Annotated in this window: 55 protein-coding genes and 1 pseudogene; 28 read left to right on the top strand and 28 right to left on the bottom strand. The window is 60.7% G+C overall.

All coding sequences use genetic code 11. The features are described 5' to 3' along the window. Nucleotides 1–64: 64 nt before the first annotated feature. On the bottom strand, nucleotides 65–724 hold the full coding sequence (locus OC445_RS00710; protein WP_034129047.1) for a glutathione S-transferase family protein: 660 nt from the start codon (nucleotides 722–724) through the stop codon (nucleotides 65–67). A gap of 125 nt (nucleotides 725–849) precedes the next feature. On the opposite strand from OC445_RS00710, the gene OC445_RS00715 reads away from it, so the two are divergent. The 3 genes from OC445_RS00715 (at nucleotide 850) to OC445_RS00725 (ending at nucleotide 4,494) form a co-directional block, all read left to right on the top strand. After that, nucleotides 850–1,134 (top strand): hypothetical protein, encoded by a 285-nt coding sequence (locus tag OC445_RS00715; protein ID WP_014720450.1) that lies wholly within the window; start codon nucleotides 850–852, stop codon nucleotides 1,132–1,134. A gap of 95 nt (nucleotides 1,135–1,229) precedes the next feature. Then, on the top strand, nucleotides 1,230–1,484 hold the full coding sequence (locus OC445_RS00720; RefSeq protein ID WP_003195403.1) for a TIGR02647 family protein: 255 nt from the start codon (nucleotides 1,230–1,232) through the stop codon (nucleotides 1,482–1,484). Nucleotides 1,485–1,653: 169 nt separating this feature from the next. After that, nucleotides 1,654–4,494, top strand: coding sequence for a class I adenylate cyclase (locus OC445_RS00725; RefSeq protein WP_198791823.1), 2,841 nt, complete (start codon nucleotides 1,654–1,656; stop codon nucleotides 4,492–4,494). Here the strand turns inward: OC445_RS00725 and rnk are convergent. From rnk to cyaY, 3 genes are all read right to left on the bottom strand, one after another. Beyond that, on the bottom strand, nucleotides 4,491–4,904 hold the full coding sequence (gene rnk / locus OC445_RS00730) for a nucleoside diphosphate kinase regulator (RefSeq protein ID WP_034129049.1): 414 nt from the start codon (nucleotides 4,902–4,904) through the stop codon (nucleotides 4,491–4,493). The two genes, OC445_RS00725 and rnk, sit on opposite strands and share 4 nt — an antisense overlap. 131 nt (nucleotides 4,905–5,035) lie before the next feature. Further along, nucleotides 5,036–5,257, bottom strand: a complete 222-nt coding sequence (locus OC445_RS00735) for a DUF1289 domain-containing protein (protein WP_215908744.1) — start codon at nucleotides 5,255–5,257, stop codon at nucleotides 5,036–5,038. Further along, nucleotides 5,257–5,589, bottom strand: a complete 333-nt coding sequence (gene cyaY, locus OC445_RS00740; RefSeq protein WP_034129050.1) for an iron donor protein CyaY — start codon at nucleotides 5,587–5,589, stop codon at nucleotides 5,257–5,259. Before cyaY ends, OC445_RS00735 begins: the two co-directional genes overlap by 1 nt. A gap of 238 nt (nucleotides 5,590–5,827) precedes the next feature. On the opposite strand from cyaY, the gene lptM reads away from it, so the two are divergent. From lptM to OC445_RS00770, 6 genes are read left to right on the top strand one after another with little or no spacing between them, the layout of a single operon-like run. Continuing rightward, complete coding sequence (gene lptM, locus OC445_RS00745; protein ID WP_003195417.1) at nucleotides 5,828–5,995, top strand: LPS translocon maturation chaperone LptM; 168 nt, start codon at nucleotides 5,828–5,830, stop codon at nucleotides 5,993–5,995. A gap of 14 nt (nucleotides 5,996–6,009) precedes the next feature. Beyond that, entirely contained in the window at nucleotides 6,010–7,257 is a 1,248-nt protein-coding gene (lysA, locus tag OC445_RS00750; RefSeq protein ID WP_034129051.1) for a diaminopimelate decarboxylase, read from the top strand. Nucleotides 7,258–7,260: 3 nt separating this feature from the next. Then, nucleotides 7,261–8,091 (top strand): diaminopimelate epimerase, encoded by an 831-nt coding sequence (dapF, locus tag OC445_RS00755; RefSeq protein ID WP_034129052.1) that lies wholly within the window; start codon nucleotides 7,261–7,263, stop codon nucleotides 8,089–8,091. Between the two features lie 13 nt (nucleotides 8,092–8,104). Further along, on the top strand, nucleotides 8,105–8,821 hold the full coding sequence (locus OC445_RS00760; protein ID WP_054896015.1) for a DUF484 family protein: 717 nt from the start codon (nucleotides 8,105–8,107) through the stop codon (nucleotides 8,819–8,821). Nucleotides 8,822–8,823: 2 nt separating this feature from the next. Beyond that, on the top strand, nucleotides 8,824–9,723 hold the full coding sequence (gene xerC, locus OC445_RS00765) for a tyrosine recombinase XerC (RefSeq protein WP_034129054.1): 900 nt from the start codon (nucleotides 8,824–8,826) through the stop codon (nucleotides 9,721–9,723). Further along, entirely contained in the window at nucleotides 9,720–10,415 is a 696-nt protein-coding gene (locus OC445_RS00770) for an HAD family hydrolase (RefSeq protein ID WP_034129055.1), read from the top strand. The genes xerC and OC445_RS00770 overlap by 4 nt, the downstream gene beginning before the upstream one ends. A 188-nt stretch (nucleotides 10,416–10,603) precedes the next feature. On the opposite strand, the gene sutA is transcribed toward OC445_RS00770, so the two are convergent. The 4 genes from sutA to glnK all read right to left on the bottom strand — a co-directional run bounded on the left by sutA (nucleotide 10,604) and on the right by glnK (nucleotide 13,384). Then, nucleotides 10,604–10,936: a transcriptional regulator SutA gene (sutA, locus tag OC445_RS00775; RefSeq protein ID WP_014720461.1), complete on the bottom strand. Its 333-nt coding sequence runs from the start codon at nucleotides 10,934–10,936 to the stop codon at nucleotides 10,604–10,606. Between the two features lie 102 nt (nucleotides 10,937–11,038). Then, on the bottom strand, nucleotides 11,039–11,464 hold the full coding sequence (locus OC445_RS00780) for a secondary thiamine-phosphate synthase enzyme YjbQ (RefSeq protein ID WP_034129056.1): 426 nt from the start codon (nucleotides 11,462–11,464) through the stop codon (nucleotides 11,039–11,041). 209 nt (nucleotides 11,465–11,673) lie between these two features. After that, the gene (locus OC445_RS00785) at nucleotides 11,674–13,011 is read right to left on the bottom strand and encodes an ammonium transporter (protein WP_020302863.1); all 1,338 of its coding nucleotides are present in this window, start codon (nucleotides 13,009–13,011) and stop codon (nucleotides 11,674–11,676) included. A 34-nt stretch (nucleotides 13,012–13,045) separates the two neighbouring features. After that, the gene (gene glnK, locus OC445_RS00790) at nucleotides 13,046–13,384 is read right to left on the bottom strand and encodes a P-II family nitrogen regulator (RefSeq protein WP_002555808.1); all 339 of its coding nucleotides are present in this window, start codon (nucleotides 13,382–13,384) and stop codon (nucleotides 13,046–13,048) included. 423 nt (nucleotides 13,385–13,807) lie between these two features. Between glnK and OC445_RS00795 the strand changes: the two genes are divergently transcribed. Continuing rightward, nucleotides 13,808–14,071: an accessory factor UbiK family protein gene (locus OC445_RS00795; protein ID WP_003195432.1), complete on the top strand. Its 264-nt coding sequence runs from the start codon at nucleotides 13,808–13,810 to the stop codon at nucleotides 14,069–14,071. A 650-nt stretch (nucleotides 14,072–14,721) separates the two neighbouring features. Continuing rightward, complete coding sequence (locus OC445_RS00800) at nucleotides 14,722–16,218, top strand: YifB family Mg chelatase-like AAA ATPase (RefSeq protein WP_034129058.1); 1,497 nt, start codon at nucleotides 14,722–14,724, stop codon at nucleotides 16,216–16,218. A gap of 6 nt (nucleotides 16,219–16,224) precedes the next feature. On the opposite strand, the gene OC445_RS00805 is transcribed toward OC445_RS00800, so the two are convergent. Continuing rightward, nucleotides 16,225–16,800: a TetR/AcrR family transcriptional regulator gene (locus tag OC445_RS00805; RefSeq protein WP_034129059.1), complete on the bottom strand. Its 576-nt coding sequence runs from the start codon at nucleotides 16,798–16,800 to the stop codon at nucleotides 16,225–16,227. Between the two features lie 112 nt (nucleotides 16,801–16,912). Here OC445_RS00805 and OC445_RS00810 point away from each other — a divergent pair, with 112 nt between their 5' ends. Next, on the top strand, nucleotides 16,913–17,827 hold the full coding sequence (locus OC445_RS00810) for an ABC transporter six-transmembrane domain-containing protein (RefSeq protein WP_198790715.1): 915 nt from the start codon (nucleotides 16,913–16,915) through the stop codon (nucleotides 17,825–17,827). Between the two features lie 3 nt (nucleotides 17,828–17,830). On the opposite strand, the gene OC445_RS00815 is transcribed toward OC445_RS00810, so the two are convergent. After that, a complete protein-coding gene (locus OC445_RS00815) occupies nucleotides 17,831–19,807 on the bottom strand; it encodes a methyl-accepting chemotaxis protein (protein ID WP_198790714.1) in 1,977 nt (658 codons plus the stop codon). 176 nt (nucleotides 19,808–19,983) lie between these two features. Next, nucleotides 19,984–20,904, bottom strand: a complete 921-nt coding sequence (locus tag OC445_RS00820) for a LysR substrate-binding domain-containing protein (RefSeq protein WP_014720465.1) — start codon at nucleotides 20,902–20,904, stop codon at nucleotides 19,984–19,986. Between the two features lie 152 nt (nucleotides 20,905–21,056). On the opposite strand from OC445_RS00820, the gene OC445_RS00825 reads away from it, so the two are divergent. Next, nucleotides 21,057–22,460: a NorM family multidrug efflux MATE transporter gene (locus tag OC445_RS00825; protein ID WP_054917116.1), complete on the top strand. Its 1,404-nt coding sequence runs from the start codon at nucleotides 21,057–21,059 to the stop codon at nucleotides 22,458–22,460. 125 nt (nucleotides 22,461–22,585) lie between these two features. On the opposite strand, the gene OC445_RS00830 is transcribed toward OC445_RS00825, so the two are convergent. Next, nucleotides 22,586–24,250, bottom strand: coding sequence for a putative bifunctional diguanylate cyclase/phosphodiesterase (locus tag OC445_RS00830; RefSeq protein WP_054917119.1), 1,665 nt, complete (start codon nucleotides 24,248–24,250; stop codon nucleotides 22,586–22,588). A gap of 266 nt (nucleotides 24,251–24,516) precedes the next feature. Here OC445_RS00830 and rep point away from each other — a divergent pair, with 266 nt between their 5' ends. Both rep and OC445_RS00840 read left to right on the top strand, forming a co-directional pair. Then, nucleotides 24,517–26,526, top strand: a complete 2,010-nt coding sequence (rep, locus tag OC445_RS00835; RefSeq protein ID WP_005792464.1) for a DNA helicase Rep — start codon at nucleotides 24,517–24,519, stop codon at nucleotides 26,524–26,526. Between the two features lie 58 nt (nucleotides 26,527–26,584). Next, nucleotides 26,585–27,157: a xanthine phosphoribosyltransferase gene (locus tag OC445_RS00840; RefSeq protein ID WP_003195447.1), complete on the top strand. Its 573-nt coding sequence runs from the start codon at nucleotides 26,585–26,587 to the stop codon at nucleotides 27,155–27,157. 54 nt (nucleotides 27,158–27,211) lie between these two features. Here the strand turns inward: OC445_RS00840 and OC445_RS00845 are convergent, their stop codons facing one another. The 6 genes from OC445_RS00845 to dadA all read right to left on the bottom strand — a co-directional run bounded on the left by OC445_RS00845 (nucleotide 27,212) and on the right by dadA (nucleotide 33,309). Next, entirely contained in the window at nucleotides 27,212–29,134 is a 1,923-nt protein-coding gene (locus OC445_RS00845) for an acetyl-CoA hydrolase/transferase C-terminal domain-containing protein (RefSeq protein ID WP_057975302.1), read from the bottom strand. A 138-nt stretch (nucleotides 29,135–29,272) separates the two neighbouring features. Next, complete coding sequence (locus OC445_RS00850) at nucleotides 29,273–29,683, bottom strand: c-type cytochrome (protein ID WP_034129081.1); 411 nt, start codon at nucleotides 29,681–29,683, stop codon at nucleotides 29,273–29,275. A 182-nt stretch (nucleotides 29,684–29,865) separates the two neighbouring features. Beyond that, nucleotides 29,866–30,414 (bottom strand): cupin domain-containing protein, encoded by a 549-nt coding sequence (locus OC445_RS00855; protein ID WP_014720470.1) that lies wholly within the window; start codon nucleotides 30,412–30,414, stop codon nucleotides 29,866–29,868. 116 nt (nucleotides 30,415–30,530) lie between these two features. Further along, a complete protein-coding gene (alr, locus tag OC445_RS00860) occupies nucleotides 30,531–31,604 on the bottom strand; it encodes an alanine racemase (RefSeq protein ID WP_034129082.1) in 1,074 nt (357 codons plus the stop codon). Nucleotides 31,605–31,682: 78 nt separating this feature from the next. Further along, a complete protein-coding gene (locus tag OC445_RS00865) occupies nucleotides 31,683–32,036 on the bottom strand; it encodes a RidA family protein (protein ID WP_198790713.1) in 354 nt (117 codons plus the stop codon). Beyond that, nucleotides 32,008–33,309, bottom strand: coding sequence for a D-amino acid dehydrogenase (gene dadA / locus OC445_RS00870; protein ID WP_054896021.1), 1,302 nt, complete (start codon nucleotides 33,307–33,309; stop codon nucleotides 32,008–32,010). Before dadA ends, OC445_RS00865 begins: the two co-directional genes overlap by 29 nt. 156 nt (nucleotides 33,310–33,465) lie before the next feature. On the opposite strand from dadA, the gene OC445_RS00875 reads away from it, so the two are divergent. Then, nucleotides 33,466–33,954, top strand: coding sequence for an Lrp/AsnC ligand binding domain-containing protein (locus OC445_RS00875; RefSeq protein ID WP_003176896.1), 489 nt, complete (start codon nucleotides 33,466–33,468; stop codon nucleotides 33,952–33,954). A 71-nt stretch (nucleotides 33,955–34,025) separates the two neighbouring features. On the opposite strand, the gene OC445_RS00880 is transcribed toward OC445_RS00875, so the two are convergent. Then, a complete protein-coding gene (locus OC445_RS00880; RefSeq protein ID WP_003195461.1) occupies nucleotides 34,026–34,379 on the bottom strand; it encodes a YkgJ family cysteine cluster protein in 354 nt (117 codons plus the stop codon). Nucleotides 34,380–34,494: 115 nt separating this feature from the next. Here OC445_RS00880 and OC445_RS00885 point away from each other — a divergent pair, with 115 nt between their 5' ends. Further along, complete coding sequence (locus OC445_RS00885) at nucleotides 34,495–35,787, top strand: NAD(P)/FAD-dependent oxidoreductase (protein WP_262019911.1); 1,293 nt, start codon at nucleotides 34,495–34,497, stop codon at nucleotides 35,785–35,787. Here OC445_RS00885 and OC445_RS00890 read toward each other — a convergent pair whose 3' ends face one another. Continuing rightward, nucleotides 35,788–36,012, bottom strand: a complete 225-nt coding sequence (locus tag OC445_RS00890; protein ID WP_054919717.1) for a DUF1127 domain-containing protein — start codon at nucleotides 36,010–36,012, stop codon at nucleotides 35,788–35,790. Between the two features lie 167 nt (nucleotides 36,013–36,179). Here OC445_RS00890 and OC445_RS00895 point away from each other — a divergent pair, with 167 nt between their 5' ends. Both OC445_RS00895 and OC445_RS00900 read left to right on the top strand, forming a co-directional pair. Next, nucleotides 36,180–37,604 (top strand): PLP-dependent aminotransferase family protein, encoded by a 1,425-nt coding sequence (locus OC445_RS00895; protein WP_197900437.1) that lies wholly within the window; start codon nucleotides 36,180–36,182, stop codon nucleotides 37,602–37,604. A gap of 61 nt (nucleotides 37,605–37,665) precedes the next feature. Next, nucleotides 37,666–39,234 (top strand): phospholipase D family protein, encoded by a 1,569-nt coding sequence (locus OC445_RS00900; RefSeq protein WP_198790711.1) that lies wholly within the window; start codon nucleotides 37,666–37,668, stop codon nucleotides 39,232–39,234. A 125-nt stretch (nucleotides 39,235–39,359) separates the two neighbouring features. Here the strand turns inward: OC445_RS00900 and OC445_RS00905 are convergent, their stop codons facing one another. Further along, complete coding sequence (locus OC445_RS00905; RefSeq protein ID WP_054919722.1) at nucleotides 39,360–40,502, bottom strand: MFS transporter; 1,143 nt, start codon at nucleotides 40,500–40,502, stop codon at nucleotides 39,360–39,362. Between the two features lie 158 nt (nucleotides 40,503–40,660). Then, on the bottom strand, nucleotides 40,661–42,154 hold the full coding sequence (locus tag OC445_RS00910; protein WP_003195472.1) for an aldehyde dehydrogenase: 1,494 nt from the start codon (nucleotides 42,152–42,154) through the stop codon (nucleotides 40,661–40,663). A gap of 230 nt (nucleotides 42,155–42,384) precedes the next feature. Between OC445_RS00910 and OC445_RS00915 the strand changes: the two genes are divergently transcribed. Further along, nucleotides 42,385–42,747 carry a cupin domain-containing protein gene (locus tag OC445_RS00915; RefSeq protein WP_014720478.1) on the top strand — a complete coding sequence of 121 codons (363 nt, stop codon included), beginning with the start codon at nucleotides 42,385–42,387 and terminating at the stop codon, nucleotides 42,745–42,747. Between the two features lie 149 nt (nucleotides 42,748–42,896). Here the strand turns inward: OC445_RS00915 and rpmG are convergent, their stop codons facing one another. Then, nucleotides 42,897–43,052 (bottom strand): 50S ribosomal protein L33, encoded by a 156-nt coding sequence (gene rpmG, locus OC445_RS00920; protein WP_003176906.1) that lies wholly within the window; start codon nucleotides 43,050–43,052, stop codon nucleotides 42,897–42,899. Between the two features lie 11 nt (nucleotides 43,053–43,063). Further along, nucleotides 43,064–43,297, bottom strand: coding sequence for a 50S ribosomal protein L28 (gene rpmB, locus OC445_RS00925; RefSeq protein ID WP_003176907.1), 234 nt, complete (start codon nucleotides 43,295–43,297; stop codon nucleotides 43,064–43,066). 457 nt (nucleotides 43,298–43,754) lie between these two features. Here rpmB and OC445_RS00930 point away from each other — a divergent pair, with 457 nt between their 5' ends. After that, a complete protein-coding gene (locus OC445_RS00930) occupies nucleotides 43,755–45,347 on the top strand; it encodes an ABC transporter substrate-binding protein (protein ID WP_181125432.1) in 1,593 nt (530 codons plus the stop codon). 130 nt (nucleotides 45,348–45,477) lie between these two features. Here OC445_RS00930 and radC read toward each other — a convergent pair whose 3' ends face one another. After that, on the bottom strand, nucleotides 45,478–46,152 hold the full coding sequence (radC, locus tag OC445_RS00935) for a RadC family protein (protein ID WP_072445639.1): 675 nt from the start codon (nucleotides 46,150–46,152) through the stop codon (nucleotides 45,478–45,480). A gap of 142 nt (nucleotides 46,153–46,294) precedes the next feature. Here radC and coaBC point away from each other — a divergent pair, with 142 nt between their 5' ends. The 4 genes and pseudogenes from coaBC (at nucleotide 46,295) to argB (ending at nucleotide 50,550) form a co-directional block, all read left to right on the top strand. After that, entirely contained in the window at nucleotides 46,295–47,503 is a 1,209-nt protein-coding gene (coaBC, locus tag OC445_RS00940) for a bifunctional phosphopantothenoylcysteine decarboxylase/phosphopantothenate--cysteine ligase CoaBC (protein ID WP_181124484.1), read from the top strand. Nucleotides 47,504–47,508: 5 nt separating this feature from the next. Then, nucleotides 47,509–47,964 carry a dUTP diphosphatase gene (dut, locus tag OC445_RS00945; protein ID WP_034129254.1) on the top strand — a complete coding sequence of 152 codons (456 nt, stop codon included), beginning with the start codon at nucleotides 47,509–47,511 and terminating at the stop codon, nucleotides 47,962–47,964. 254 nt (nucleotides 47,965–48,218) lie between these two features. After that, nucleotides 48,219–49,625, top strand: a pseudogene (locus tag OC445_RS00950) (phosphomannomutase/phosphoglucomutase); the annotation flags it as partial. A gap of 19 nt (nucleotides 49,626–49,644) precedes the next feature. Then, nucleotides 49,645–50,550 carry an acetylglutamate kinase gene (argB, locus tag OC445_RS00955; protein ID WP_003213275.1) on the top strand — a complete coding sequence of 302 codons (906 nt, stop codon included), beginning with the start codon at nucleotides 49,645–49,647 and terminating at the stop codon, nucleotides 50,548–50,550. A gap of 165 nt (nucleotides 50,551–50,715) precedes the next feature. Here argB and pyrE read toward each other — a convergent pair whose 3' ends face one another. Then, nucleotides 50,716–51,360, bottom strand: coding sequence for an orotate phosphoribosyltransferase (gene pyrE, locus OC445_RS00960; RefSeq protein WP_034129093.1), 645 nt, complete (start codon nucleotides 51,358–51,360; stop codon nucleotides 50,716–50,718). Between the two features lie 82 nt (nucleotides 51,361–51,442). On the opposite strand from pyrE, the gene OC445_RS00965 reads away from it, so the two are divergent. Beyond that, nucleotides 51,443–52,222 (top strand): exodeoxyribonuclease III, encoded by a 780-nt coding sequence (locus OC445_RS00965; protein WP_003195493.1) that lies wholly within the window; start codon nucleotides 51,443–51,445, stop codon nucleotides 52,220–52,222. A gap of 60 nt (nucleotides 52,223–52,282) precedes the next feature. Here OC445_RS00965 and OC445_RS00970 read toward each other — a convergent pair whose 3' ends face one another. Together OC445_RS00970 and rph are read right to left on the bottom strand one after the other, a co-directional pair. Beyond that, nucleotides 52,283–52,651: a DUF4870 domain-containing protein gene (locus OC445_RS00970; protein ID WP_003195495.1), complete on the bottom strand. Its 369-nt coding sequence runs from the start codon at nucleotides 52,649–52,651 to the stop codon at nucleotides 52,283–52,285. A gap of 21 nt (nucleotides 52,652–52,672) precedes the next feature. Continuing rightward, the gene (gene rph, locus OC445_RS00975) at nucleotides 52,673–53,395 is read right to left on the bottom strand and encodes a ribonuclease PH (RefSeq protein WP_003195497.1); all 723 of its coding nucleotides are present in this window, start codon (nucleotides 53,393–53,395) and stop codon (nucleotides 52,673–52,675) included. 217 nt (nucleotides 53,396–53,612) lie between these two features. Between rph and OC445_RS00980 the strand changes: the two genes are divergently transcribed. Then, entirely contained in the window at nucleotides 53,613–54,476 is an 864-nt protein-coding gene (locus tag OC445_RS00980) for a YicC/YloC family endoribonuclease (RefSeq protein WP_003195504.1), read from the top strand. A gap of 10 nt (nucleotides 54,477–54,486) precedes the next feature. Next, nucleotides 54,487–55,107 (top strand): guanylate kinase, encoded by a 621-nt coding sequence (gmk, locus tag OC445_RS00985; protein WP_019818119.1) that lies wholly within the window; start codon nucleotides 54,487–54,489, stop codon nucleotides 55,105–55,107. The last annotated feature ends 122 nt before the right edge of the window (nucleotides 55,108–55,229 follow it).

Here is a 55,229-nt window from a genome sequence, read left to right on the forward strand (position 1 = left end):
CCCCAAAATCTTGGGAGCGCTTCGCACTCCAGCGGGAGCAAGCTCCCTCGCCACAAAAGCGACTCTATTTCTTGGCCGCAATCATCGCCATGAACGCCGGCATCGCCGCCTGCCTGTCCGCCTCTACCTTCTGCGCATTGGGCATCTCATTCAGGCGCGCCAACAATGCCTTCGCCTTCGGCAACTGCTCCAGCAGGTCCAGCCCAAACAGCTTTTCGCCCACACCGCAGGCCAGGCTGAGGCTGTACATGAAATACAGGTCCGCGAGGGTGAAGCTCTCACCTGCCACATAAGGCGCAAACTTACCGTGCCGGCCTAACGTACCCATCCCAAGCAGCAGCTCGGCCCTGGATTTTTCCTTGATCGCCTCCGGCACCGTCATGCCGAAAAAAGCCTCGGCGTAACACGCCCGCGCAGGCAGTTCGATGTACAGCTCGATCTCACGGCACAACGCCAACACCTGAGCCCGCGCAAACGGGTCGGCGGGCAACAGCGCCGGGCCTTCCTGGCTCTGCTCGAGGTATTCGAGGATGACGCTGGTTTCGTTGATGAACCCCTGCTTCACACCCAGCACCGGCACTTTGCCGCGGGGGCTGACCGCCAAAGCTTCGGGGGTTTGCCCGGCGTAAAAAGGCACTTCTTCGAAGGGCAGTCCTTTCTCCAGCAACGCCAGCTTGACCATGTTGTAGTAGTTGCTGACCGAAAATCCGTAAAGCTTGAGCATCGCAAAGCCTCCAGGCCGGGTGTGGGGTTGGCTGCAAGAGTTATAGATCCTTGAGGGCACCCTGACCAGCAGCATCACCCACCTGAATGGGGGTAGACTGACGCCCTTTCCTTGAGGAGCCTGCCATGAGCGAGCCGACCGATATCGACAACGACGAAGAAGAATTCACCGAGACCACGCTGATCGAAGCCATCGAGAACCAGATCGAGAGCGATAACCCGCCAGCGGCCAAGGCTACGTTCAACAAACTGACCCTGGTGGGTTACGAGCGCGAAGATATCCTGAATCTGATGGCTCACGTGCTGGCGTTCGAGATCGATGCCATGCTCGAAGATGACCGCGCCTTCAATACCGAGTGGTATGAAACGGCACTGCGGGCACTGCCCGAGCTGCCGCCGGAAAAGGAATAACCCCGGCACGCAGCAACACGCTGGACAGTTCGGCAAAGTGCGTTCACCTTATGGCCTGCTAGCCTCTAATAAATTTTAGAAAGTCTGGAGTCCTTATGTCGTATACCCCTGAGTTGGTTGCCGAACTGGAAATCCTTGTACTCTTCCCCTTGGACAGCACCAAGGAAGGCTTGAAAGTCCATCAGACTGCCGCCCCCACTGCCATCGCCGCTGCCAAGCGCCTCCATGCCAAAGGGCTGATCGACCAACCGGACGGGGGCTACCTGACGAGTCTTGGCCGGGACGCTGCCGAGCAAGCCCAAACCCTGCTGACCATCCTCACCACTGCCAGCACCAAAGAAGCCGCCTGATACCTGATACTGCCCATGGAGTCCGCCGCCTGCGGATTCCGCGGGCACTGCTGCGCGGCATACAGAATTCTGACGCCAAAAAGCCATTTCCCTCTAAAACTCCTACGCTACTGTCTGTAAACTCCTGCATGGCCGCCCGCGTCGGGCCCTGCGAGCCAACGAGTTCGACATGACCCGCACCCATGAAATCCGCCCCGATCTGGACGAAGGCATCGACCGCAAGGTGCTGACCCAACTGCGCGCGCGTTTCATGACCCTCAATCAAGGCCGCATGGCCCGGGCCGTCGAGGGGCTGACGCCACGTCAGCAAAGCGTGCTGGCCTTGTTGCCGCTGTTTTTCCACGTCAATCACCCGCTCTTGCCGGGCTATGTCTCTAGCAGCACGCCGGCCGGGCTGTCGAATTTCGAACCGCACGCCCAGACCCTGGCCGATGCCCAGCGCCTGACCCGTTCGTTCTCCTATAAACCGCGCCACGGCAACCCGCCTACGCCGATCCACGGCTTGTTCCTGATGGGCAGCCTTGGCACCCTGGCCCAGGCCGATCAAAGCGATATGGACGTGTGGGTGTGCCACGCTCCCGACTTGAGCGAAACCGAGCTGGCCGAGCTGCGCAAAAAGTGCCAACTGCTGGAAACCTGGGCCTTGGGCATGGGCGCCGAAGCGCATTTCTTCCTGATCGACCCGACGCGCTTTGTGTTGGGTGATCGCGATACGCAACTGAGTTCCGACGACTGCGGCACCACCCAGCACTACCTGTTGTTGGATGAGTTCTATCGCACCGCGATCTGGCTGGCCGGGCGCACGCCCATCTGGTGGCTGGTGCCGGTCTACGAAGAAAGCCGCTACGCCGAATTTACTCACACCCTGGTGTCCAAGCGTTTTATCCGCACCGATGAAACCCTCGACCTCGGCCATCTGGCTCATATTCCTCCAGGGGAGTTTATCGGGGCCGGGCTGTGGCAACTGTTCAAGGGCATCGAGTCGCCCTACAAGTCGGTGCTCAAGCTGCTGCTGACCGAGGTCTACGCAAGCGAACACCCGAACGTGCGCTGCCTGAGCCTGCGCTTCAAACAGGCGGTGTTCAGCCATCAGGTAGACCTGGATGAGTTGGACCCGTACATCATGGTCTACCGCCGTATCGAGGAGTACCTCAAGGCCCGCAACGAGCTGGAGCGCCTGGAATTGGTGCGGCGCAGCCTGTACCTGAAGGTCAACCGCAAGCTCAGCGCCGGCCAGCGCACCGCCGGTTGGCAACGGCAACTGCTGGAACGCCTGGCGCAGGAGTGGAGCTGGGACACGCGCCAACTGGCCCTGCTGGACAGCCGCAGCCAATGGAAAGTGCGCCAGGTCGCCTCCGAGCGCCGTGCTCTGGTCAATGAGTTGAACTACAGCTACCGCTTCCTCACGCAGTTCACCCGCAGCGAACAGACCGCCAGCGCGGTCAATAAGCGCGAACTCAATGTACTGGGCCGCCGCTTGTACGCGGCGTTCGAGCGCAAGGCCGGCAAGGTCGAGTTCATCAACCCCGGCATCGCCCCTGACCTGGCCGAAGATACCTTGACTCTGGTGCAGTCGCCCAACCGCAAGGAGCCGGGCCAATACCATTGGGGCCTGTATAACGGCAACCTTACCGCTCTCGAATGGGAACACTTTGCACCGATCAAACGCAGCCGCGACCTGCTGGAAATGCTCACCTGGTGCCATCGCAACGGCGTGATCGACAGCAGCACCCGCCTGGCGCTGCACCCCGGCACCAGTGACATGACCGAGTTCGAGCTGTTCAACCTGCTGGGCAGCCTGCAACAGACCATCACCCTGCCCCTGGCCAGTGTCGACGAGGTCCGCTTGCTGCGCCCGGCAGTGCCAGAAGAGGTGCTGCTGCTGATCAACGTCGGGGTTGACCCGCTCAAGCATCATCGCGACCTGAATATTCTGATGACCACGGAGCGCACCGACTCCCTGAGCTATGCCGGCGTGCGCGACAACCTGGTGCTGACTCTGGACCAAGTCACGCTCAACAGTTGGAACGAAGTAATGGTCAGCCGCTATGACGGCCCGCACGCCCTGCTCGACTGCCTGCGCGACTATCTCAACCAATTGCCATCGAACCATCTGCCACGCCTGCGAGTGCGTTGTTTTTGTCACAACCGGGCACAGTTCATTGCCCAGCGGGTGGAAGAAGTATTCGACACCGCGCAGCATCTGCTGCTCGGCCAGGGCAATCATCGCTACCTGCTCCAGGTGCAACAGCATTATCACGTCATGGAACTGGTACCGGGCCAAGCCACCCATGTATCACTGCCGACTCAGGACGCGCTGATCGCTTACCTTAGCGAGGAGCTGGCCAGCTACAGCCCGTGGCACCTGGACGCCATGGCCTTGGAAGACCACGACCTGGCGCTGCTGCTGCCCATGGGCCAAGCCGAGTGTGTGCAGGTGTTCTACCGGGTCAATGAAGGCTTCGCCGACGTCTATGTGCTCGACGAATTCAACGCGCTCTGGCAACAGCGCTTGCCGTTTCATGATGAGCAAAGCCTCTTGGCCCCACTGCAACGCTTTTTGCAATCGATCCTGTACCGCCGGGAAGCGCTATTGTCCCTGGACACCCAGCAACCTGCGGGCGAAGTACAGATCCTGTACTACCAACTGTTGCCATCGGGCAACGGCCGGGCGCGGGGCGTGGAGCCACGACCGGCCCCGCAAGACCCGCCCAACAAGGCGTTTTATGACGTGCAGGCCATCATCGGTAAAGGCGCGCCAGGCCAGGTAGGGATCACCCTGTACTGTAATCAGCGGGAGTTTTCCGAACTGGAATTTGGCGACCAGCTGTTTGCAGTGGTCGCCCGGGAGATCGTCGGGCAACGTCGGGAAACCGAGCGTTACCGCGGCTATATCACTGATCTGGATCTGTCGGGGCTGCTCGGTGATGTGCAAAGCCCAAGCAATCTGTACCTGCGCTATAAAGCCGAACTGGAACAGTCACTCAATGCGGCCTTGGATCAGGTTTAGAGCGGGAAGGCGCCGCCATCTTTGGGCTGGCCTTCGACGCTGAGCAATTCCAGCTTGAGGGTCTTGCCGCCAGGCGCCGGCCAGTCGATGTGCTGGCCCACTTGCAGGCCAAGCAATGCGCTGCCCACGGGCGCCATGATCGAAATCTTGCCTTCGTCGGCGTTCGCGTGCTTGGGGTAGACCAGCGTCAGGTGATAGTCCTTTCCGCTGCTTTGTTCACGGCAATGCACGCTGGAATTCATGGTCACGACACCCGCAGGCACTTCATCGTGACCAACCACGTCTTCGGCGCGGTCGAGTTCGGCTTGCAACGCTTCGACGCCGGGAAACTCGTCGCCCAAGCGGTCGATCAGTTGCTCCAGACGCTGCACGTCAAGACGGGTAAGAATGATGGACGGTGCGGTGGTCATGATTCAGGCAGACTCCTTTTTTCTGCACAAAAAAGCAAAACCCCGCCAGGAAAAGGCGGGGTTCTCACGGACCTCGATGAATGGAGGTGTATCCGGACACTACCACAGCGACACAAATAAACAAGACGCCGTCAGGCGCTCGCCTTGCGCTGCTCGGCCTCGGCGCAGATCACCCGGCGCCGCGCATCGTCGGCAGAGCGCCATTCCCGGATGTCTTCCACATGGCGAAAGCAGCCAAGGCAGACTTTCCGCTCGTCCAGGCGACACAAACTGATACAAGGTGACGGCACCGCCGGGCTGACATTGCTGAACAGCGGCTTGGGCGGGCGTACGGCTACAGGCTCACTCACCATCAGATCTCGTCGAAATCCAGCTCGACGCCGGTGTATTCCTGAACCAGGCGCATAAGCATCTCACCCAGCAACTCTTCACTCTTGTCGCACTGCCATTTGCCGCTTTCTTCATCGTAGTCGAAGTGAACGCCACCGGAGCGCGCCGCCAGCCACAACTGACGCAGCGGCTCCTGGCGACTGAAGATCAATTGCTGGCCGCTCTCGAACTTGACCGTCAGCACACCGGCCGAGCTTTCCAGGTCCACGTCCAGGCCGCTGTCGTCGAAAATATCTTCCAGCTTCTCTTGGGTGGCATCCACCAGGTCGTGAAAACGGGCTTCGGTCAAACTCATTGTGGCAACCTCAAAAGTGTCTGGTTTTGCTCAAGCGCCGCACGATACGGGCGAGCTTCGCCGATTGCAAAGGATACTGATTTCATCACGGATGACGGTACGAAATATCCCCAGGCATCGTAGCCTGCTTCCCTACTGTCTCGGCAAACCCCCGCCGGACGGGTGGTGCGGCGCATAGGCAAGCTGGCGGGTGGTCGGTATACTCGGGCGCAATTAATGCATATTCAAGGATTTCGCCATGAAGCGCCTGATCTCTTCCCTTGCTGCGCTCGTCGCGGTCGCTTGCCTCGTTAGTGCCTGTGGCCAGAAAGGCCCGTTGTACCTGCCGGATGACAGCAAAGATCCAAACGAACAGGCGCAATCGTCGCAAAAGCCGTCAAAAGCCCATAAGCACGACACCTACTAAGTTAAGGGAAACTTATGGACGCTTTTAACTACCGGGACGGCGAGCTGTTCGCGGAAGGCGTGGCATTGTCCGCGATTGCCCAGCGCTTCGGCACCCCGACCTATGTGTACTCGCGTGCGCATATCGAAGCTCAATACCGCTCGTTCACCGACGCCCTCGACGGCGTGCCGCACCTGGTGTGCTACGCAGTCAAGGCCAACTCCAACCTGGGTGTACTCAATGTCCTGGCGCGTCTTGGCGCTGGTTTTGACATCGTATCCCGTGGCGAGCTGGAACGCGTACTGGCCGCCGGCGGCCAGGCGGACAAAATTGTCTTCTCTGGCGTCGGCAAGAGCCGCGAAGACATGCGCCGCGCCCTGGAAGTCGGCGTGCATTGCTTCAACGTCGAATCCACCGACGAGCTGGAGCGCCTGCAAATGGTCGCCGCCGAGATGGGCGTGCGTGCGCCGATCTCCCTGCGCGTCAATCCGGATGTCGACGCCGGCACCCACCCGTACATCTCCACCGGTCTCAAAGAGAACAAGTTCGGCATTGCCATCGCCGACGCCGAGGACGTGTACATCCGCGCCGCCCAACTGCCGAACCTGGAAGTGCTGGGTGTCGACTGCCATATCGGCTCGCAACTTACCACCCTGCCACCGTTCCTGGATGCCCTCGACCGCCTACTGGCCTTGATCGACCGCCTGGGCGAGTGCGGCATCTACCTGCACCACATCGACCTCGGTGGTGGCGTGGGCGTGCGTTATCGCGATGAAGAGCCGCCGCTGATTGCCGATTATATCCAGGCCGTGCGCGAACGCATCGAAGGCCGCGACCTGACGCTGATGTTCGAGCCAGGCCGCTACATCGTCGCCAACGCTGGCGTGCTGCTGACCCAGGTCGAGTACCTCAAGCACACTGAGCACAAGGATTTCGCCATCGTCGATGCGGCGATGAACGACCTGATCCGCCCGGCGCTGTACCAGGCCTGGATGGACGTCACCGCCGTGACGCCGCGCGCAAGCGACGCCCGCGCCTATGACATCGTCGGGCCCATCTGCGAGACCGGCGACTTCCTGGCCAAGGACCGTCAGCTTGCGCTTGAAGAAGGTGATCTGCTGGCCGTGCATTCGGCCGGTGCCTACGGGTTTGTCATGAGTTCCAACTACAACACCCGCGGGCGCACCGCCGAGGTGCTGGTGGACGGTGATCAAGCATTTGAAGTGCGTCGCCGCGAGACGGTAGCCGAGTTGTATGCTGGCGAAAGCCTGCTGCCGGAGTAAGCCATGCTGCTGCGTTTTACCAAGATGCACGGGCTGGGTAATGATTTCATGGTCCTCGACCTGGTCAGCCAGCACGCGCACATCCTGCCCAAGCACGCCAAACAGTGGGGCGATCGCCACACCGGGATCGGTTTCGACCAGTTGCTGCTGGTCGAGGCGCCGAGCAACCCGGAGGTGGATTTCCGTTACCGGATCTTCAACTCCGACGGTTCCGAAGTGGAACAGTGTGGCAACGGCGCGCGCTGCTTTGCGCGCTTTGTGCTCGACAAACGCCTGACTGCCAAACGCCAGATTCGCGTCGAAACCAAGGGTGGCGTGATCGAACTGGACATCCGCAATGATGGCCAGATCAGCGTCAACATGGGCGCCCCACGCCTGGTGCCGGCGGATATTCCGTTCCAGGCCACCGAGCAGGCCCTCAGTTACCCACTGGATGTGGAGGGCAAAACCGTGGAGGTCGCCGCCGTGTCCATGGGCAACCCCCATGCGGTGCTGCGGGTCACCGACATCAATAACGCCCCCGTGCATGAACTGGGGCCGAAGATCGAACATCACCCGCGCTTTCCGGCACGGGTCAATGTGGGCTTCCTGCAGGTGATCGACCGTAACCGTGCGCAATTGCGCGTATGGGAACGCGGCGCCGGCGAAACCCAGGCTTGCGGCACCGGTGCTTGCGCCGCTGCCGTGGCCGCGATCAGCCAGGGGTGGATGGATTCGCCACTGTTGATCGACCTGCCCGGCGGACGTTTGTCCATCGAATGGGCAGGCCCTGGCCACCCGGTGATGATGACCGGGCCAGCCACGCGTGTATACGAAGGACAGGTCCGTCTATGAGTGAGCCAAGCTAATGACCGATAAGCCTCAAGTACCCGCACACGCTACCCCGAGTGAAAGCCTGGAGGCCGCTGCTGTCGCGGCGTACCTTGAGGCTAATCCGGACTTCTTCGTCGAGCACGAAGAACTGCTGCCGGCCCTGCGCATCCCCCACCAGCGCGGCGATACCGTGTCGCTGGTGGAGCGGCAAATGAAGATCCTGCGCGAGCGCAACATTGAAATGCGCCACCGACTCTCTCATCTGATGGACGTGGCCCGCGACAACGACCGCTTGTTCGACAAGACCCGCCGCCTGATTCTGGCCCTGATGGATGCCGCCAGCCTGGAAGAAACGGTGATCGCCGTGGAAGACAGCCTGCGCGAGGATTTCCAGGTGCCCTTCGTCAGCCTGATCCTGTTCAGCGACAACCCGATGCCGGTGGGGCGCTGGGTCACAGGTGGCGAAGCGCAGACGGCCATCGGTGGCCTGCTGTCCGAAGGCAAGACCGTCAGCGGCACCTTGCGCGAGCATGAGCTGGACTTCCTGTTTGGCGCCGAACAGCGCAAGCAGATCGGCTCTACGGCCGTTATCGCCCTCAGCCATCAAGGCTTGCACGGGGTACTGGCCATCGCCAGCCGCGACCCGGCGCACTACAAAAGCTCGGTGGGCACGTTGTTCCTGACCTATATCGCCGAAGTGCTGGGCCGCGTCCTGCCACGCCACACCACCACCCTGCGCGCGGTGCGCTGATCATGGAGCGGCAACTGGACGCTTACTGCGCTCACCTGCGCAATGAGCGCCAGGTGTCGTCCCACACGCTGGAAGCTTATCGGCGGGACTTGAACAAGGTCCTGGCCTATTGCGAAAAACAGCACGTCAGCAGTTGGAAGGCCCTGGATATCCAGGCCCTGCGCAGCCTGGTCGCCCGGTTGCACCAACAGGGCCAATCCTCCCGCAGCCTGTCTCGCCTGCTATCGGCGGTGCGCGGCCTCTATCACTACCTCAATCGCGAAGGCCTGTGCGACCACGACCCGGCCAATGGCCTGTCACCGCCCAAAGGCGAACGGCGCCTGCCCAAGACCCTGGACACAGACCGCGCCCTGCAATTGCTCGACGGTGCCGTCGAGGATGACTTCCTGGCCCATCGCGACCAGGCAATCCTGGAGCTGTTCTACTCCTCGGGCCTGCGCCTGTCGGAGCTGACGGGCCTGAACCTCGATCAGTTAGACCTCGCCGATGGCCTGGTGCAAGTGCTCGGCAAAGGCAGCAAGACGCGCGTACTGCCCGTGGGCAGGAAAGCCCGCGAAGCCTTGCAGCTATGGCTGCCGCTACGCCTTCTGACCAACCCTGCAGACGATGCCGTGTTTGTCAGCCAGCAAGGCCGGCGCCTGGGGCCGCGCGCGATTCAACTGCGGGTCAAGGCTGCCGGCGAGCGCGAGCTGGGGCAGAATCTGCACCCGCACATGTTGCGTCATTCCTTTGCCAGCCACCTGCTCGAATCCTCCCAGGACCTGCGCGCCGTGCAGGAGCTGCTCGGGCACTCGGATATCAAGACCACGCAAATCTACACCCACCTCGACTTCCAGCACCTGGCAACGGTGTACGACAGCGCCCATCCACGGGCCAAACGCATCAAGGGCGGCGACTCATGAGTATCAAGCTGATTACCTTCGACCTGGACGACACCCTCTGGGACAACGTACCCGTCATCATCAGCGCCGAAGCGTCGATGCGCGAATGGCTGGCGACCCACGCGTCCAAGGTCGGCGACCTGCCCCTTGAGCATTTTGCCAGCCTGCGCCAGCAGGTGCTGCAGCGTCATCCCGAACTCAAACACCGTATCAGCCTGCTGCGTCATCGCGTGTTGATGCATGCGTTCGAGGAGGCCGGTTATCCCCAGCCTGAGGCCACAGAGATGGCGGATGTCTGCTTCGAAGCGTTCATCCACGCACGCCACCAACTCAGCGTGTTTCCGGAAGCCGAGCCGATGCTCAAGGCGCTGCGCCAGCACTTCCTGCTCGGCGTGATCACCAATGGCAATGCCGATGTGCAGCGTGTGGGCCTGGCGGACTACTTTCACTTTGCCCTGCGCGCTGAAGATATCGGCATCGCCAAGCCGGATGCACGGCTGTTTCATGAAGCACTGCAACGTGGCGGTGTGGATGCCAGCGCGGCAGTGCATGTGGGCGATCATCCTGGGGATGACATCGCCGGCGCGCAGCAGGCGGGACTGCGGGCAGTGTGGTTCAACCCCACGGGCAAGGCCTGGGAGGGTGACAAGCGCCCGGATGCGCAGATTCGCAGCCTGACGGAGTTACCGCCACTGCTGAGTCGCTGGAGCTAACACTGACCCCAATGTGGGAGCTGGCTTGCCTGCGATAGCGGTGGATCAGTCAACACAGGGCTCGCAGATAGACCGCTATCGCAGGCAAGCCAGCTCCCACAGGGTATTGCAGCAAACCGGTAAATTGCTCCAGGCATGAAAAAGCCCGCAGCGACGGCGGGCTTTTTCTTACAAGCAGGAGGCAGACCTCAGATAGGTCGGCTGCCGTACTTGTTATCCGGCTTCTTCGGTGGATCAGCCACCACGTTGGCCTCGACTTCCTGCACTTTGCCGCCTTTAGCGAGGAACTCTTCCATCGCACGCGCCAGGGCATCGCGCTCTTTGTTCTTGGCTTCAACGCTCGGCAACTCGTCTACCGACACAGCCGCCTTGGCTTTGCCTTTGGCTTTGGGAGCCGCGTCATCGCCAACACTGTCATCGACGTCCTCAGCAACGTCTTCGGCCGCAACTTCAAGACCGTCTTCGGTGTCGTCTTCATCACCTACTTCGAGGTCGTCTTGTTCCAGATCATCGTCGCTCATGTTCTACCTCATGACTTGCGAAAAGCAGATTAGTTATAGCCCAGCTTCACCCTCTGTCGAGGTTGCCGGAAAAAAATCAACATCCACTGGATCACCAGTGGCTTATGCCCCTTCACCATGCAAGGTGGCGAGGACTTTACGAGCACCGCCATGATCACGGTGCTCGCCCAGATAAACACCTTGCCAGGTCCCTATCGCCAAGCGGCCGGCCTTGACCGGCAAACTCAGCTGGCAGCCCAGCAGACTGGCCTTGAAGTGCGCCGGCAGATCATCCGGACCTTCGTCGTTATGTTCAAACCCTGCGCGACCTTGTGGCACCAGCAGGTTGAAAAAACGCTCGAAGTCACGGCGAACCGCCGGGTCGGCATTCTCGTTGACGGTCAACGAGGCCGAGGTGTGCTGCAGCCACAGATGCAACAGGCCCACACGGCACGCCCTCAATTCAGGCAAGCCGGCAAGCAACTCGTCCGTTACCAAGTGAAAGCCCCGGGGCTTGGCCCGCAGGGTAATCAGGGTCTGTTGCCACATACAGTTCTCCGCCCATCGGCGCGCATTCTAGCGCGCTCTGGGAAAAAACAAAGTGCCTAATACGCCTTCATGCCTGTAAGACATTTGCACCCTTAAAAGTGCAGTGTGGATCCCATCACAAAGTCGATGAAAAACCCATGCACCTTTAGCCACAGACAAACGCCGGGCAAAAAAATGCCCGGCAAGCCGGGCATGTTTTTTTCGCGTAGTTACAAGTTGTAGCCGCGCTCGTTGTGTTGCGCCAGGTCGAGGCCGACCGCCTCTTCTTCTTCGGTGACACGCAGGCCCATAACCATGTCGAGCACCTTGAGGATGACGTAGGTCACAATCGCCGTGTAGATCACGGTGAAGCCCACGCCTTTGCACTGGATCCAGACCTGGGCCGCGATGTCGGTCACGGTGCCGAAGCCGCCCAGAGCAGGAGCTGCGAACACACCGGTGAGGATCGCACCGACGATACCGCCGATACCGTGCACGCCGAAGGCGTCCAGGGAGTCGTCATAACCCAGCTTGCGCTTGAGGCTGGTCGCGCAGAAGAAGCACACCACACCGGCGACCAGACCAATCACCAGGGCGCCCATCGGGCCCACGGTGCCAGCCGCTGGCGTCACGGCGACCAGGCCGGCGACCACGCCCGAGGCGATACCCAGTGCGCTTGGCTTGCCGTGGGTGATCCACTCGGCAAACATCCAGCCCAGGGCCGCAGCTGCGGTAGCGATTTGAGTTACCAGCATCGCCATGCCCGCGGTGCCGTTGGCCGCCGCAGCGGAACCGGCGTTGAAGCCAAACCAGCCGATCCACAGCATGGCCGCGCCCACCAGGGTATAGCCCAGGTTATGCGGGGCCATCGGGGTGGTGGGGAAGCCTTTGCGCTTGCCGAGCACGATGCACGCCACCAGGCCAGCCACACCCGCGTTGATGTGCACAACGGTGCCGCCAGCGAAGTCCAGCACGCCCCAGTCCCACATCAGGCCGCCATTGCCGCTCCAGACCATGTGCGCAATCGGCGCATAGACCAGGGTGAACCAGATAGCCATGAAGATCAGCATCGCGGAGAACTTCATACGCTCAGCGAAAGCACCGACGATCAGCGCCGGAGTAATGATGGCAAAGGTCATCTGGAAGGTGATGAACACGGCTTCCGGAAACAGCGCCGCCGGCCCGGTGATGCTGGCCGGGGTGACACCCGCCAGGAACGCCTTGCCCATGCCGCCGAAGAAGGAATTGAAGTTGACCACACCTTGTTCCATACCGGTGGTATCGAACGCGATGCTGTAGCCGTAGACGACCCACAGGATGCTGATCAGGCCAGTGATGGCGAAACACTGCATCATCACCGACAGAATATTCTTGGAGCGGACCATGCCGCCGTAGAACAGCGCCAGGCCAGGGATGGTCATGAACAGCACCAGCGCGGTGGCGGTGAGCATCCAGGCGGTGTCGCCGGAATTGAGGACTGGAGCAGCCACTTCATCTGCCGCCATGGCCAGGCTTGGCATTACGATGGACAGCAGGGCTCCGAGCCCTGCGAATTTACGCAGAGTCATATTGTTTTCTCCTGGGGCGTTGGGGTTTGGCGGCTTAGATTGCGTCGGTATCGGTTTCGCCGGTACGGATGCGAATAGCCTGTTCCAGATTGACCACGAAGATCTTGCCGTCACCGATCTTGCCGGTGTTGGCCGCCTTGGTTATCGCCTCGATAACCCGATCAAGATCCTTGTCGTCAATGGCGACATCGATCTTCACCTTCGGCAGGAAATCGACCACGTATTCCGCGCCGCGATACAGCTCGGTATGACCCTTCTGCCGACCGAAGCCCTTGACCTCAGTAACGGTAATGCCCTGCACGCCGATCTCGGACAGTGACTCGCGTACATCGTCCAACTTGAACGGCTTGATGATGGCAGTGACTAGCTTCATGAAAACTCTCTCCCGAATTTGGTGGACTTGCCCCAGGAAAACAAACCCGTCTCAAGTCTAAGCGCAGTGCCTGGCTTTGTAACGCATCGTCGCCTCGGCATTTGCCGTCGCGACGCCAGCGAACCACTGGTGACGAGCCCTGTACCCCGGATCCGTCGGCGCACTGCATTCGTCACAGCGACTGCATCAGTGCATGGGTCATGATCGTCTAAGCAGAAACCTTGCCAGCTCCGTAAAAACCACCGAAATCAATCCTTTGCCCGCTTATGCCCACCTACGGGGCACCTGCGCGGCCGCAATGCGCATCAAAACAGTGCGCAGCCGCCCGCCCCAATGCGCGAAAACCGTGCGCAGCGGGGCGTGAAAATGACTATAGACGCTGCGTGGTACACTGCCGGCCAACTGTTTTCCGGAATATGTCCAATGCTCGCGCCCAAAGACTTCCTCGACGCCCTGAGCGGCCACGCCTCTCGCCTGTTCAGCGGCGACACCCCGCTGCCCCGCAATGAAATCGAAAGCCAGTTCAAGGCTTTGCTACAGAGTGGTTTCAGCAAGCTCGACCTGGTCAGCCGGGAAGAGTTTGACAGCCAGATGGTGGTGCTGGCCCGCACACGTGCGCGGCTGGAGAGCCTGGAGGCGAAGGTGGCTGAACTTGAAGCACGGTTGACGCCACCCTCTGCTGAATAAACACGGTGAGTGTGGGAGCTGGCTTGCCTGCGATGGCCATAGGTATCTACACAGCTGTGGCGACGCTGGACTTGTGGCGAGGGAGCTTGCTCCCTTGACGACCGGATAGCCGACGCTGTTCTAACTGACGCACCGCGATCCAAATGTGGGAGCTGGCTTGCCTGCGATAGCGCCCTGACAGTCAACACAGCTGGATTGTGTACATATCCATTGCTGCGGTAACGGCCACTTAGGGTTCCGCCCTGACGGCGGCTCACTTTTGAAAAGCCGGAATGCCGGCCCAGACAAAAGTAAGCAAAACGCTCTTGCCCGACCACTCGGCACCTCGCTTAGGCTCGGTGTGCCCGTAATTCGCCAGCGTGGTTTAACGGGGCGCCTAAGATCAAAAGCAGATCAAGAGCGACTCGCTTCGCATCGTGGTTACCTTGCTGCGACAACCTACAAAGTTGTGTAGATATCTAAGCTGCGATGGCGGTGCATCAGCGGATGATTCTTTGCTGACACACAGCCATCGCAGGCAAGCCCGCTCCCACATTTGTTTTGCATTGCCGCCCGGATACGTTCTGTAAAACCTCCCCGCCCCGCTCCATCCCACCTCGTCTACCCTTGAAAAAACCGCAGGAAGCGGCCCTCCCATTCAAGGAACGAGCATGTCCCTCGCCATCGTCCACAGCCGCGCCCAGGTCGGTGTAGAAGCCCCCGCCGTCACCGTCGAGGTGCACATGGCCAATGGCCTGCCGTCTCTCACTCTCGTGGGTTTGCCCGAAACTGCAGTGAAGGAAAGCAAGGATCGCGTGCGCAGTGCCATCCTCAACTCGGCGCTGCAATATCCGGCCCGCCGCATCACGCTCAATCTCGCGCCCGCCGACCTGCCCAAGGACGGCGGGCGTTTTGATCTGGCGATTGCCCTGGGCATCCTGGCAGCCAGTGTGCAAGTGCCGGCGTTGATGCTCGATGACGTGGAATGCCTTGGGGAATTGGCGCTGTCCGGCGAGGTGCGCGCGGTGAAGGGGGTGTTGCCGGCCGCGCTGGCGGCGCGCAAGGCCGGGCGCACCGTGATAGTGCCGCGCGCCAATGCCGAGGAGGCGTGCCTGGCGTCGGGGTTGAAGGTGATTGCGGTGGATCACCTGCTGCAAGTGGTGGCGCACCTGAATGGACATGTGCCGATTGAGCCCTACAGGTCCGACGGTTTGCTGTACTTGAACAAGCCTTACCCAGACCTGAGTGAAGTGCAGGGCCAACTCGCGGCCAAGCGAGCATTGCTGATCGCGGCGGCGGGCGCGCATAACCTGCTGTTCAGCGGGCCACCGGGTACCGGCAAGACCTTATTGGCCAGCCGGCTACCGGGCTTGCTGCCGCCATTGAGCGAGCAGGAAGCGCTGGAAGTGGCCGCAATCCAATCCGTGGTCAGCCTGGCCCCTCTGAGCCATTGGCCCAACCGCCCGTTCCGTCAGCCACACCACTCGGCATCCGGGCCGGCGCTGGTGGGTGGCGGCTCGAAGCCACAACCGGGGGAAATCACCCTGGCCCATCACGGGGTGTTGTTCCTGGATGAGCTGCCAGAGTTCGATCGCAAGGTGCTGGAGGTGCTGCGTGAGCCATTGGAATCGGGACATATCGTGATCTCCCGCGCCCGTGACCGCGTGAGCTTCCCGGCGCGCTTTCAACTGGTCGCGGCGATGAACCCCTGCCCTTGCGGCTACATGGGCGAGCCCAGCGGGCGTTGTCGGTGTACACCGGAGCAGATCCAGCGCTATCGCAACAAGCTCTCCGGGCCGTTGCTGGACCGGATTGATTTGCACCTGACAGTCGCGCGGGAGGTCACTGCGCTGAACCCCGCCCAACAAGCCGGTGATACCACCGCGCAAGCGTCCGCTCAGGTGGCGCAAGCCCGGGAACGCCAGCACCAGCGCCAGGGTTGCGCCAATGCATTCCTCGATCTGCCCCGGCTGCGCGAACACTGCCAGTTGGCCAAAGCCGATGAAAGCTGGCTGGAAAGCGCGTGTGAGCGGCTGACATTATCACTGCGCGCAGCCCATCGATTGCTCAAGGTGGCTCGCACCCTGGCGGACCTTGAGCAAGTGGAAGGCATCGCCCGCCATCATTTGGCGGAGGCGTTGCAGTACCGACCAGCCGCAAATGGCTAGCACTTGTCAGGCAAAATCCAGCAGCAGCCTCGCCACTTCCAGCACTTCTTGCAGCGCCGCTTCTGCGGACTCTGCGGAAGGCTTGAGCATCAGGTCATCGGCATAGCCCATCGCCAGGGCGAAGATCTGCCGTGCAGCGCGTTGAGCCGACTCGCAGCGAAAGACGCTATCGGCAACGCCCCGCTCGATCACCTCGGCAAGCATGCTTTGCCATTGGGCGTTGATTACCAGATAAGCCTGGGTCATTTGCGCGTCATGCATGGCCTCGTCCCAGGCGTCGAGCCACAGCGCCCAGCCGGCGTCAGCGGTGCTGGGCAGGCAGTCGCGCAAAAAACCCACGAGCGCCTCCAGGGGTGGCGCATCGGCCAACGGCTCGCGCACTTCATCCAGTTGCTCATTGGCAAAGCGTACGAAGGCTTCGCGGCGCAGTTCATTCCAGTCGCTGAAGTAGTGATAGACATGACTGCGCGACAAGCCGGCATGTTCGGCGAGGTCACGGGTGGATACATCGGCGAAACCCTTGCTGCGAAACAGCTCCAGGGCGGCGGCGATGATCTGGTCTTTACGGTCGGTACGCGACATGGGCAATTCCTTCGAGCACGAGCAGATAAGCGGCGCTTGCTTTTTGAGCGATCGCTCAAGGATACTTGAGCAGTCGCTCAATAATAGCGTCTATTACTCCTCTGGTGCACCCATGACATCCGTCACCCCACAAATTCTGATCGAAGAAAGCAAGAAAATCGGCCAGCAGTCTGCCAGCCAGACCCTCAAGGCTATTGCCAGAGCCTATCCCGGCAAGCTGTCTTGCACCTTGTCGCTGGTGGCGCTGGAGAACGCGCTGTTGTTGGCTTACCCACTGTTTGCCGGGTTCGCGGTGGATTCGATTATCCGTGGCGATACCACCAGTGCGTTGCTGTATGCCGCCGTGGTCATGGCGTTCTGGGCCGTTGGGGCGGCGAGACGGGCGCTGGACACCCGTACGTTCACGCGCATCTACGCGGACCTTGCGGTGCCGGTCATTCTCAGCCAGCGCCAACAGAACCACAGCACCTCGAAATCGGCGGCACGGGTAGTACTTGCTCGGGAGTTTGTCGACTTCTTTGAAAAGCACGTGCCTATCATCGCCACGGCGTTGGTGTCGATTGTGGGCGCGGCAGTGATGCTGATCGTGATTGAGCCATGGGTAGGCATGGCGTGCCTGGCGGCCCTGCTGCTGTGCATCACCTTGTTGCCGCGTTTTGCCCAGCGCAATCAGGCGCTGCACGAACGTCTGAACAACCGCCTGGAAAAAGAAATCGGCCTGGTCGAAAAGGTCGGCGCGCCGACCCTGCGACGCCACTACCAGGTGCTGTCACGCCTGCGCATCTGGCTGTCAGACCGCGAGGCTGCGGCGTTCCTGTTTATCGGCATGACCGCGGCCTTACTGTTCGTGGTTGCGATCAGCCAATTGGCCATGTCCCCAGCGGTGAAGGCCGGCCACATCTATGCCGTCATGACCTATCTGTGGACCTTCGTCACCAGCCTGGACGAAGCGCCAGGCATGGTCGACCAACTGGCGCGGCTCAAGGACATTGGCAAGCGCGTAGACCCAGGGCTTGGGGAGGCCTGAGCCTCAACGAAACCGATCCACCTCATGACGCAAGCCTGCCGCCAAGGTCTCCAGTTCCTTGGCGGTAACCGCCAGGTTGGACACCACTTCACGCTGCTCGCTGTTGGCCAGCGCAATGCTCTGCAGGTTGCTGCTGAGCAAGGTCGCGGTGCTGCTCTGTTCCTGGGTGGCGGTGGTGATCGCAGCAAATTGCTGGCCGGCCGAGCGGCTTTGCTCGTCAATACGCGCCAGGGCCGAGGCCACATCGGCGTTGCGCGACAGGCCTTCCTGCATCAGCGCATTGCCGTGCTCCATGGTGCTGATGGCGTTACCGGTTTCCTGCTGGATGCTCTGGATCATGCCGGAGATTTCATCGGTGGCCTGGCGGGTGCGCGAAGCCAGGTTGCGCACTTCGTCGGCGACCACGGCGAAGCCACGACCTTGCTCGCCGGCGCGCGCAGCCTCGATGGCGGCGTTGAGCGCCAGCAGGTTGGTCTGTTCTGCGATGGCGGTAATCACGCCGACGATCCCGCCGATTTCCTGGGAACGCTGGCCCAGGGTGTTGATCACGGCAGCGGTGCTGTTCAGCGCAGTGGCGATATGTTCCAGGGACGATGACGCCTCTTGCATCGAACTGCGGCCGATACGGGTTTGCTGGGCATTCTCTTGAGCCAGGCGCTCGGTGTTGCCCATGTTGTCGGCAATGTTCAGCGAGGTAGCACTGAACTCTTCCACCGCACCGGCCATGCTGGTGATCTCGCCGGACTGCTGCTCCATGCCTTCATAGGCACCGCCGGACAAGCCCGACAGCGCCTGGGCGCGGCTGTTGACCTGTTCGGCGGCGGTACGGATATGCGACACCATGGTCGACAGCGCCTCACCCATCTGGTTGAAACTACGCGCCAGCTGGCCGATTTCGTCATGGCTGGACACATTGAGCCGCGCACTCAAATCGCCCGCACCCAGGGCCTGGGCCTGGCGCACCAGCTCGCTCAATGGCGCCAGCTTGCTGCGCAACAGCCACACCGTGGCGCCCACTGCCAGTAACATCGCCAGCACACTGCCGATCACCAGGCGGATGCCGACTTCCCAGGTCACTGCGCGAATCTCAGCCTTGGGCATGCTCGCTACCACCGCCCAAGGGCCGCCTTCAAACGGCACCGAGACACTATAGAAATCTTCGTTTTTGTCGCTCCAGAAACGGCCAGCACCCGGCTTTTTCGCCAGGTCGAGCATCACGGCAATCGCCTGATCCGGCGCTTGTACGCCAGCCGGCGGCACCAGCCAGTGCTTTTGCTCATCCAGCAGCGCGAGGGAGCCGGTCTGGCCGATGCGGAAGCGCTTGAGGTTTTCAAACTGGGCGTTCTGGGCATCGGTGTAATCGAAACCGATGAACAGCACGGCGATGACCTGCCCACTGCTGTCACGTACGGGGCTGTATTGGGTCATGTAGGAGCGGTCGAACAACACGGCACGGCCGATGTAGGTCTGGCCGCTCACAACGCGCTGGTAGGCCGCGCCCTGACGGTCGAGCACGGTGCCAATGGCGCGATTGCCGTCCTGCTTGGTCAGGGAGGTGCTGACGCGGATAAAGTCGTCGCCGCTGCGCACGAACACCGTGGCCACGCCACCGGACATCTGCTTGAACTCATCCACCTCTTCGAAGTTATTGTTCAGCACCTCATTGCCCAGATAGAGGCTCGGCGTCTGCATGCCGGCCACGGCCACGGACTGGTCCGCACGCACACTCAAGCCGGCGCCGAAGCGCTTTTCAAACAGCCCGCTCAAACGCTGGGTGCTTTCACGCAAGGTGCTGTGGAAGGTGTTGAGTTGGTCGGCGAGCAAACGTGCCTCGCTGGCCAAGTGTTCCTCGCGGGTGGCGAGGTTGGCGGAGTCGAGGGTACGCAAGGCAAAGACCGTACTGCCGCTGATCACGACAGCCAGAATCACGGCGAGTGCAAGGCCTAACTGGGAGGCAATCCGGGCACGAGGTTGAGACATGACAGCTCCTGGCCGAGGCCAGGATCATCCTGATCTCATAGCGCTGCTCGGCAAATTATCTAGTGGGAAACGGTAGTGCACGAGGGTTCCAACACCTTTCTTCGGCGGCATTTGGCAATACTTGAGCGAATCACAGGGGTATCCCGCAAACGATTGCACAAAAGGTCCGGCCCTACTCAATCGAGGCGTTCAACCTGAGGCAATTCCATTGCCTTGACTTCACCTTGAAGAAATTCCGCCAACCGTCGCAAACGTTCGCCACCCGGACGGGTTTTCGGCCACACCAGGTAGTAGCTTTCCCCACTGGCGACGGCCGTAGGCCACGGCAGGCTCAAGCGTCCCTGCGCCACGTCTTCGGCCACCATCAGCAAATCACCCATGGAGACGCCATAGCCTCGGGCGGCGGCTATCATGCCCAGTTCAAGCGTGTCGAACACCTGCCCACCCTTGAGTGAAACGTGAGATGACAACCCCATGCGCTGCAGCCAGTAACGCCAGTCGCGGCGGTCAGGCGTCGGGTGCAGCAGTTCGGCGGTTGCCAGCCGCGTCACGTCCCAGGGACCGTCGTCCAACAGATTCGGCGCTCCCACCGGGATAAGCATTTCCGCAAACAGATAACTGGCCTCCCAGTCCGCCGGAAAGTGCCCGTTGCTGAGTAACACCGCGCAGTCGAATGGCTCTTGGTTGAAGTCCACTTCATCAATGCTCATCCACGCACTGGTGAGTTGCACCTCATTGCCTGGCTGCAACGCGCGGAAGCGACTCAACCGCGCCAGCAGCCAGCGCATGGTCAAGGTGGACGGCGCCTTCATACGCAGGATGTCATCTTCGGCATTCAAAGTATGGCAAGCACGCTCCAGGGCAGCGAAGCCTTCCCGTACGCCTGGCAGCAACAAACGCGCCGCTTCCGTGAGCTGCAACGTGCGCCCGCTGCGCTGGAACAATCGGCAGGCGAAATAATCTTCGAGCGTACGGATATGCCGGCTGATCGCACTCTGGGTAATCGACAATTCCTCAGCCGCACGGGTAAACGAGTGGTGACGGGAGGCGGCTTCAAATGCCCGCAAAGCATAAAGAGGAGGAAGACGACGAGACATGCTGAAAGCTCCGACTGCGCAATCTGGAGACCCTACCAGAATCGCTCATGCATGAGTTTTAATCATGCCAACGATCGCTTTTATCCTTTTGTGCAATGCGCTGAATGCGCCGAGAATCAACCCTTCCCTACCTTCCTGACCATTCGAGTGTGATGATCATGCAACATCCGGCACGTACCGAACTCTGGGCCATTCTGCGGCTATCAGGGCCGTTGATTGCCTCACAGTTGGCGCACATGCTGATGGTGCTGACCGACACCTTGATGATGGCGCGCTTGAGCCCCGAGGCACTGGCCGGCGGAGGCCTGGGCGCGGCGAGCTATTCGTTCGTGGCGATCTTCTGCATCGGCGTGATCGCAGCCGTGGGCACCCTGGTCGCCATTCGCCATGGCGCGGGCGATATCGACGGCGCCACTCGCCTGACCCAGGCCGGGCTGTGGCTGGCGTGGTTGATGGCCCTGGCGGCGGCGTTGCTGTTATGGAACTTGAAGCCGGTGCTGCTGATGTTCGGCCAGACCGAAACCAACGTGCATGCGGCCGGACAATTTCTGACGATCCTGCCCTTTGCCCTGCCCGGCTACCTGAGCTTCATGGCCCTGCGCGGCTTTACCAGCGCCATCGGCAAGGCCACCCCGGTGATGGTGATCAGCCTGTGCGGCACCGTGGTCAACTACCTGCTCAACCATGCGCTGATCGAAGGCATGTTCGGCCTGCCGAAACTGGGCCTGATGGGCATCGGCCTGGTGACCGCCATCGTCGCCAATGGCATGGCGCTGGCACTGATGTGGTACATCCGCAGCAACCGCACCTACGCCGCCTACCCGCTGGGCACAGGCCTGCTGCGCCTGAATACCCACTACCTGCGCGAGCTGTGGCGCCTGGGCCTGCCGATTGGCGGCACCTATGCGGTAGAGGTCGGGTTGTTTGCCTTTGCGGCGTTGTGCATGGGCACCATGGGCAGCACGCAGTTGGCGGCACACCAGATCGCCCTGCAGATTGTCTCGGTGGCCTTCATGGTGCCGGCGGGGATGTCCTACGCGGTGACCATGCGCATCGGCCAGCATTACGGCGCCGGGCAGTTGCTGCAGGCACGCCTGGCCGGACGAGTGGGCATAGGATTCGGCGCCATGGTGATGTTGGGGTTTGCGGCGGTACTGTGGCTGTTTTCCGACCCGCTGATCGGACTGTTCCTCGACCATGACGACCCGGCGTTCCATGACGTCATCGTCCTGGCGGTGAGCCTGCTGGCCGTCGCCGCCTGGTTTGAATTGTTCGATGGCGTGCAGACCATAGCCATGGGTTGTATCCGTGGCTTGAAGGACGCCAAGACCACCTTCCTGGTGGGCCTGGGTTGCTATTGGCTGATTGGCGCACCGTCAGCCTGGTTGATGGCGTTCACCCTGGGTTGGGGGCCAACAGGCGTCTGGTGGGGCCTGGCACTGGGCCTGGCGTGTGCGGCGGTGAGCCTGACCTGGGCATTTGAGGCGAAAATGAAGCGGATGATTCGGCAGGAGCCGGATGCTCCTGTTGGATTCCGAGCGGCCCTGCCTGACTAGCGAGTACACGCGGCACATGTGGGAGCTGGCTTGCCTGCGATAGCGGTGTGTCAGGCTAATCATTATTAGCTGAACGACCGCTATCGCAGGCAAGCCAGCTCCCACATTTGAACCACTTTGAAGGCTTAACCCAACAGCGCCTGCTGGCTTTGCCCGAACATCAGGTATTCCACCAGCTCGGGCAGCGGCAACGGCTTGCTGATCAGGTAACCCTGGACCTGGTCGCACCCAAACAAGCGCAAAAGCTCAAGCTGCTCAGGGGTTTCCACGCCTTCGGCGACCACTTCCAGGTTGAGGTTGTGGGCCAGGTTGATCATGGCGTGCACCAGCTTGCGGTTTTCTTCGCGCTCTTCCATGCCGCCGACAAAGCTCTTGTCGATCTTCAACAAGGCAATCGGCAGGCTGTTGAGGTGCACAAACGACGAAAAACCGGTGCCGAAATCATCCAGGGAAAACCGCACACCCAGCCGGCCAAGGGCGTCCATGGTCTGCTTGACCAGGTCGCTGCGGCGCATCACGGCGGTTTCGGTCAATTCGAACTCCAGCCATTGCGCTTCCACGCCGCGCTCGGCAATCAGGCGGCTGAGGGTAGACAGCAACTGACTGTCCTGGAACTGGCGAAACGACAGGTTGACCGCCATGTGCAGCGGCGGCAGGCCGCGTTCACGCAGGTCTTGCATGTCGCGCAGAGCTCGGGAGATCACCCAGTAGCCCAATGGCACGATCAGACCACTCTGTTCGGCCAGCGGCACGAATTCGCTAGGCGGCAACAAGCCGCGTTCACCGTGGCGCCAGCGCACCAGAGCTTCGAGGCCAACGATATGACCATCGTCCAGGTCCAGTCGCGGCTGGTAATGCAGCTCCAACTCATCGCGACGCAAAGCCCGGCGCAGTTCACTTTCCAGGTCGGCCAGGCTGCGCGCGTTGCGGTTGATGCGTTCATTGAAGATATGAAAGGTACAGCCTTGGGTGCTTTTGGCCTGCTGCATGGCGATATGGGCATGCCACATCAACGGGTCGGCGCCAGCGCGGGCTCGAGCATGGGCCATGCCCAGGCTGCAACCGATCAACAGGCTTTCGCCATCCACCCAATAGGGTTCGGCCATCACTTCGGTGATGCGCTCGGCCATCCATTCGGCGCGCTGGGGCGCCCGGCGGGTATCGATCAACAAGGCAAACTCATCGCTGCCCAGGCGCGCCAGTTGGTCCCCGGCTTCGAGCTGACTCTTGAGCCGCGACACCACTTGCAGGATCAAACGGTCGCCCGCCTGATGGCCGAGGGCATCGTTGGCATGACGAAAATTGTCCAGGTCCAGATGGCCGAGGGCCAGGCCACGGCCTTCGTTTTCTGCCAGCCGGGCGGCCAGCAAGGTCTGGAAGCCCTGACGGTTGGCAATACCGGTGAGCGGGTCTTGCTCGGCCAGGCGCTGCAAGGTGTTTTCCAGCACGCCGCGCTCGCGCACATGGCGCAGGCAGCGGCGCAATGTGTCGGCGTCCAATGCATCCAACACCAACCAATCGCTGACACCCAGCGGCGACACCAGTGGCTCCTGCTCCAGCAGCAATACACACGGCAGGCTGCACCGGCCGGGGCCGGGCTGCAGGCTGGGCGTGGTCAATAACACAGCACCCTGGTCGTCATCGAACAGGCGGCTTACCGAGTCCCAGTTGGGCGCACTGATCAGCACAGCCCCTTCGCCCATCGGCTCCAGGCACTCGCGCAACAACGCTGCCCACTCGGGCTCATCGGCCAGCAGCAGCAAACGCAAGGGTTCGACAGGCGTAGACACGCTAACTCCCTAGACTCTGCAAAATTTCATTAGCGGTGCCATTATGACGTGCGGCCTGACAATGACAAAGGATGACAAATGATAGGTGTTATCAAACACGCAGACTGTAAATATTAGTCTCGAATAATCCTTAACATCCTGCGGCAAAGTAGCAAAACCGGCAAATTTAGATCGAGTGGTACGTCACACCGTCGTTCTATGGCAGCAGAATCTTTCCAGCCTGTTAAAATGCCCGCCCTTTTGAACAACGACCCCTGAAATTCCGTATGTCCCGACTCAATCCCCGGCAGCAAGAAGCCGTGAACTACGTCGGCGGCCCTCTATTGGTGCTCGCCGGTGCAGGCTCCGGCAAGACCAGCGTGATCACGCGCAAGATCGCGCACTTGATCCAGAACTGCGGCATCCGCGCCCAGTACATCGTCGCCATGACCTTCACCAACAAGGCGGCGCGGGAAATGAAAGAGCGGGTCGGCACCCTGCTCAAGGGTGGCGAAGGCCGTGGCCTCACCGTGTGCACCTTCCACAACCTGGGCCTGAACATCATCCGCAAGGAGCATGTGCGACTGGGCTACAAGCCGGGCTTCTCGATCTTTGACGAGACCGACGTCAAGGCCCTGATGACCGACATCATGCAGAAGGAATACGCGGGCGACGACGGCGTCGACGAAATCAAGAACATGATCGGCTCGTGGAAAAACGACCTGATCCTGCCCGCCGAAGCCCTGGAAGCTGCACGCAACCCCAAGGAGCAGACCGCTGCCATCGTCTACACCCACTATCAGCGTACGCTCAAGGCGTTCAACGCTGTGGACTTCGACGACCTGATCCTGCTGCCAGTCAAGCTTTTCCAGGAGCACAAGGACATCCTGGAGAAGTGGCAGAACAAGGTGCGTTACCTGCTGGTGGACGAATACCAGGACACCAACGCCAGCCAATACCTGCTGGTGAAATTACTGATCGGCACGCGCAACCAGTTCACCGTGGTGGGCGACGACGACCAGTCGATCTACGCCTGGCGCGGCGCCCGCCCGGAAAACCTGATGCTGCTCAAGGAAGACTACCCCTCCTTGAAAGTGGTGATGCTGGAGCAGAACTACCGCTCCACCAGCCGCATCCTGCGTTGCGCCAACGTGCTGATCTCCAACAACCCCCACGAGTTCGAAAAACAACTGTGGAGCGAGATGGGCCATGGCGACGAGATCCGTGTGATCCGCTGCCGCAACGAAGACGCCGAAGCCGAGCGCGTCGCCGTGGAAATCCTCAGCCTGCACTTGCGCACCGACCGGCCCTACAGCGACTTTGCGATCCTGTATCGCGGCAACTACCAGGCCAAACTGATTGAGCTGAAGCTGCAGCATCACCAGGTGCCGTATCGCCTGTCGGGCGGCAACAGCTTTTTCGGACGCCAGGAAGTCAAAGACCTGATGGCCTACTTCCGGCTGATCGTGAACCCGGACGACGACAACGCCTTCCTGCGCGTGATCAACGTGCCGCGCCGGGAAATCGGCTCCACCACCCTGGAAAAGCTCGGCAACTACGCCACCGAACGCAAGATCTCGATGTACGCCGCCACCGACGAAATCGGCCTGGGCGAACACCTGGACACGCGCTTCACTGATCGCCTGTCACGCTTCAAGCGCTTCATGGACAAGGTCCGCGAGCAGTGCGCCGGCGAAGACCCGATCAGCGCCCTGCGCAGCATGGTCATGGACATCGACTATGAAAACTGGCTGCGCACCAACAGCTCCAGCGACAAGGCCGCCGATTACCGCATGGGCAACGTCTGGTTCCTGATCGAGGCGCTGAAGAACACCCTGGAAAAAGACGAAGACGGCGAGATGACCGTCGAGGACGCCATCGGCAAGCTGGTGTTGCGCGACATGCTCGAGCGCCAGCAAGAAGAGGAAGACGGTGCCGAAGGCGTGCAGATGATGACCTTGCATGCGTCCAAGGGCCTGGAATTTCCCTACGTGTTCATCATGGGCATGGAAGAGGAAATCCTCCCGCACCGCTCCAGCATCGAAGCCGACACCATCGAGGAAGAACGCCGCCTGGCCTACGTGGGCATTACCCGCGCACGTCAGACCCTGGCCTTCACCTTTGCAGCCAAGCGCAAGCAATACGGTGAAATCATCGATTGTGCCCCCAGCCGGTTCCTGGATGAACTGCCGCCGGACGACCTGGCCTGGGAAGGCAATGACGACACTCCCACCGAGGTGAAGGCCGTTCGCGGCAACACCGCCTTGGCGGATATACGCGCGATGTTAAAGCGCTAGAATCAACTACTTTTTAATCTACTTTCGGCGCACAACGCGCCATTAGAGGAAGCTTTCCGTGGAAGCACTGCACAAGAAAATTCGCGAAGAAGGCATCGTGCTTTCCGATCAGGTCCTCAAGGTTGACGCCTTTCTGAACCACCAGATCGACCCGGCACTGATGAAACTGATCGGCGACGAGTTCGCCGCACTGTTCAAGGATTCGGGCATCACCAAGATCGTCACCATCGAAGCGTCGGGCATTGCCCCGGCGATCATGACCGGGCTGAACCTGGGTGTGCCGGTGATCTTCGCCCGTAAGCAACAATCCTTGACGCTCACGGAAAACCTGCTGTCGGCCACGGTGTATTCCTTCACCAAGAAAACCGAAAGCACCGTGGCGATCTCCCCGCGCCACCTGACCAGCAGCGACCGCGTGCTGGTGATCGATGACTTTTTGGCCAACGGCAAGGCGTCCCAGGCGCTGATCTCGATCATCAAGCAGGCCGGCGCGACCGTAGCCGGCTTGGGCATTGTGATCGAGAAGTCGTTCCAGGGTGGGCGTGCAGAACTGGATGCACAGGGTTATCGGGTTGAGTCGCTGGCGCGGGTGAAGTCGCTGGCCGGTGGTGTCGTGACCTTTATCGAGTAATCACTGTGTGGGAGCTGGCTTGCCTGCTCCCACATTAGGTTTTGCGTTGCGCTGTCAGTGGGCGGTGGCCTGCAGTCCGGCCAGCAGCAAGCGTTGATACAGGTCTTCCTTGATGCCCTCCGGCTTATCCAAGCGCATCCGCTGCAAATGCTCGGGAAACGCCTCCGGCTCCGGCGCGTCGAGTGCCGCCTTGCCCAACTCCAGAATTTCCGTGAGTTTGAATTTGCTCTTGAGCCAGTTCAGCGCCCGCAACAAGTCCCGCTCCTCATCCGTGAAGTCACTGCCCAGGGGGTATTCGGGAAACAAGCGACGGTGCCTGGCCTGAATCGCCTGGAGCCGCTGCGGCGTGTTGTCGGCAAAACGCGGATCCAACTGGAAGTCCTTGGGCAGTTTGCCGGCCTTTTGCGCCTGCTCAATCAAGTCGTGCTGGAACCTTGAGTCAGTGATGTTCAGCAACGCTTCGATCACCTTGGCATCCGTCTGACCCCGCAAGTCGGCAATACCGTATTCGGTAATGACGATATCCCGCAGGTGCCGGGGAATGGTGCAGTGGCCGTACTCCCAGACGATATTGGAACTGACCTCACCCGCCGACTCACGCCAGCTGCGCAAAATCAGGATTGAGCGTGCACCTTCCAGCGCATGCCCCTGGGCCACGAAATTGTATTGCCCGCCCACACCACTGAGCACGCGACCGTCTTCCAACTGATCAGCCACGCCAGCACCGAGCAAGGTGACCATGATGGCGCTGTTGATAAACCGCGCATCCAGGCGCTGCAGGCGCTTGAGTTCTTCCTGCCCGTACAGCTCGTTGATATAGCTGATGCGGGTCATGTTGAATGCTTGGCGCTTGGCGTGGGTCATTTCCTGCAGACGCTGGTAAAAACTGCGCGGCCCCAGGAAGAAACCGCCATGGATCGACACGCCATCGGGCTGCGCCGCGTCGTCCAGGGTGCCCGCGTTGGCCTGCATCTGGGTCGCCACGTCCGGGTAGACCTTGCGCCGCACGATCCCGGCATCGGCCAATACCAGCAGGCCGTTGACGAACATCTCGCTGCAACCATAAAGGCCACGGGCAAACGGCTCGACGCCGCCTTCGCGGCTGATCAACGGCGCCCACTGGTACACATCCAAGTCGGTGAGCAACAGGCGATAGGCTTCGTTGTCGGCCTGGCGCGCCAGCAAGGCAGCCGTCAGTGCATCGCCCATGGAGCCGATGCCAATCTGCAACGTACCGCCATCACGCACCAGGGTGCTGGCATGCAGGCCGATAAAATGATCCTGAAAGCCCACCGGCATGTTCGGAGTGGAGAACAGCGTGGTGCTGTCTTTTTCATCCAGCAGGTAGTCGAACTCATCCATGCCCAACTCGGCATCGCCAGGCATGTAGGGCAAATCGCTATGGACCTGGCCGACGACCAGGATGGTCTCCCCAGCCGCGCGGCGCTTGGCGATCATGGGCATCAGGTCGAGGGTGATATCCGGGTTGCAGCTCAGGCTCAGGCGGTCGGGATGCTCGCTGCTACTGGCAACCAATTGCGCCACCAGGTTCAGGCCGGCGGCGTTGATGTCGCGGGCCGCATGGCTGTAGTTGCTGCTGACGTAATCCTGTTGCGCCGCGGCGCTGTGGAGCAAGCTGCCGGGCTGCATGAAGAATTGCTGCACACGGATATTCTTCGGCAGGCTGCCCTTGTGCAGGTCCGCGAGGAAATCCAGCTCGGGGTAGTCGCCAAACACTCGTTCGATGAAAGGTTCGATAAAGCGCTTTTGAAGACCGTCACCCTGCGTAGGACGGCCCAGGCTCAAGGCCGTATAGAGCGTCAGCGCCCGTTCGGGCAATTTTGCGATGCGCCGGTACAGCGCGTTGACGAACAGGTTGGGCTTGCCCAGCCCCAGCGGCATACCCATGTGGATATGCGCCGGCAGGCGCTCCAGTACGTCGTCAACTGCTTGCTCGATTGAACACAACTGCACCATCCGACTGCTCCCGAACATTCCATGAATTAGGGGTTGGACCGAGCTTGCCGGGTCTTTGCTGCAATGAACAGCCTGAATACCAAATCGCGGGCACAAAAAAGCCGCTGGTAAGCGGCATTTTTGACGAAGATCGGCCGATTACAGCCCGGACATCTTCTTGATCGCACCCTTGAGGTCGTCATCCGAACAATCAGCGCAGGTGCCTTTGGGCGGCATGGCGTTGATACCGGTGATGGCCTTGGCCAGGATGCCATCGAGGCCACCTTGATGGTCGGCGCGTTCTTTCCATGCGGCGGTGTCGCCAATTTTTGGCGCACCCAAAAGGCCGCTGCCGTGGCACGCATTACAGTGCTTGGCGATGATCTCATCGGGGGTTTTCGCGCCGCCGCCGCCGGCTGCCACGGCAACTTCCATGCCCTTGCATTCCTGGCCCTGGACGCAAACCTGGCCCACAGGCTCCAGGCGCTTGGCAATGTCATCATTGGTCGCAGCTTGAGCGCTGACAGCCCATAGGGCCAGTACGGTTGCTGGTGCAGCCAGCATTTTCATAATTAGGTTCACGCGTTCACCCTCAATGGTGGCTATTCACGCCTGCGGCCACGGTTTCGCAGGCGGCGAAAGTATAACGGTTAGCCCGCCTGGCCGAAACAACCCTATTAAATAAAGGGAGATTCGGCCTCACGGTGTACAGCTGCGGGAACCTCTGCAACGCTGGCAGGGCGCCTCTATTCTTAAAAGTTCGCGGGTGTGGCTGCGCTGATTAGTCGCGCCGGCACGTCGAACGGATTGCGAAAACGATGAGGCCTGGTGCTTTCAAAGTAGTAGCTATCGCCCGCTTCGAGCACAAAAGTTTCAAGACCGACCACCAATTCCAGGCGCCCTTCCACCAGAATTCCGGTTTCTTCGCCTTCATGGGTGAGCATTTCTTCGCCCGTGTCGGCACCCGGAGGGTAGATTTCATTGAGAAATGCGATAGCCCGGCTTGGGCGCGCCCGGCCCACCAGTTTCATGGTGACGGCACCGTCAGAGATGTCGATCAGCTCATTGGCTTTATAGACGATCTGCGTCGGTATTTCCTGGAGCACTTCTTCGGAGAAGAACTCGACCATGGACATGGGGATACCGCCCAACACCTTGCGCAGGGAGCTGATCGAGGGGCTGACGCTGTTTTTCTCGATCATCGAAATGGTGCTGTTGGTGACGCCCGCACGCTTGGCGAGCTCACGCTGGGAAAGACCTTTGAGTTTACGGATGGATTGCAGTCGTTCGCCGACGTCCAATGCAGGAGCCTCCTAGGATTCAGGCTTTGTTGTAATTGAGCGTTATCATGGCGACAGCGTTCAGTATTTACAACACTTGGGCCTAAATCCCGGTGTGCTCGGTTCGTTGCCGGCGGCTAAGCGCCGCTATAGAGCCTTGGCACTCGGCGCAGATTGCAGAAAATCTGATAGGGGATGGTCTCGGCGGCCACGGCAACATCACTGGCGAGGATGTGCTTGCCCCACAACTCTACGGTGGAACCAAGGCCCGCCTGGGGCAAGTCGGTGAGGTCGACACACAGCATGTCCATGGACACGCGCCCCAGCAGCCGGCTGCGCTGGCCAGCGACCAGCACCGGGGTACCGGTCGGCGCATGACGTGGGTAACCGTCGGCATAACCCATGGCAACCACACCGATGCGCATCGGCTTGGGCGTGACGAACCTGGCGCCGTAGCCCACCGGCTCACCGGCCGGCAACTCGCGCACGCAGATGACTTTGGACTCCAGGGTCATCACAGGCTGCAAGCGCGCGGCGAGGGCCTGGTCTTCGCCAAAGGGCGTTGCGCCGTAAAGCATGATACCGGGGCGCACCCAGTCGCTGGACACGCTTGGCCAGCCCAATACAGACGGTGAGTTGCGCAGGCTGACCTCAGCCGCCAGCCCCTGGCGCGCCGCCTCAAACACCGTTACTTGTTCGTTGCTGCTGACGCAATCGAGCTCATCGGCGCGGGCAAAATGGCTCATCAGCACGATTTTCGCCACTTTGCCACTCGCCAGCAGGCGCTGATACGCCTCCTGGTAATCCTTGGGGTGCAGGCCCACACGGTGCATGCCCGAGTCCAGCTTCAGCCACACTGTCAGCGGCTTGCTCAAACGAGCTTGCTCGATGGCGTCCAACTGCCACAGCGAATGCACCACGCACCACAAATCCTGCTCGATGATCAGCGGCAACTCGTCGGCTTCGAAAAAACCTTCCAGCAGCAACACCGGCGCACGAATGCCGGCGGCGCGCAGCTCCAGCGCTTCCTCGATGCACGCCACCGCGAAGCCGTCGGCTTGCGCCTCCAGTGCCTGGGCCACAGGCACCGCGCCATGGCCGTAGGCATCGGCCTTGATCACGGCGAGGGCCTTGGCCCCGGTGACTTCTCGGGCCAATTGGTAGTTATGGCGCAGGGCTTGGAGATCGATCAGGGCACGGGCTGGACGCATGGCGGCAGGCTTCTAGGCAGCAAAGTCAAAAAAAACCGGTGCCGACCAACAACGCCGGCACCGGGAGAGGGATCGTTGTTAAGGCAGCGCAGCCACGACAGACAGCTCTACCAGAATCTCGGGTTCGCACAGCTTGGCTTGCACAGTGGCGCGGGCCGGGGCGACGCCTTTGGGCAGCCATTTGTCCCATACCGCGTTCATCAAAGCGAAGTCGGCGTCGATGTCCTTCAGGTAGATCGTTACCGACAGCAACCTGGATTTGTCGGTACCGGCAAGGTCCAGCAAGCGCTCGATATTGACCAGGGTTTGACGGGTCTGCTGCTCAATCCCGGCGCTCATGTCGTCGCCAACTTGCCCTGCCAGGTACACGGTACCGCTGTGGACAACGATCTGGCTCATGCGCTCATTGGTGAGCTGGCGCTGGATTGACATGTTGTGCGGACTCCTGGTGGTTGCCATAACGGGAAATATCGAGGCCTGCGGCACTGATCTGCGGCGTTTTCTTCGCCATCAGGTCGGCCAGCAAGCGACCCGAACCACAGGCCATGGTCCAACCGAGGGTACCGTGGCCTGTATTCAGGAACAGGTTCTTGAACGGCGTGGCACCCACAATCGGTGTACCGTCCGGGGTGGTCGGGCGCAGGCCGGTCCAGAAACTGGCCTGGGCCAGATCGCCGCCCTGAGGATAAAGGTCGTTGACGATCATCTCCAGGGTTTCACGTCGCCGCGGGTTCAGCGACAGGTCAAAACCGGCTATTTCAGCCATGCCACCGACGCGAATACGGTTGTCGAAACGGGTGATCGCGACTTTGTAGGTTTCATCGAGAATGGTCGAGGTCGGCGCCATTGCCGGGTTAGTGATCGGCACAGTCAGCGAATAACCCTTGAGCGGGTACACCGGCGCCTTGATCCCCAATGGCTTGAGCAACTTGGGCGAGTAACTGCCGAGAGCCAGTACATAGCGGTCGGCAGTTTCCAGCTTGCCGTCGATCAGCACACCGTTGATGCGGTCGCCTGCGTAGTCCAGGCGCTGGATGTCTTGTTCGAAGCGGAATTCCACGCCCAATTGTTTGCACATTTCGACCAGGCGCGTGGTGAACATCTGGCAATCGCCCGTCTGGTCGTTGGGCAGGCGCAAGGCACCCGCGAGGATATCGGTGACGCTGGCCAGGGCCGGTTCAACCCGGGCAATGCCGGCTCGGTCGAGCAATTCGAATGGCACGCCGGACTCTTTCAGCACGGCGATGTCCTTGGCGGCGCCATCGAGCTGGGCCTGGGTGCGGAACAGTTGGGTAGTCCCGAGGCTGCGCCCTTCGTAGGCAATGCCGGTCTCGGCGCGCAATTCGTCAAGGCAGTCGCGGCTGTACTCGGACAGGCGCACCATGCGTTCCTTGTTCACCGCGTAGCGGCTAGCCGTGCAGTTGCGCAGCATCTGCGCCATCCACAGGTATTGGTCGATATCGGCGGTGGCCTTGATCGCCAGCGGCGCGTGGCGCTGAAGCAGCCATTTGATGGCCTTGAGCGGCACACCCGGCGCGGCCCATGGCGAGGCGTAGCCAGGGGACACCTGACCGGCGTTAGCGAAACTGGTTTCCATGGCAGCGGCAGGCTGACGATCAACCACCACAACGTCGAAGCCGGCCCGCGCCAAATAGTAGGCACTGGTCACCCCAATGACGCCGCTACCCAAGACCAGAACGCGCATTTTTATATCCTCATCGCGGGCTCAGCCGCTGACGTGTGTTATTCGAGCAATGATGGGCGCAGTGTAAAAAACAATCGGCAGTGCATTTCACTATATAAATGCCTATATTTGGCGACAATTCTTGGCAAAAACCCTTTTGACAGAGGCGTATCCCCTATGCGTACCAACACCCAGACCAAGCGGGAGCTGGACAAGATCGACCGCAATATCCTGCGCATCCTGCAAACCGACGGGCGCATCTCGTTCACGGAGCTGGGGGAAAAGGTCGGGCTGTCCACCACGCCCTGCACCGAGCGCGTGCGGCGCCTGGAGCGCGAAGGGATCATCATGGGCTACAACGCACGGCTCAATCCCCAGCATTTGAAGGGAAGTTTGCTGGTATTTGTCGAGATCAGCCTGGATTACAAGTCGGGTGACACCTTTGAAGAATTTCGCCGAGCCGTGCTGAAACTGCCTCACGTGCTGGAATGCCATCTGGTGTCGGGTGATTTCGACTACCTGGTGAAAGCGCGAATCTCGGAGATGGCGTCGTACCGCAAATTGCTGGGCGATATCCTGCTCAAACTCCCCCATGTGCGGGAATCCAAAAGCTATATCGTGATGGAAGAGGTGAAAGAGAGCCTGAACCTGCCGATCCCTGACTGACCCACTGACACAACACGGTCAAATGTGGGAGCTGGCAAGCCAGCTCCCACAGTTTTAACCGAGTACATCCGCTAGACCAACACCTGCCGGGTACTCGCCATGTACTCATGAATCTGCTTCTCCACCCGCGGATGAATCAGCTCCACCGGCCGCCTGCCATTGGGGCACGGCAAGGTCTTGGTGGTGCCGAACAGGCGACAGATCAGCGGCCGCTCGTCATACACCGTGCAACCCTTAGGCCCCAGGTGTACGCAGTTCAGCTCGTCCATCGCCGCCTCTTGCTCGGCAGCGGTCTTGCGCGGCAGACGCGACATTTCCTCGGGCGAGGTGGTCACCGGCCCACAGCAGTCGTGGCAACCGGGGACGCACTCGAACGAAGGAATCTGGCGACGCAGCGCGCTGATTTTCTGACTGTTGCAACTCATCGAAACCCATACCGAACGTCGAATAGACGTGGATTCTGACGCAAAAAGCCCCGCGCAGACAGCGTCGTGCGACCCCTGTATCCTGCGTCAAATTTTCCAGACAGGGAGGTTCCCCATGACCGCCAGCGCCCGGCACACCGCTTCCTACTACGCCGCCAGCAGCGTCCCGCAACCGGATTACCCGACGCTGACGGGTGAGGTGAACGCCGATGTCTGTGTGATCGGCGGGGGGTTCTCCGGGCTCAACACCGCCCTGGAGTTGGCCGAGCGCGGCTTTCGCGTGGTGTTGCTGGAGGCGCGCAAAATCGGTTGGGGCGCCAGCGGGCGCAATGGCGGCCAGTTGATTCGCGGTGTCGGCCACGGGCTGGATCAGTTCACCCAGGTGATCGGCAGCGACGGCGTGCGCCAGATGAAGCTGATGGGCCTGGAAGCCGTGGAGATCGTGCGCGAGCGTGTGGAGCGCTTCCAGATCCCCTGTGACCTGACCTGGGGCTACTGCGACCTGGCCAACAAACCCCGCGACCTGCAGGGCCTGGCCCAGGATGCCGAAGAGCTGCGCAGCCTCGGTTACCGCTACGAAGTGCGCCTGTTGCAAGCCAGCGAGATGGGCACGGTAATCGGCTCTGATCGCTATGTAGGCGGCATGATCGACATGGGTTCCGGCCATCTGCACCCGCTGAATCTGGCACTGGGTGAGGCTGCCGTTGCCCAGCAGTTGGGCGTGGCGCTGTACGAGCAATCCCAAGTGACCCGTATCGACTATGGCCCTGAGGTCAAGGTGCATACCGCCCAAGGCACTGTGCGCGCCAAGACCCTGGTACTGGCCTGCAACGCCTACCTGAACGGGCTCAACCCGCAACTGAGCGGCAAGGTGTTGCCTGCCGGCAGCTACATCATTGCCACCGAGCCCTTGAGCGAGGCGCAAGCCACCCGCCTGTTACCGCAGAACATGGCCGTGTGTGACCAGCGCGTGACGGTGGATTACTTCCGCCTGTCCGCCGACCGTCGCCTGTTGTTCGGCGGCGCCTGCCACTACTCCGGTCGAGACCCCAAGGACATCGGCGCCTACATGCGACCGAAGATGCTGCAGGTATTCCCCCAATTGGCAGATGTGAAAATCGACTACCAATGGGGCGGCATGATCGGCATCGGCGCCAACCGCCTGCCGCAGATTGGCCGCCTGGCCGATCAACCCAACGTGTATTACGCCCAGGCCTATGCCGGCCATGGCCTCAACGCCACGCACCTGGCGGGCAAGCTGCTGGCCGAGGCCATCAGCGGCCAGCAAGAGGGGCGTTTCGATCTGTTCGCCCAGGTGCCACACATCACCTTCCCCGGCGGCAAACACCTGCGTTCGCCGTTGCTGGCCCTGGGGATGCTCTGGCACCGCCTCAAAGAACTGCTCTGATCAATCGCGCCAGAAGGGTTTCAAACCCTCACGGCGCGCCTGATCGGCGGTCAGCCCGATGTCGCGTAACTGCTCGCGGCTCAGATCCAGCAGGGCCTTGCGCGTATGGCGACGGCGCCAGAACAGATTCCAGCGGCCAGAAGCCGAGGCAGTGATCACCTGTTCCTGCGCTGCTTCCAGTTCCTGACTGCGTAACGCCAGCCGTACATCGCTCATGCCGCTCATTTGACTGCCCCTCATTGGCCTGTTGCCTTAAGTGATCAGCATGCGCGGGCGGCCAGAACCATTACAGATTCAGCCAACTTTTATTAAATACATACAGATGCTGCCTTTGAGTGGTTGAATCCTGTATTTTCCCCCTATCTGTACTGGTCCCTCGGGAGCGACCACCCATGACCCTTTACGTCAACCTCGCCGAATTGCTCGGCACCCGTATTGAACAGGGCTTCTATCGTCCGGGCGATCGACTGCCCTCGGTGCGGGCCTTGAGTGTGGAACATGGGGTAAGCCTGAGCACCGTGCAGCAGGCGTATCGGTTGCTCGAAGACAACGGCCTGGCGATGCCCAAGCCCAAGTCGGGCTATTTTGTTCCGGTGGGCCGTGAACTACCGGCACTGCCCGAGATAGGCCGCCCGGCCCAACGACCAGTGGAAATCTCCCAATGGGACCTGGTGCTGGAACTGATTCGTGCGGTGCCGCGCAAAGACGTCATACAGATGGGCCGAGGCATGCCGGATGTATTGTCGCCTACCTTGAAGCCGTTGCTGCGTAGCCTCGCCCGTGTCAGCCGGCGCCAAGACCTGCCGGGGCTGTATTACGACAATATCCTTGGCTGTATGGAACTGCGTGAGCAAATCGCCCGGCTGTCATTGGACTCCGGCTGCCAACTGAGCGCCGAAGACATCGTGATCACCACCGGTTGCCACGAAGCCCTCTCCGCCAGCATTCACGCGATTTGTGAGCCCGGCGATATCGTCGCGGTGGATTCGCCCAGCTTCCACGGCGCCATGCAGACCCTCAAGGGCCTGGGCATGAAAGCCCTGGAAATCCCTACCGACCCGCTCACCGGCATCAGCCTGGAGGCCTTGGAACTGGCGCTGGAACAGTGGCCGATCAAAGTCATCCAGCTCACCCCAAACTGCAACAACCCCTTGGGCTACATCATGCCGGAAGCCCGTAAACGCGCCTTGCTGACCCTGGCCCAGCGCTTTGACGTGGCGATTATCGAAGACGATGTGTATGGCGAGTTGGCCTACAGCTACCCACGCCCGCGCACCATCAAATCCTTCGATGAAGACGGCCGTGTGCTGCTGTGCAGCTCGTTCTCCAAAACCCTGGCGCCCGGCCTGCGCATTGGTTGGGTCGCACCGGGACGCTATCTGGAGCGGGTGCTGCACATGAAATACATCAGCACCGGCTCTACGGCCACACAGCCGCAGATTGCCATTGCCGAATTCCTCAAAGGCGGTCATTTCGAGCCTCATTTACGTAGGATGCGTACCCAATACCAGCGTAATCGCGACTTGATGCTCGATTGGGTCAGCCGTTATTTCCCCGCTGGCACGCGCGCCAGCCGGCCCCAGGGCAGCTTCATGCTATGGATTGAGCTGCCGGAGGGCTTCGACACCTTGAAGCTCAACCGCGTGCTGGTGGAACAAGGTGTACAGGTGGCTGTAGGCAGTATCTTCTCCGCCTCCGGCAAGTACCGTAACTGCTTGCGCATGAACTACGCTGCCAAGCCAACGCCGCAGATTGAAGAGGCCGTGCGCAAGGTAGGTGCCGCTGCACGCAAGATGCTGGAAGAGACGGCGGACTGACCTTTCCCGAGCAAATGCCGTCATATGCCACAACCGCCCTGACCTGGAAGCAGTTTCCTTGATGATTCGACGGCTTTTACCGTTTTGCCTGCTGGGAGCCCTGGCCCTGGGCGGCTGTGCCACGGTCGACACCCCGCGCATCCCCAGCGATGCCCTGCCGGCGAAGGACTCCTCGTTCGGTCGCTCGATCCAGGCCCAGGCCGCCCCCTACCAAGGACGCTCGGGCTTCCGCTTGCTGCCCAACAGCAGTGAGGCTTTCATGGCTCGGGCCGAGTTGATTCGCAACGCCCAGACCAGCCTCGACTTGCAGTACTACATCGTGCACGACGGCATCAGCACACGCATGCTTGTGGACGAACTGCTCAAGGCCGCCGACCGCGGGGTGCGCGTGCGGATTCTGCTGGACGACACCACCAGCGATGGCCTCGACCAGATCATCGCCACCCTCGCCGCCCATCCCAAGGTGCAGATACGCCTGTTCAACCCGCTGCATCTGGGCCGTAGCACCGGCGTCACGCGCGCCATGGGCCGTGTATTCAACCTGTCACTGCAACACCGGCGCATGCATAACAAGCTGTGGCTGGCCGATAACAGCGTGGCCATCGTTGGCGGGCGCAATCTGGGCGACGAGTATTTTGACGCCGAACCGAACCTGAATTTCACCGATATCGACATGCTCAGCGTCGGGCCGGTGGCCGAGCAATTGGGTCACAGCTTCGACCAGTACTGGAACAGCGCCTTGAGCAAGCCTATCGATGACTTCGTCTCGAACAAACCCTCCAAGGTCGACCTCGCCGTCGCCCGCGGGCGCCTTGAAGCCTCCCTGGATCAGTCCCGTCAACAGAACCACGCGCTGTATAACCGCCTGCGCACTTACCAGACCCAGCCCCGCATGGACATCTGGCGCCGCGAGTTGATCTGGGCCTGGAACCAGGCGCTGTGGGACGCGCCGAGCAAGGTACTGGCCAAGGCCGACCCCGACCCTCGACTGCTGCTGACCACTCAGCTGGCGCCAGAGCTGGCGGGTGTCAGCCATGAGCTGATCATGATTTCGGCTTACTTCGTACCGGGCCAACCTGGGCTGGTCTACCTCACAGGGCGTGCCGATGCGGGTGTTTCGGTGCGCCTGCTGACCAACGCACTCGAAGCCACCGACGTACCGGCCGTGCACGGCGGTTATGCGCCGTATCGCAAGGCGCTGCTGGAGCACGGGGTAAAGCTCTATGAGCTGCGCCGGCAACCGGGCGACCCCAGCGCAAGCAGCGGCCCGCACCTGTTTCGGCATGGCAGCTGGCGCGGCTCGGACTCCAGCCTGCACAGCAAGGCGATGATTTTCGATCGAGAAAAGTCGTTTATCGGCTCATTCAATTTCGACCCGCGCTCAGTGCTGTGGAACACCGAAGTCGGCGTACTGGTGGACAGCCCCGAACTGGCCGAACACGTGCGCAACCTGGCGCTGGAAGGTATGGCGCCAGCGTTGAGCTATGAGGCCAAACTGCAGGACGGCCAAGTGGTGTGGGTGACAGAAGACAACGGCCAGATGCACACTCTGACGCGCGAACCGGGCAGTTGGTGGCGGCGGTTCAACGCCTGGTTCGCCACCAGTGTTGGCCTGGAACGCATGCTCTAAAACCCCTGCGGATCACCTGTGGGAGCCGGGCTTGCCCGCGATAGCGGTGTGCCAGACAACAAATCAGCTGGCTGACAAACCGTCATCGCAGGCAAGCCAGCTCCCACATTGGCCGCGTTTAAAGGTCAGGCCGGCTGCGTAGCGCCGAAAGCCCCCTGGCGCAGCAACAGCACCACCAACCCCAGCGCCCCGGCAGCCATCAACAGCGGCAGCGCATGCCCGCTGATCCACTGGCTGCCCGCTCCTGCCACCAGCGGCCCGATCAGGCAGCCAATGCCCCACAGCTGCGCCACGTGAGCGTTGGCACGCACCAACGCATCGTCGCGGTAGCGCTCGCCAATCAAAATCAGCGACAAGGTGAACAACCCGCCGGCACTGGCGCCGAACAGCACCCACACCGGCCAGATCAGCAAGGTGTGCATCAATAACGGCACCGCCAGGCTCGACGCCAGCAACAGCAGTGCACAGGCCAGAAACAGAGTGCGTCGCGGCAGATAGTCGGCCAGCGCGCCAATGGGCAATTGCAGCAACGCATCGCCCACCACCACCGTGCTGACCATCGCCAAGGCGATCTCGGCAGTAAAACCCTGTTGCAGGCAGTACACCGGCAACAGCGTCAGGATCATCGCCTCAAACGCAGCAAACAACGCCACGGCCCAGGCAATCGCCGGCAGGCCTAGGCAAAAGCGCCACAGGTCGCCAAAGGTCACGCTGAACGAATCCGCCGTCGGCGCGCCGGTACGTCCCAGCAACAGCAGCGGCGCCAGCACCAAAAGGCCCGCGCCGACCCAGAAGCCGTAGTCATGGTCGGTGCCAATCAGGCCCAACAGCAACGGCCCCGACAGTTGGCTCAAGGCATAACTGCAGCCGTAGAGCGCCACCAGGCGGCCACGCCACTGCTCGACCACCAATTGGTTGATCCAGCTTTCACCCAGGATAAATACGATGGTCAGGATCACCCCGATCATCAGCCTGAGCACCAGCCACACCGGGTAGCTGGGCAGGATCGCCAGCAAGCCGATGGACACCGCACCGGCCCACAGGCACAGGCGCATCAGGTTGGCAGTGCCGAGCCAGGACGCCATGCGGCTGGAGACCTTGGCACCTAGCAGTACGCCGAATGCCGGCATCGCCGCCATCACGCCAATAGCGAAACTGCCATAACCCCAGCCTTCAAGACGCAGGGATACCAACGGCATGCTGACACCCAGGGCCAGGCCAACGCTGAGTACCGACGCCAGCACGGCGAAATATGTCGCCCAACGCATTGCCACGCTCCTGTGAATAATTCTGCTTCGCAAAACGACTGTAGGAGCGAGCTTGCTCGCGAAAAACGTTAACGATGACGCGTTCATGCTGGATAAACGCGGCGCCTTCAGGTTCTTCGCGAGCAAGCTCGCTCCTACAGGGGGATCAGCAGTGTTGCTTAGAGCTTGATCCAGGTCGCCTTCAGCTCGGTGTACTTGTCGAATGCATGCAGCGACTTGTCGCGGCCATTACCCGACTGCTTGAAACCACCGAACGGTGCAGTCATGTCGCCGCCATCGTACTGGTTAACCCACACGCTGCCGGCGCGCAGCGCCTTGGCCGTCAGGTGTGCCTTGGAGATGTCCGCCGTCCACACCGCCGCAGCCAGGCCGTATTGGGTGTCGTTGGCGATGGCGATGGCTTCTTCGGCGCTGTCGAAAGTGATCACCGACAGGACCGGGCCAAAGATCTCTTCCTGGGCGATCTTCATGGCATTGGTCACGCCGTCGAAAATCGTCGGCTCGACGTAGGTGCCGCCGGACTCTTCCAAGGTGCGCTTGCCACCCGCGACCAGCTTGGCGCCATCGGCGTGGCCAGCTTCAATGTACGAAAGCACGGTGTTCATCTGCTGCGTATCCACCAATGCACCCACAGTGGTGGCTGGGTCCAGTGGATTGCCGGGTTTCCAGCCCTTGAGGGCCTCGATCACCAGCGGCAGGAAGGTGTCTTTGATCGAACGCTCGACCAGCAGGCGCGAGCCGGCAGTGCAGACTTCGCCCTGGTTGAAGGCAATGGCGCTGGCGGCGGATTCGGCCGCCGCTTGCAGGTTCGGCGCGTCGGCAAACACGATGTTCGGGCTCTTGCCACCGGCTTCCAGCCATACACGCTTCATGTTCGACTCGCCGGAGCGGATCAACAGTTGCTTGGCGATCTTGGTGGAGCCCGTGAACACCAGGGTATCGACGTCCATATGCACCGCCAGGGCATTACCGACGGTGTGACCATAGCCAGGCAGCACGTTGAACACGCCCTTTGGAATACCAGCCTCAACGGCCAACGCGGCGATGCGGATGGCGGTGAGCGGGGATTTTTCGGACGGCTTCAGGATGACAGAGTTGCCGGTGGACAGCGCCGGGCCGAGTTTCCAGCACGCCATCATCAACGGGAAGTTCCACGGCACGATGGCGCCAACAACACCGACGGGCTCGCGGGTCACCAGGCCCAGTTGATCGTGGGGCGTGGCGGCGACTTCGTCGTAGATCTTGTCGATCGCCTCGCCGCTCCAGCTCAGGGCTTGCGCCGCGCCGGGGACGTCGATGTTCAGGGAATCGCTGATGGGCTTGCCCATATCCAGGGTTTCAAGCAGCGCCAGCTCTTCGGCGTTAGCCTTGAGCAGCGCGGCGAAACGGATCATGACGGACTTGCGCTTGGCTGGTGCCAGGCGCGACCACACGCCGGAATTGAAAGTGGCACGCGCATTTTCCACGGCGCGCTGGGCATCGCTGGCATCACAGCTGGCGACAGTGGCCAGCAAGCGCCCATCCACCGGGCTGATGCATTCGAAGGTGTCACCGGAAACGGCGGCGGTGTATTCGCCATTGATATAGGCGCGGCCTTCGATCTTCAGAGCCTTGGCGCGTTGTTCCCAGTCGGCACGGGTCAGGGTGGTCATGCGAGTGTCCTCCTCTTATTGAATACAAGGGCCTGGGAGGTTTATCCCGGCGCCATCACGAATGCTTGCCCGACCAGCCTGCTGTTCGGCTCAAGGCAGCTGCCACCCTAAACCAGCGGCTGGGGATGTTTCAATATATTTGACAGAACGGCGGCAAACGCCCTTGCGATGTTCATTTTAATAAACATAGACTTTGGGCTCTCCAACCGCAGGCCAGACGGGAAATGCACATGAGCATCCAGGACATCGTCGATTTCAGCCAAGCCAACACCGCCCCCGAACGCTACCGCCCTGCCGCCGAGAAAATCCTCAAGGGCGATCCCGAGCAGACACTCTACAACCACTACAACAGCCCATGCGGCCAGATGAACGCCGGCGTCTGGGAAGGTGAAGTGGGCCAGTGGAAGGTCAATTACACCGAGCATGAGTACTGCGAGATCGTGCAAGGCGTGTCGGTGTTGCGCGATGCCGAGGGGAATGCCAAGACACTGCGGGCCGGCGACCGCTTTGTGATCCCTGCCGGTTTCAGTGGTACCTGGGAAGTGCTGGAAGCGTGCCGCAAGATCTACGTGGTGTTTGAAGAGAAAGCCTGATCATTGATTGATCGACAACGGGACGCTGAGCGTCCGAGACGGCGTTCCCACGCAGAGCGTGGGAACGATCAGCAGAGCGTGGGAACGATCAGGCAAAAAAAAGCCCGCATCGTGAGATACGGGCTTTTTTTCACAAGGAAGAAAATCAATTACTTGATTTTGCCTTCTTTGTAGATCACGTGCTTGCGAACGCGCGGGTCGAACATTTTCTTTTCGAGCTTGTCCGGGGTAGTACGCTTGTTCTTGTCGGTAGTGTAGAAGTGACCAGTACCGGCGCTAGAGATCATTCGAATCAATTCACGCATGATAGAGCTCCTTAGATCTTGCCAGCGGCGCGGATTTCGGCCAGCACGACAGTGATGCCACGCTTGTCGATAATACGCATGCCTTTAGCAGATACACGCAGGCGAACAAAACGTTTCTCTTCTTCAACCCAGAAGCGGTGATGCTGCAGGTTCGGCAGGAAACGACGACGGGTTTTGTTATTTGCGTGGGAAATGTTATTCCCAGTCACCGGACCCTTACCGGTAACTTGACAGACTCTCGACATGCCTCAGCCCTCTAAAACCACATGCCCAACCCGGCATGGGTTGGCCGCTTAATCTCTCAGTCATTTGGCGCCAGGCGCCGCGTTTCTTTAGGGTCTTACCGGCTACACCTACAGTGAAGGAACCGGGCCCCTAGAAAAGAGCGCTGCTTTATACCAGAAAGACCCCAGTGCAACAACAACCTGTGTACTTTTAGCAGCGTAAATCTTGGCCACAAGTGCCTGAACCGCTGCCAGGAGGGGCCGCTGTAACAGCCGACCGCTCGTCGCACAGAATGATTTACAACGTCTGCGGTCACAGGGAAGTGCACGGCGAAACACGCTGAGGCGCCATCAAAACAGCATTTTGGCCAAAAGCACAGGCAAAAATGGGCTAGTCATTTATCAATCAGACCTCTACGGTAGGCTTTTTCCAGACTGCACTCGCAGATGGGCCTTCGATCTGCACAGGAAACCGAATATGCGCCTCGCTGCCCTACCGCTATTGCTTGCCCCTCTCTTTATTGCGCCGATGGCCGTTGCGGCCACCAACTTGAGCGTATGCACCGAGGCCAGCCCCGAAGGGTTCGATGTGGTGCAGTACAACTCACTGACCACCACCAACGCCTCGGCCGACGTGCTGATGAACCGTTTGGTGGAATTCGACGCGGCCAGTGGCAAGTTGGTACCGAGCCTTGCAGATAGCTGGGAAGTGTCGCCCGATGGGCTGACGTACACCTTCAAACTGCACCCCGATGTGAAATTCCATCGCACCAGCTATTTCAGCCCAAGCCGCACCCTGACGGCCGAAGATGTACGCTTCAGCTTCGAGCGCATGCTCGACCCGGCCAACCCGTGGCACAAGATCGCCCAGAGCGGCTTTCCTCACGCCCAATCCCTGCAATTGCCGGCACTGGTCAAGAAAATCGACGCCCTTGACCCACTGACCGTACGCTTCACCCTCGACCATGCCGATTCCACCTTCCTCCCAGCACTGAGCATGGGCTTTGCGTCGATCTATCCGGCTGAATATGCCGATAAATTGCTCAAGGCCGGCACACCCGAGAAGCTCAACAGCCAGCCAATCGGCACCGGCCCGTTTGTGTTCGTGCGTTTCCAGAAAGATGCCGTGGTGCGTTACAAGGCCAACCCGGACTACTTCGCCGGCAAACCGGCGGTGGACAACCTGATTTTCGCCATCACCCCGGACGCCAACGTACGCCTGCAGAAGCTGCACCGCGATGAATGCCAGATCGCCCTGTCACCCAAGCCCCTGGATGTGGGCGAGGCCGAAAAAGACTCGGCGCTGAAGGTGGAAAAAACCGCCGCCTTCATGACCGCGTTCGTCGCCATCAACAGCCAGCACCCACCGCTGGACAAGCCCGAAGTGCGCCAGGCGATCAACCTGGCCTTTGATAAGGGCAGCTACCTCAAGGCCGTGTTCGAAGGCACCGCCGAAGCAGCCAACGGTGTCTACCCGCCGAACACTTGGAGCTATGCCAAGGAGTTGCCAGGCTACCCGCAGGACCTCGCCAAAGCCAAGGCGCTGCTGGGCCGCGCCGGGCTCAAGGACGGCTTCAAGACCACAATATGGACCCGCCCTACGGGCAGCCTGCTGAACCCCAACCCGAACCTCGGCGCCCAACTGTTGCAGGCCGACCTGGCCAAGGTTGGCATCCAGGCCGAGATTCGCGTGATCGAATGGGGCGAGTTGATCCGCCGCGCCAAGGCCGGCGAGCACGACTTGCTGTTCATGGGCTGGGCCGGCGACAACGGCGACCCGGATAACTTCCTGACGCCGCAGTTCTCATGCGCAGCGGTGAAGTCCGGCACCAACTTTGCCCGCTATTGCGACCCCACCCTTGATAAGTTGATCAGCGCGGGCAAAACCACCAGTGAGCAAGGTGTGCGCAGCAAGCTGTATCAGCAGGCCCAGGCGCAGATCCAGCAACAGGCGCTGTGGCTGCCACTAGCGCATCCGACGGCGTTTGCCTTGACCCGCAAGAACATCCAGGGGTACCTGGTAAGCCCGTTCGGGCGCCAGGACTATTCGAAAGTCAGCCTCAAGCCCTAAGGCACAACCCCCCACCTGTAGGAGCGAGCTTGCTCGCGAAAATCGTCAACGATGACGCGGAAAAACCTGACACCCCACGGGGGCCCTCTGGTTTTTCGCGAGCAAGCTCGCTCCTACAGAGGCAGGGCCGTTACAGCCAACCGTATTCAGCCATCGACAGCGGGTCACCATCGCCCACGATGATGTGGTCCAGCACCCGCACATCCACCACGTCCAGCGCCTTTTGCAGCAGCTTGGTCAATTTTCGATCAGCCGCGCTGGGCTCCGTGCTTCCCGACGGATGGTTATGACACAGGATCAATGCCGCCGAGTTGTACGCCAAGGCGCGCTTGACCACCTGTCGCGGGTAGACAATCGCAGCGTCGATCGTGCCTTGGGACATGACCTCGAACCCTAGCACCCGATGCTTGGAGTCCAGGAACAGGCAGCCGAAGATCTCATGGGGCTCATGGCGCAGCAGTGCCTTGAGGTACTCGCGCACGGCCAGCGGGCTTTCCAGCACAGAGTCAGCCCGCAAGCGCTCGGCCAGGTGGCGCCGGGACATCTCAAGCACCGCCTGCAACTGGGCAAACTTCGCCGGCCCCAGCCCCAGATGCTGGCTGAACAACGTCTGGCTGGCCTCCAGTAACGGGCGCAGGCCACCGAATTGGGCCAACAGATGGCGCGCCAGATCCACCGCACTTCGGCCGGCCACCCCCGTACGCAGGAAGATCGCCAACAGCTCGGCATCGGACAGGCTCGCCGCGCCGCCTTCCAATAACTTCTCCCGTGGACGCTCTGCCACGGGCCAATCACGAATACTCATCCCACCTCCCTGTATCTGCTCCGCTGTTGCCCGGCGGGCGCTGTGTTATCGTAGGGCCCTCTTTTTTGCCTGCGATTTCACCTGGGGAGGGGTCATCGCAGGTGTCATTGAACTGGCATCACTGAACTGGAAAGGCAAACCAATGCAGCGTCTGTATCGGAAACGCATCGTTCTCGGCGTCGGCGGCGGCATTGCCGCCTACAAGAGCGCAGAGTTGGTTCGCAGGCTCCTGGACCAGGGCGCCGAAGTGCGCGTGGTCATGACCCGTGGTGGCAGTGAGTTCATCACCCCGCTGACCATGCAAGCGTTGTCCGGCCACCCGGTTCACCTCGACCTGCTGGACCCGGCCGCAGAAGCCGCCATGGGCCATATCGAACTGGCCAAATGGGCCGACCTGGTGCTGATAGCCCCGGCCACTGCCGACCTGATCGCCCGCCTGGCCCAGGGCATTGCCGATGACCTGCTCACCACCCTGGTATTGGCCACCGACGCCACCGTCGCTATCGCACCGGCCATGAACCAGGCCATGTGGCGCGATCCGGCCACCCAGACCAATACCCAACTCCTGCAAACCCGCGGCCTCAAGGTGTTCGGCCCGGCTTCCGGCAGCCAGGCCTGCGGCGACGTCGGCCTGGGCCGCATGCTCGAAGCCACCGACCTGGCGCAGTGCGCCGCCGAGTGCTTCCAGCATCTGGCCCTGACCGGCAAGCACGTGCTGATCACCGCCGGCCCGACCCAGGAAAACATCGACCCGGTGCGCTACATCACCAACCATAGCTCAGGAAAAATGGGCTTCGCGTTGGCAGAAGCTGCGGTCGAGGCAGGCGCACGGGTCACACTGATAACCGGCCCGGTACATTTGCCGACCCCTGATCGCGTTACGCGTATCGACGTAGTCAGCGCCCGGGACATGTTGGCGGCCTGCGAAGCCGCCATTCCCTGCGACCTGTTTATCGCCTCGGCAGCGGTTGCGGATTACCGACCCGAGGTCGTGGCCCCGCAGAAGCTCAAGAAAGACCCTACGAGCGGCGACGGCCTGCTCCTGCAAATGGTGCGTAACCCGGACATCCTGGCCACCATCGCTACCCGTGCGGACCGTCCGTTCAGCGTCGGCTTCGCAGCCGAGACCGAGCACCTGCTGGACTACGCCGCACGCAAACTGAAAGACAAAAACCTCGACCTGATCGTTGCCAATGATGTCGCCAACCCGAGCATCGGCTTCAACAGCGAGGAAAATGCGTGCAGCGTGATCGACCGTGAACTGCACGCCACCCTTTTCGCCCAGACCAGCAAGGGCAAGATTGCCCGCCAACTGATCTCTTTTATCGCCCAACGGCTGAACCAGGTTTAATGTCCATGCACGCTTTGCAAGCCAAGATTCTCGACCCACGCCTCGGCAGCGAATTCCCTCTGCCGGCCTACGCCACGCCGGGCTCCGCCGGCCTGGACCTACGCGCCATGCTCAAGCAAGACACCGTCCTTGAGCCGGGCCAGACCATCCTGATTCCCACTGGCTTGTCGATCTATGTCGGCGATCCTGGCCTGGCGGCGCTGATCCTGCCGCGCTCCGGCTTGGGCCATAAACATGGCATCGTGCTAGGCAACCTGGTCGGCCTTATCGATTCCGACTACCAGGGCGAGTTGATGGTGTCGTGCTGGAACCGTGGCCAGACTGCTTTCAACATCGCCGTCGGCGAGCGCATTGCCCAGTTGGTATTGGTGCCGGTGGTGCAGGCGCATTTCGAATTGGTACAGGAATTCGACGAAACCCAACGTGGTGCAGGCGGTTTTGGGCATTCCGGCAGTCACTGACTAAGCTGAACGTGGCCGGGCGCAATCGTCCGGCCACGCACCGCCGCCCGGCTTTTCAGGATGAAGAATGCGCGGAAATAATCATCGAGATTTCTTTAATGAAATCAAGGGACTACGTAAAAATAATGCTAGCGCCGAAGCGCCGATGGCATTTTTACACCACGAACTCTCTGCCGAAAACGCCGTCATACCCTTCAGTTTGAGCCTGCCGGCCAGCCACATCAGGCCCGCCTTGCCCCCTTTCAGATGGAGTTTCCCCCGCGATGAGTACCGCAGCCCGCGTAGCCCCGACCTTTCCCGACAGCATTTTTCGCGCCTATGACATCCGTGGTGTGGTCCCCAAGACCCTGACCGCCGAAACCGCCTACTGGATCGGCCGCGCCATCGGCTCCCAGAGCCTGGCCCAAGGCGAACCCAACGTCTCGGTAGGCCGTGACGGCCGCTTGTCCGGCCCGGAGTTGGTCGAGCAACTCATCCAGGGCCTGGCTGACAGCGGCTGCCATGTCAGCGACGTCGGCCTGGTGCCAACCCCCGCGCTGTACTACGCCGCCAACGTACTGGCGGGCAAATCCGGGGTCATGCTCACCGGCAGCCACAATCCGTCGGATTACAACGGCTTCAAGATCGTCATCGCTGGCGACACCCTCGCCAATGAACAGATCCAGGCCCTTCACACCCGCCTGAAGACCAACGACTTGACCAGCGGCACCGGCAGCATCACCAAGGTCGATATCCTCCAGCGCTACTCCGATGAAATCACTCGCGACGTCAAGCTCGCCCGCCGCTTGAAAGTCGTGGTGGACTGCGGCAACGGCGCAGCGGGTGTGATTGCCCCGCAATTGCTCGAAGCCCTGAACTGCGAAGTGATCCCACTGTTCTGCGAAGTGGACGGCAACTTCCCCAACCATCACCCGGACCCAGGCAAGCCGGAAAACCTGGTAGACCTGATTGCCAAGGTCAAGGAAGTGGGCGCCGACGTCGGCCTGGCCTTCGATGGCGACGGCGACCGTGTGGGCGTGGTGACCGAAACCGGCGAGATCGTGTTCCCGGACCGCCTGTTGATGCTGTTTGCTCGAGACGTGGTTGCGCGCAATGCCAACGCCGAGATCATCTTCGATGTGAAATGCACTCGTCGCCTGACGCCATTGATCAAGGAATACGGTGGTCGCCCGCTAATGTGGAAGACCGGTCACTCGTTGATCAAAAAGAAAATGAAGGAAACCGGCGCGCTGTTGGCCGGTGAAATGAGCGGTCACGTGTTCTTCAAAGAACGTTGGTTCGGGTTTGACGATGGTATCTACAGTGCCGCTCGCCTGCTGGAGATCCTCAGCAAGGAGAAATCCACGGCCGAAGAGCTGTTTCAGACCTTCCCGAATGATATTTCTACGCCAGAGATCAATATCCATGTGACCGAGGAGAGCAAATTCAGCATCATTGACGCATTGCACGATGCGCAATGGGGTGAAGGCGCCAACCTGACCACCATTGATGGTGTGCGAGTCGATTACGCCAAAGGCTGGGGCCTGGTTCGCGCGTCCAACACCACACCGGTGCTGGTCCTGCGTTTCGAGGCGGATACCGAGGCTGAGTTGCAGCGCATCAAGGACGTGTTCCACGCCCAGTTGAAACGTGTTGCCCCTGATCTCCAATTACCGTTCTGATTTTTGCCCGGAGCCCTGAATGACCCTCGAACGCGAAGCCGCTGCCAACACCGCCAAGGTCCTGTCCGAAGCGTTGCCTTACATTCGACGCTACGTCGGCAAGACGCTGGTGATCAAGTACGGCGGCAATGCCATGGAAAGCGATGAGCTGAAAACCGGCTTTGCCCGCGACATCGTGCTGATGAAGGCTGTGGGGATCAACCCCGTGGTCGTCCACGGCGGCGGCCCGCAAATTGGCGACCTGCTCAAGCGTTTGTCGATCGAGAGTCACTTCATCGATGGCATGCGTGTCACTGACGCGCAAACCATGGACGTGGTGGAAATGGTGCTCGGCGGCCAGGTCAACAAAGACATCGTCAACCTGATCAACCGCCACGGCGGCAGCGCCATCGGCCTGACCGGCAAGGATGCGGAACTGATCCGCGCCAAGAAACTGACCGTGACCCGCAAGACGCCGGAGATGACCCAGCCGGAAATCATCGACATCGGCCAGGTGGGCGAAGTCATCGGCATCAACACCGATTTGCTCAACCTGCTGGTCAAGGGCGACTTCATCCCGGTAATTGCGCCGATCGGCGTGGGTGCTAATGGCGAGTCCTATAACATCAACGCCGATCTGGTAGCCGGTAAGGTGGCGGAAGCACTGAAGGCTGAAAAACTGATGCTGCTGACCAACATCGCCGGCTTGATGGACAAGGAAGGCAAGGTACTGACCGGCTTGACTACCCAGCAGGTAGACGACCTGATCGCCGACGGCACCATCTACGGCGGCATGTTGCCGAAGATCCGTTGCGCACTGGAAGCCGTGCAGGGCGGCGTCGGCAGCTCGCTGATCCTGGATGGCCGCGTGCCAAATGCAATACTGTTGGAAATCTTCACCGATACCGGTGTCGGTACGTTGATCAGTAACCGCAAGCGCCCTTGATCGCTGCAAAGCAAAAGGCCCCGCTCAATTGAATTGAGCGGGGCCTTTGTTTGTACACAGTTCAAATGTGGGAGCTGGCTTGCCTGCGATGACGACAGTACATGCAAAAATGCACCGCCTGACACACCGCTATCGCGGGCAAGCCCACTCCCACAGGATTCAGTGTCAGACGCCGAACTGCTCGCGGTATGCACGCACAGCCGGCAAATGTTGCTTGAGCTGCGGGTCGTCTTCCAGGAACTGCAACACCTGGTTCAACGACACGATGCTCACCACCGGAATGCCGAAGTCACGCTCCACTTCCTGGATCGCCGACAATTCACCGTTGCCACGCTCCTGGCGGTTCAAGGCGATCAGCACACCGGCAGCCTTGGCGCCGTCCTGGGAAGCGATGATCTGCATCACTTCACGGATAGCAGTACCCGCGGTGATCACGTCATCGATGATCAGCACATCGCCGGTCAATGGCGCGCCTACCAGGCTGCCACCTTCACCATGGGCCTTGGCTTCCTTACGGTTGAAACACCACGGCAAGTCCTGCCCGTGATGCTCCGCCAGGGCTATCGCCGTCGCCGCTGCCAGGGGAATACCCTTGTAGGCCGGGCCAAAGAGTACGTCGAAGGAAATACCGCTCTCAACGATGGCTGCCGCATAGAAACGGCCCAGCTGAGCCAGGGCCGAACCTGAGTTGAACAGGCCCGCATTGAAGAAGTACGGGCTGGTGCGCCCGGACTTGAGGGTGAACTCACCGAAGCGTAAAACGCCGCGATCGATGGCAAAACGAATGAAATCGCGCTGATACGCCTGCATGAAAAAAGCCTCAGATACCACGGATTTAGCTAATTGGGTGGACGGCGTGTATCATACACGCACGCGATTTTTGGGGCCATTTATGCGGATCATCAGTGTGAACGTTAATGGTATTCAGGCTGCAGTCGAGCGTGGTTTGCTCAGTTGGCTGCAAGCACAGAATGCCGACGTCATCTGCCTGCAGGACACCCGTGCCTCCGCCTTTGAACTGGACGACCCAGCCTTCCAACTGGATGGCTACTTCCTTTATGCCTGCGATGCCGAAGTGCCCACCCAAGGTGGCGTGGCTTTGTACTCGCGGTTGCAACCCAAGGCGGTCATCAGCGGCCTCGGCTTCGAGACAGCCGACCGCTACGGGCGTTACCTGCAAGCCGATTTCGACAAGGTCAGCATCGCGACCTTGCTGCTTCCTTCCGGGCAGAACGGCGATGAAGACTTGAACCAGAAATTCAAGCTAATGGACGATTTCGCCCGTTACCTGGATAAGCAGCGACGCAAACGTCGCGAGTACATTTATTGTGGCTCGCTGTACGTGGCGCAACAGAAACTGGATATCAAGAACTGGCGCGACAGCCAGCAATCCCCGGGCTTCCTGGCGCCAGAACGCGCCTGGATGGACGAGATTGTCGGCAACATGGGCTATGTCGATGCCCTGCGTGAAGTCAGTCGCGAAGGCGACCAGTACAGCTGGTGGCCAGATAACGAACAGGCTGAGATGCTCAACCTGGGCTGGCGTTTCGACTACCAGCTACTGACCCCAGGCCTGCGCCGGTTCGTACGCAGTGCACGCCTGCCGCGCCAGCCGCGCTTCTCGCAGCACGCGCCGCTGATCGTGGACTACGACTGGACATTGACCATCTGAGGTCTTTTTCCAGGCACAAAAAAAACCGACAGTGATGTCGGTTTTTTTGTGGCCGCCCGGTTACTTGACCAGGCGCCAGGTCCACGGATAGCGATAGGCAATGCCTTTGTTGGCCTTGATACCGGCGATGATCGTCAGTATCAACGCACCAATCACCAGCACGGTCATCAGCAAGAAGCCAACGACCACGAAGCCCAGCAACAGGCACACCAGCCAGGCGATCGCCACGGTGATCTGGAAATTCAGCGCCTCCTTGCCCTGGTCATCGATGAGCGGGTCCATGTCCTTCTTGAACTGCCACAGGATCAACGGCCCAAGCAAGCTGCCGAAGGGGAATACCAACCCCAGGAATGCCGCAAAATGACACAACATTGCCCACTGGCGTACTTCCTTGGACGGTGCCGGAACCGGCAACTGGCTGTCATTCATGGCGTTTCTCCTTGGGCCGGCTCAGTCAGCCAGCGCGGCGTTCTGCAATTCAAAGATTTCGGTCATGCCTTTCTGGGCCAAGGCCAGCATGGCGTTCAGCTCAGCCGGCTGGAATGGCGCGCCTTCGGCAGTGCCCTGCACTTCGATGAAACCACCGGTGCTGGTCATGACCACGTTGAGGTCGGTCTCGGCGGCCGAGTCTTCCAGGTAGTCCAGGTCCAGCACAGGCTCGCCCTGGTACATGCCAACAGACACAGCGGCGATCATCTGCTTGAGCGGGTCACCCGCTTTCAGGCCGCCACGCTTCTTGATGACTTTCAAAGCGTCGACCAGGGCCACCATGGCGCCGGTGATGGACGCCGTGCGGGTACCGCCGTCAGCCTGGATCACGTCGCAGTCGACGTAGAGGGTGACGTCACCCAGCTTGGACATATCCAGGGCGGCACGCAGGGAGCGGCCGATCAGGCGCTGGATTTCCAGGGTACGCCCGCCTTGCTTGCCACGGCTGGCTTCACGCTGGTTACGCTCGCCAGTGGCGCGCGGCAGCATGCCGTATTCAGCGGTCAACCAACCCTGGCCCTGGCCCTTGAGGAAGCGCGGCACGCCGTTTTCGACGCTGACAGTGCAGATGACCTTGGTATCGCCAAACTCGACCAGTACGGATCCCTCGGCGTGTTTGGTGTAGTTGCGGGTGATGCGGATCGAGCGGAGCTGATCGGCAGCGCGACCACTTGGACGTTTCATAGGGGATACCTGTACTGAGGACGAAAAACTGCCGAGCATTATAGAGCCGCAAGCCGGTTCGAGGCACTTCTAAAAAATTCGGTTACGAATGGTCAGGCGATCGGCCATTGTTTTGGCGCACCCGCCCCACTGCGCTACACTCCTGCGCCTTCGCAGCCTGTCGGCTTCAATTTACCCATCAGCCCGTATTTGCGGGACTGCATCGCGAGGTACCTCCATGGTGCACAGCATGACCGCCTTCGCCCGTGTCGAAAAAGCCGGGGCCCAAGGCACCCTCAGCTGGGAACTGCGCTCGGTCAACAGCCGTTACCTGGAGCCGCACCTGCGCCTGCCGGAGTCGTTCCGCGACCTTGAAGGCGCGGTTCGTGAAGCGCTGCGCCAGGGCATCTCCCGCGGCAAGCTGGAATGCACTCTGCGCTTTACCGAAGAAACCACCGGCAAGCCGCTGCAGGTCGACCGAGACCGCGCCGCCCAACTGGTGGCCGCGGCCGAAACCATCGCCGGCCTGATCAAACAGCCAGCCGCATTGAACCCTCTGGAAGTATTGGCCTGGCCCGGCGTGCTGGTGGCCGACGCGGCAGACCCACAGGCCTTGAATGCCGAAGCCCTCGCCCTGTTCAACCAGGGCCTGAAGGAGCTCAAGGCCGGCCGTGAACGCGAAGGCGCCGAACTGGCGCGCCTGATCAACGAGCGGCTGACATCGATCGAAGCCGACGTAGTGACCCTGCGCGAATTGGTACCGCAGATGCTCGCCACCCAGCGCCAGAAGGTCCTCGACCGCTTCACCGACATGAAGGCCGACCTCGATCCGACGCGCCTGGAACAGGAAATGGTCCTGCTCGCGCAGAAGAGCGACGTGGCCGAAGAACTCGACCGCCTGAGCACCCATATCCTTGAAGTGCGCCGCGTACTCAAGTCCGGCGGTGCCGCCGGTCGGCGCCTGGACTTCCTGATGCAGGAACTCAACCGCGAAGCCAATACACTGGGCTCCAAAGCGTTCGACCCGCGCAGCACCACGGCGGCGGTCAACCTCAAAGTGTTGATCGAGCAAATGCGCGAACAAGTACAGAATATTGAGTAAGGCACCCTCCATGACCCACAGCACCGGCACCCTTTACATCATTTCCGCCCCTTCGGGCGCGGGCAAGAGCAGCCTGGTCAAGGCCTTGACCGACGCTGACGAGCAGATCCGCATTTCGGTCTCGCACACCACCCGCGCCATGCGCCCGGGCGAAGTGGACGGCGTGCACTATCACTTCGTCGAGCGTACCGAGTTCGTCAAGATGATCGAACACGGTGACTTCCTGGAGCGCGCCGAAGTGTTCGGCAACCTCTACGGCACCTCGCAGAGCCACCTGCAACAGACCCTGGACGAAGGCCACGACCTGATCCTGGAGATCGACTGGCAGGGCGCCGAGCAAGTGCGCCAGCTGATGCCCAAGGCGCGCTCCATCTTCATCCTGCCGCCATCGCTCCAAGCCCTGCACCAACGCCTGACCAACCGCGGCCAGGACAGCGATGAAATTATCGAGGGCCGCATGCGTGAAGCCGTCAGCGAAATGAGCCACTACGTCGACTACGACTACCTGATCATCAATGACGACTTTACCCACGCCCTGGATGATTTGAAGGCGATTTTCCGCGCCAACCAACTGCAGCAAAAGCGCCAACAGCAGCGTTTCGGCAAATTACTCGCCGAATTGCTCGGCTGATTGACTCTTCCCAAAACAGCTGCAAGGGCCTTACATTGGCACTTGTAGCGGTTTTGCGAAGGCCTGCGAAAAATCAGCGCTTCCCTAAACGCTGGTGATTTTTTAAACTGCTCAGTCCGCTC

It is taken from the genome of Pseudomonas sp. Pse35 (assembly GCF_024519715.1).
Classification (GTDB): Bacteria; Pseudomonadota; Gammaproteobacteria; order Pseudomonadales; family Pseudomonadaceae; genus Aquipseudomonas; species Aquipseudomonas paracarnis.

Excerpts from the sequence above, each read along its gene's own strand:
- OC445_RS00725 (WP_198791823.1), top strand. The coding sequence starts at position 1,654 with ATGACCCGCACCCATGAAATCCGCCCCGATCTGGACGAAGGCATCGAC.
- pyrE (WP_034129093.1), bottom strand. The coding sequence starts at position 51,360 with ATGCAGGCGTATCAGCGCGATTTCATTCGTTTTGCCATCGATCGCGGC.
- sutA (WP_014720461.1), bottom strand. The coding sequence starts at position 10,936 with ATGAGCGACGATGATCTGGAACAAGACGACCTCGAAGTAGGTGATGAA.
- OC445_RS00795 (WP_003195432.1), top strand. The coding sequence starts at position 13,808 with ATGCTCGCGCCCAAAGACTTCCTCGACGCCCTGAGCGGCCACGCCTCT.
- dapF (WP_034129052.1), top strand. The coding sequence starts at position 7,261 with ATGCTGCTGCGTTTTACCAAGATGCACGGGCTGGGTAATGATTTCATG.
- OC445_RS00820 (WP_014720465.1), bottom strand. The coding sequence starts at position 20,904 with ATGTCTCGTCGTCTTCCTCCTCTTTATGCTTTGCGGGCATTTGAAGCC.
- OC445_RS00710 (WP_034129047.1), bottom strand. The coding sequence starts at position 724 with ATGCTCAAGCTTTACGGATTTTCGGTCAGCAACTACTACAACATGGTC.
- OC445_RS00785 (WP_020302863.1), bottom strand. The coding sequence starts at position 13,011 with ATGACTCTGCGTAAATTCGCAGGGCTCGGAGCCCTGCTGTCCATCGTA.
- OC445_RS00900 (WP_198790711.1), top strand. The coding sequence starts at position 37,666 with ATGATTCGACGGCTTTTACCGTTTTGCCTGCTGGGAGCCCTGGCCCTG.
- glnK (WP_002555808.1), bottom strand. The coding sequence starts at position 13,384 with ATGAAGCTAGTCACTGCCATCATCAAGCCGTTCAAGTTGGACGATGTA.
- OC445_RS00895 (WP_197900437.1), top strand. The coding sequence starts at position 36,180 with ATGACCCTTTACGTCAACCTCGCCGAATTGCTCGGCACCCGTATTGAA.
- OC445_RS00890 (WP_054919717.1), bottom strand. The coding sequence starts at position 36,012 with ATGAGCGGCATGAGCGATGTACGGCTGGCGTTACGCAGTCAGGAACTG.
- OC445_RS00875 (WP_003176896.1), top strand. The coding sequence starts at position 33,466 with ATGCGTACCAACACCCAGACCAAGCGGGAGCTGGACAAGATCGACCGC.
- OC445_RS00800 (WP_034129058.1), top strand. The coding sequence starts at position 14,722 with ATGTCCCTCGCCATCGTCCACAGCCGCGCCCAGGTCGGTGTAGAAGCC.
- OC445_RS00825 (WP_054917116.1), top strand. The coding sequence starts at position 21,057 with ATGATCATGCAACATCCGGCACGTACCGAACTCTGGGCCATTCTGCGG.
- OC445_RS00880 (WP_003195461.1), bottom strand. The coding sequence starts at position 34,379 with ATGAGTTGCAACAGTCAGAAAATCAGCGCGCTGCGTCGCCAGATTCCT.
- OC445_RS00780 (WP_034129056.1), bottom strand. The coding sequence starts at position 11,464 with ATGTGGCAACAGACCCTGATTACCCTGCGGGCCAAGCCCCGGGGCTTT.
- OC445_RS00865 (WP_198790713.1), bottom strand. The coding sequence starts at position 32,036 with ATGTCAATCCAGCGCCAGCTCACCAATGAGCGCATGAGCCAGATCGTT.
- coaBC (WP_181124484.1), top strand. The coding sequence starts at position 46,295 with ATGCAGCGTCTGTATCGGAAACGCATCGTTCTCGGCGTCGGCGGCGGC.
- OC445_RS00845 (WP_057975302.1), bottom strand. The coding sequence starts at position 29,134 with ATGGTGCAGTTGTGTTCAATCGAGCAAGCAGTTGACGACGTACTGGAG.
- rpmG (WP_003176906.1), bottom strand. The coding sequence starts at position 43,052 with ATGCGTGAATTGATTCGAATGATCTCTAGCGCCGGTACTGGTCACTTC.
- OC445_RS00980 (WP_003195504.1), top strand. The coding sequence starts at position 53,613 with ATGGTGCACAGCATGACCGCCTTCGCCCGTGTCGAAAAAGCCGGGGCC.
- OC445_RS00720 (WP_003195403.1), top strand. The coding sequence starts at position 1,230 with ATGTCGTATACCCCTGAGTTGGTTGCCGAACTGGAAATCCTTGTACTC.
- lptM (WP_003195417.1), top strand. The coding sequence starts at position 5,828 with ATGAAGCGCCTGATCTCTTCCCTTGCTGCGCTCGTCGCGGTCGCTTGC.
- OC445_RS00760 (WP_054896015.1), top strand. The coding sequence starts at position 8,105 with ATGACCGATAAGCCTCAAGTACCCGCACACGCTACCCCGAGTGAAAGC.
- OC445_RS00805 (WP_034129059.1), bottom strand. The coding sequence starts at position 16,800 with ATGTCGCGTACCGACCGTAAAGACCAGATCATCGCCGCCGCCCTGGAG.
- OC445_RS00970 (WP_003195495.1), bottom strand. The coding sequence starts at position 52,651 with ATGAATGACAGCCAGTTGCCGGTTCCGGCACCGTCCAAGGAAGTACGC.
- dut (WP_034129254.1), top strand. The coding sequence starts at position 47,509 with ATGCACGCTTTGCAAGCCAAGATTCTCGACCCACGCCTCGGCAGCGAA.
- lysA (WP_034129051.1), top strand. The coding sequence starts at position 6,010 with ATGGACGCTTTTAACTACCGGGACGGCGAGCTGTTCGCGGAAGGCGTG.
- rnk (WP_034129049.1), bottom strand. The coding sequence starts at position 4,904 with ATGACCACCGCACCGTCCATCATTCTTACCCGTCTTGACGTGCAGCGT.
- OC445_RS00910 (WP_003195472.1), bottom strand. The coding sequence starts at position 42,154 with ATGACCACCCTGACCCGTGCCGACTGGGAACAACGCGCCAAGGCTCTG.
- cyaY (WP_034129050.1), bottom strand. The coding sequence starts at position 5,589 with ATGAGTTTGACCGAAGCCCGTTTTCACGACCTGGTGGATGCCACCCAA.
- xerC (WP_034129054.1), top strand. The coding sequence starts at position 8,824 with ATGGAGCGGCAACTGGACGCTTACTGCGCTCACCTGCGCAATGAGCGC.
- OC445_RS00770 (WP_034129055.1), top strand. The coding sequence starts at position 9,720 with ATGAGTATCAAGCTGATTACCTTCGACCTGGACGACACCCTCTGGGAC.
- gmk (WP_019818119.1), top strand. The coding sequence starts at position 54,487 with ATGACCCACAGCACCGGCACCCTTTACATCATTTCCGCCCCTTCGGGC.
- OC445_RS00815 (WP_198790714.1), bottom strand. The coding sequence starts at position 19,807 with ATGTCTCAACCTCGTGCCCGGATTGCCTCCCAGTTAGGCCTTGCACTC.
- radC (WP_072445639.1), bottom strand. The coding sequence starts at position 46,152 with ATGAGTATTCGTGATTGGCCCGTGGCAGAGCGTCCACGGGAGAAGTTA.
- rep (WP_005792464.1), top strand. The coding sequence starts at position 24,517 with ATGTCCCGACTCAATCCCCGGCAGCAAGAAGCCGTGAACTACGTCGGC.
- OC445_RS00930 (WP_181125432.1), top strand. The coding sequence starts at position 43,755 with ATGCGCCTCGCTGCCCTACCGCTATTGCTTGCCCCTCTCTTTATTGCG.
- argB (WP_003213275.1), top strand. The coding sequence starts at position 49,645 with ATGACCCTCGAACGCGAAGCCGCTGCCAACACCGCCAAGGTCCTGTCC.
- OC445_RS00735 (WP_215908744.1), bottom strand. The coding sequence starts at position 5,257 with ATGGTGAGTGAGCCTGTAGCCGTACGCCCGCCCAAGCCGCTGTTCAGC.
- OC445_RS00715 (WP_014720450.1), top strand. The coding sequence starts at position 850 with ATGAGCGAGCCGACCGATATCGACAACGACGAAGAAGAATTCACCGAG.
- OC445_RS00965 (WP_003195493.1), top strand. The coding sequence starts at position 51,443 with ATGCGGATCATCAGTGTGAACGTTAATGGTATTCAGGCTGCAGTCGAG.
- rph (WP_003195497.1), bottom strand. The coding sequence starts at position 53,395 with ATGAAACGTCCAAGTGGTCGCGCTGCCGATCAGCTCCGCTCGATCCGC.
- OC445_RS00850 (WP_034129081.1), bottom strand. The coding sequence starts at position 29,683 with ATGAAAATGCTGGCTGCACCAGCAACCGTACTGGCCCTATGGGCTGTC.
- rpmB (WP_003176907.1), bottom strand. The coding sequence starts at position 43,297 with ATGTCGAGAGTCTGTCAAGTTACCGGTAAGGGTCCGGTGACTGGGAAT.
- OC445_RS00915 (WP_014720478.1), top strand. The coding sequence starts at position 42,385 with ATGAGCATCCAGGACATCGTCGATTTCAGCCAAGCCAACACCGCCCCC.
- OC445_RS00885 (WP_262019911.1), top strand. The coding sequence starts at position 34,495 with ATGACCGCCAGCGCCCGGCACACCGCTTCCTACTACGCCGCCAGCAGC.
- dadA (WP_054896021.1), bottom strand. The coding sequence starts at position 33,309 with ATGCGCGTTCTGGTCTTGGGTAGCGGCGTCATTGGGGTGACCAGTGCC.
- OC445_RS00905 (WP_054919722.1), bottom strand. The coding sequence starts at position 40,502 with ATGCGTTGGGCGACATATTTCGCCGTGCTGGCGTCGGTACTCAGCGTT.
- alr (WP_034129082.1), bottom strand. The coding sequence starts at position 31,604 with ATGCGTCCAGCCCGTGCCCTGATCGATCTCCAAGCCCTGCGCCATAAC.
- OC445_RS00810 (WP_198790715.1), top strand. The coding sequence starts at position 16,913 with ATGACATCCGTCACCCCACAAATTCTGATCGAAGAAAGCAAGAAAATC.